This is a genomic window from Streptomyces sp. NPDC101225, from assembly GCF_044767585.1.
Taxonomy (GTDB): domain Bacteria; phylum Actinomycetota; class Actinomycetes; order Streptomycetales; family Streptomycetaceae; genus Streptomyces.
Map to the genome: position 1 here is coordinate 1 of NZ_JBIWOE010000022.1, position 57,134 is coordinate 57,134.

Consider the following 57,134-nt stretch of genomic DNA (forward strand, 5'->3'; position numbering starts at 1 on the left):
CGGTCGATGTAGTCCTGCACCGAGGCGACGTGCAGGCGCAGGCCGTGCTGCTGCACCACCCGGTCGCGGTAGGCCAGCACCTCGGGGAAGTTGTGCCCGGTGTCCACGTGCAGCAGCGAGAAGGGGACCGGCGCGGGCGCGAACGCCTTCAGTGCCAGGTGCAGCATCAGGATGGAGTCCTTGCCGCCGGAGAAGAGGATCACCGGCCGCTCGAACTCACCCGCCACCTCGCGGAAGATGTGCACCGCCTCGGACTCCAGCGCGTCCAGGTGCGAGAGGGCGTACGGGGCACCCGTACCCTCCTCGATCTCGGCGACGGTCGTCGTCATGCCAGTCCCCTTTCGGTGAGCAGCGCGTGGACCGAGGCCGCGGACTCCTGGACGGTCTGGTGCTGCGACTCGATACGCAGGTCGGGCGCCTCGGGCGCCTCGTAGGGGTCGTCCACCCCGGTGAGCCCGGTCAGTTCACCCGCGGCCTGCTTGGCGTACAGACCCTTCACATCACGCACGGAGCACACGTCGACCGGCGTCGCCACGTGCACCTCGAGGTACGGCGCCCCGCTCTCCTCGTGGCGCTTGCGCACCGCCTCGCGGCTGTCGGCGTAGGGCGCGATCACCGGGACGAGCGTCTTGACGCCGTTGCGGGCGAGCAGTTCGGCGAGGAAGCCGATGCGCTGCACGTTGGTGTGCCGGTCCTCGCGGGTGAAGCCGAGGCCCGCCGAGATGTACTCGCGGATCTCGTCGCCGTCGAGCACCTCGACGAGGTGGCCCTCCTCGCGCAACCGGCCCGCCAGCTCGTACGCGATGGTGGTCTTGCCGGCGCTCGGCAGACCCGTGAGCCAGACGGTGGCTCCGGTCGTCACGTGCGTCTCCTGATTCGTCGATGTCACAGTCATGGTCAGCCGTGCAGCCCGCACTCGGTCTTGGACCGCCCGGCCCAGCGGCCGGCCCGTGCGTCCTCGCCCTGCAGCACGCGGCGCGTGCAGGGGGCGCAGCCGACGGACGCGTAGCCGTCCATCAGCAACGGGTTGGTCAAAACGCCGTGTTCGGCCACGTACGCGTCCACGTCGTCCTGGCTCCAGCGGGCGATCGGCGAGATCTTGACCTTCTGCCGCTTCTCGTCCCAGCCGACGACCGGGGTGTCCGCCCGGGTCGCTGACTCGTCGCGGCGCAGACCCGTCGCCCACGCCACGTAGTTCTTCAGGCCCTGCTCCAGCGGCTGGACCTTGCGCAGCCTGCAGCACAGGTCGGGGTCGCGGTCGTGCAGCTTCGGGCCGTACTCCGCGTCCTGCTCGGCGACCGTCCGACGCGGGGTCAGCGTGATGACGTTCACGTCCATCACGGCCTCGACCGCGTCACGGGTGCCGATGGTCTCCGGGAAGTGGTAGCCGGTGTCGAGGAACACGACGTCCACGCCGGGCATGGCCCGGGAGGCGAGGTGGGCGACCACCGCGTCCTCCATGGAGGAGGTCACACAGAAGCGCTTGCCGAAGGTGTCGGCCGCCCACCGGAGGATCTCCGGCGCGGAGGCGTCCTCCAGGTCGCGGCCCGCCTGCTCGGCGAGCGCCCTCAGATGGTCGGTCGTCTGGTCTTCCGTCACCGCGGTCATGTCTCGTCTCCCCCTGCTTCGGAGTGCTGCAGGCCCCGGGCGAGCAGCCCGAGGAACCTCAGCTGAAAAGCCCGGTTGCAGGCCGCGCATTCCCATGCGCCATGGCCCTGCTCGCCGGGACGGAGGTCCTCGTCGCCGCAGTAGGGGCAGTAGAAGGGAGCGGCACGCTCGCTCACGACAGAGCCTCCTCGGACGCACGCGAGGTCCAGGCGGCGAACCGCTCACCGTCCTCGCGCTCGGCCTGGAACCGCTTGAGGACACGCTCGATGTAGTCGGGCAGCTCGTCCGACGTCACCTTCAGGCCGCGGACCTTGCGGCCGAAGCCGGCCTCCAGGCCCAGCGCGCCGCCGAGGTGCACCTGGTAGCCCTCGACCTGCTCGCCCTGGTCGTCGAGGACCAGCTGGCCCTTGAGACCGATGTCCGCGACCTGGATGCGGGCGCAGGCGTTCGGGCAGCCGTTGAGGTTGATGGTGAGCGGCTCGTCGAAGTCCGGCAGGCGGCGCTCCAGTTCGTCGATCAGCTGCGAGCCGCGCTGCTTGGTCTCGACGATGGCGAGCTTGCAGAACTCGATGCCGGTGCAGGCCATGGTGCCGCGCCGGAAGGTGGACGGCCGGGCGGTCAGGTCCAGTGCCTCCAGCTCGTCCACCAGCGAGGCGACCTGGTCCTCCGCGACGTCGAGGACGATCATCTTCTGCTCGACGGTGGTGCGCACCCGGCCCGAGCCGTGGGCCTCCGCGAGGTCGGCGACCTTCGTCAGGGTGGCGCCGTCGACGCGTCCCACGCGCGGGGCGAAGCCGACGTAGAACCGGCCGTCGCGCTGCCGGTGCACGCCGATGTGGTCGCGCCACTGCTGGACCGGCTGCTCGGGGGCCGGGCCGTCGAGGAGCTTGCGCCCTCCCAGGTACTCGTCCTCCAGCACCTGGCGGAACTTCTCCGCGCCCCAGTCGGCGACGAGGAACTTCAGCCGGGCACGGGTGCGCAGCCGGCGGTAGCCGTAGTCGCGGAAGATCGAGATGACGCCCTCGTAGACGTCGGGGACCTCGTCGATCGGCACCCAGGCGCCGAGCCGCACGCCCAGCTTGGGGTTGGTGGACAGGCCGCCGCCCACCCAGAGGTCGAAGCCGGGGCCGTGCTCGGGGTGGTGTACGCCGACGAAGGCGACGTCGTTGATCTCGTGCACCACGTCCAGCACCGGCGAGCCCGAGATGGCCGTCTTGAACTTCCGCGGGAGGTTCGAGTACGCCTTGTTGTTCAGGACCCGGCGCTTGATCTCCTCCAGCGCCGGCGTGCCGTCGATGATCTCGTCCTCGGCGATGCCCGCCACCGGGGAGCCGATCATCACACGCGGGCTGTCGCCGCAGGCGGTGACCGTCGACAGGCCCACGCCCTCCAGGCGCTCCCAGATCGCCGGGACGTCCTCGATGCGGATCCAGTGGTACTGGACGTTCTGCCGGTCGGTGATGTCCGCGGTGCCGCGCGCGAACTCCTGCGAGATCTCACCGATGACGCGCAGCTGCCGCGTGGTCAGCGCGCCGCCGTCGATGCGGACACGCAGCATGAAGTACTTGTCGTCCAGCTCCTCCGGCTCCAGGATCGCGGTCTTGCCGCCGTCGATTCCGGGCTTGCGCTGGGTGTACAGCCCCCACCAGCGCATCCGTCCGCGCAGGTCGCCGGGGTCGATCGAGTCGAAGCCGCGCTTGGAGTAGATCGTCTCAATGCGTGTCCGCACATTGAGACCGTCGTCGTCCTTCTTGGTCTGCTCGTTGCCGTTGAGCGGGGTGAAGTGTCCCGCGGCCCACTGGCCCTCGCCGCGGTGACGGCTCACCTTGCGGCGGGGAGTCGCGGCGGCAGGCTTTGGCGGGGTGGCGGCCATGGTTGATACGTCCTTCGGGACAGGCGGGAATGCGGCTCTGACCTGCGCGGGCAGGGGCATGGGCAACCATGCGCGCCCTTGCGCAGGGAAAAGAGGGGAAGTCAGGAGATGCCGGGCGTGCTGTGCTGTCAGCTCGCCGGACAGATGGCGCTGGACATGCGGCCGAGGTCGACGTGCCGCCGACTCACCAAGGCAATTCCAGTTCCAGACATGACGGAAGCGTGGCACGGCAATCTGGACACAGTCCAGCTTCGTCCACGATGCGGACATCCTTGTCCCACAATATGGGACGAGGGTGTCGTCGATCACATTGGCCGCGACCGGTCTTGTCCGCGCAGGTCAGACCGGGTAGGCGCCGGCCCACGGGCCGGGCGCGGGCACCTCGCGCTGCTCCTCGACCTTGGTGTCGAAGAGTGTGAAGCCCCGGCGCTGATAGTTGTCCATGGCGTGCTCGCCGTCCAGGCTGCAGGTGTGCACCCAGACCCGCTTCGTCGGTGTCCGTCCGGGCCAGCGCTCGGCGAGGTCCCAGGCGCGGGCGGTGCCGTAGGACAGCAGATGCCCGCCGATCCGGCGGCCCCGGAAGGCGGGAATCAGCCCGAAGTAGGCGATCTCCACGACCCCGTCGTCCTGCGCCTCGAGCTCGATGTAGCCCGCGGGCGTGCCCCGGTCGTGGGCGACCCAGGTCTCCGTGCCCGGCCGCGCCAGCTGCTCCTGCCACCGGGCGTACGTCCAGCCCAGCCGGTCGATCCAGCGGATGTCGCCGCCGACGGACGCGTACAGGAAGCGGCTGAACTCGGGGGAGGGGACCTCGGAGCGGACGATCCGCACGTCCCCCTCCGGCGCGGCGGCCGGCAGGAGGTCGGCCGGGGCGGTCTGCTCCAGGGACCAGGTGGTCACGGGGATGTTGGTCATGCCCGTCAGGGAATCATCTACCCGAGAGATCTGTCGATCGAGGCCAGCGGCAGCGCGTAGAGCATCCGGCCCGACTGGGACCAGACCTCGCCGCTCTCCGGCGAATAGGACAGCGATCCGGCCCGGCCGGTCCAGCAGTGGTTCGAGTCGTCCGCGCCGCACACGGTGGCCCGCGCCTTGTGCGTGTTCTGCCGCCAGAGGGTGCCGTGGCCGTCCGGGGAGTCCGCCGAGCCCGCCAGGTACCACTGCGAGCGGTACGACAGCACACCGCCGACACCGGTCGTCCTCGTCTCGTACGCCTGGGTCGGCACAGCGCGTCCCGCGGCGTCGGTGGCCAGCAGGCCGGCCCGGATCGGGTCGCCGCTGAAGGCGTAGCGCCACAGCCGGGTCCGTCCGCCGTCGGCCGGCACCCGCTCGCTCGCGACCAGGCTGTCGGGCGCGGTGCTGCGGTCGAGCGAGATCGCCGCCGGTCCCGCGGTCCGCCCGGCGAGCCGGTACGAACCCACCGCCGGCAGGACGTATTTGGCGCCGTACGCCGACCAGCCGCCGCGCACCCGGCCGACCGCGCCGCTGTCGACGGTGGCCCGCTGGATGCGGTGCATGTCGTACACGTACAGGCCGTCGGCGGCGGTGACCAGCAGCTTGCCCTGGTACCAGACCATGCCCGAGACGGGGGAGGCGAGAGCGCGGTAGTCGCGGCCGCCCTCGACCGGGACGGCGAGCGTCGCCCAGGTGTACGTCAGCCGGGCGGGGTCGGTGGCGTCGACGAAGGCGACCCGGGCGTGGCCGGCCCGGCCGCTGCCGTGGCTCCAGCCGGAGAGGATCACCCGGTGCTCGCCCCAGTGCCCGTCGTCGTCCGCGTCGCCGGAGGTGGTGACCGCGCCCGCCCGCCAGCCGCGGGTGTCGGCGGCGTTCCAGCAGTACGCCCGCCTCGCCGCCGGTGCGACGGGCAGCGCCGCGCGCGCGCCGGGCGGGCAGCCGGCCGTGTCGAGCAGGGAGTGGTCGGCGTCGTCGAGGACGGTGGTGACGCCGACGGGCCGGCCCATGGCGGAGGCGAGCCGGTCGAGCGTGCTGCGCGGCACCGCGTGCTCCTGGAGCCGCAGCCCGGCGGACGCGCGGCCGGAGGAGGGGAGTGCCTTCAGCGCCGCGGTTCTGTCACTCACCGTGGCCTGCGAGGCGCTGATCATCGTGGCGGCGGCGGTGAGAGCGAGGGCGGTCCCGGCCAGCAGGGCGCGCAGCGCTCTTCCCCGCTTCTGCCTGCGATGTCGGCCACGTTGCGTCATACGTCCTCCCGAGGCGAGCCAACTGCGGCCATTGGTCTGCGTGTTGACCATAGGAGCAGGTGGGGCGGCTCGTAGAGGGATGCTACGGCAGTCCGGCGCGGCGGGGGACGAAGACCCTGCAAATATGCGGAAGATGACCCCGTAGGGGTCACCCAGGGGTGCACGACGGTGACGCAGCGTGCGCGGTCGGCGCCGCGGCCGGCGTCCGCGCTCAGGGAGTCCCGGCGGACTCCCGCGGGCGCCGCACCGCCGGAGCCGTCGACTGCGGCAGCAGGTCCCGCGGGTCGGCCGGCAGGACCAGCTCCACCTCCGCGCTCTCGGCGAAGCGGTAGGGACGGTGCTCCAGCAATCTCCCCAGATAGCGCCGTACCCGGGACATCTCCGCACGCACCGTCACCCGTCGGGCCGGGTCGCCGAACACCTCTTCGGCCAGGAAGGCGGCACTGCACCCGTCGCGGTTGAGTGCGAGCAGATACAGCAACTCGGCGTGCCGGGGACTCAGTTCGTGGCTCCAGGAACCCGCGCTTCCGGACACCGTCACCGGCCGGCGACGCGGCTGCGACAGGTCCAGCACGATCCGGGTGGCGCCGTCCGGCAACGGCTCGTCCGAGGCCCGGACCAACCACCCCTCGGCCAGCGGCTCCACGGTGCACAGACCGAGCGGGGGCAGCCACCGGCGGCCCGCCGACAGGGACTTGGGCAGGGTGATCCGGCCGGTGTACGGCATCCCGGTCACCGCCGCGGTCCAGCCGTCCCGGTCCACCGCCAGGGCCCGGCCGCCCACCCGCGCCAGCATCGGTGCGGCCAGCGCGCGCAGCCGCTCCAGCGAGGCCAGGTGCAGCTCGCGCAGCCGGGCCTCGGCCAGCTTGGCCACCGAGCCGACCCAGGCCAGGGTCGCCGGATGCATCGTCTCCAGCGGCCCGCTGACGTCCACCACGCCCAGCAGCCGGCCGTCGCGCGGGTCCGTGATCGGCGCGCCCGTACAGGTCCAGGTGGTCATGGAGCGGACGAAGTGCTCGGAGGCGAAGACCTGCACCGGCCGGCGCACCACCGCGGGGGTGCCGATGCCGTTCGTGCCGACGACGTCCTCCCGCCAGTCCGCGCCGAGTTCGAAGCCCAGCCCGTCCGCCTTGCGCAGCACGGCCGAACTGCCCTCCCGCCACAGCACCCGGCCGTCCTCGTCGGTGACCACCATGATGTGGTGGGCGACGTCCGCGACCGACAGCAGCCCCTCGCGCAGCACGGGCAGGACGTGCCGCAGCACCGTGGTCTCCCGGCGCCGCCGCACCTCGTCGGCGGACAGCAGCCCGGCGCGGTGGTCCCGCTCGGGGTCGATGCCGCCGCGCAGCATCCGTCCCCAGGACTGCTCGATCACCGGGCGCGGGGCGACCGGCGTGCGCTGCCCCGAGAGCCTGGCGGAGCGGAGCTCGCTCAGTACCCGCGCCGCCCGCGCCGTGTCGACCATGGCGAGCTGCGTCACGTCCGTCGGCGGATGCGCCACTGGTCCTCCCGCAAGAAGTGCCCGGGACGGCCGATCTCCCGCGCCGCCTGGGCGACGGAGTCCCGAGCCGTCCGCACTGTCGGTCTCATAGTGCCGTCCGGTGCTGACGGACGGAGACAGTCCAGCCACACACAGCAGCAAGTTGCAACCCCTTGCAACCCTGGTGAAGCGCTCCCAGGTTGTTTGAATATTGAGCGACGCCGTCCCGAGCGGCGTTCATGGCCTTGATGGGGCCAGCTCGAGCGGGGGTGGTGCCGTGTCGGCGCAGCACCACCCCCGCGTCCCGCGGCGGCCCCTCAGGACGGTGGGCGGGCCCGCTCCACGACCGACGCCAGGTCCAGGGTGGAGGGCAGGGTGCCGAAGGCCGAGCCGGCGTCCCCGCCCAGCCGCGCGGCGCAGAAGGCGTCGGCCACCTCGGACGGCGCGAACCTGACGAGCAGCGAGCCCTGGAGCACCAGCGCGATCCGCTCCGTCAGCCGCCGGGCGCGGCCCTCGACGCCCTCCAGGTCCGCCAGGTCCGTCAGCAGGTTCTTGATCGCGGCGTCCAGCCGGTGGTCTGCGCCGCGCGCCCCGCCGACCTCCTGGAGATAGGCGTTGAGGGCCTGCGGCTCGCGCCGCAGCGCGCGCAGCACGTCCAGCGCCTGGACGTTGCCCGCGCCCTCCCAGACCGAGTTCAGCGGCGACTCGCGCACCAGCCGGGGCAGCCCCGACTCCTCGACGTAGCCGTTCCCGCCCAGGCACTCGGCGGCCTCGACCGCCACCGGGGCGCACCGCTTGGTCACCCAGTACTTGGCGGCCGGCACCGCGATCCGCAGCAGGGCCCGCTCCTGCTCGCCGCCGTCGTCGTAGGCGGCGGCCAGTCGCAGCGCGAGGGTGGTGGCCGCCTCGGACTCCAGCGCCAGATCGGCCAGGACGTTGCGCATCAGCGGCTTGTCGACCAGCTTCGCGCCGAACGCCTCCCGGTGGGCGCAGTGGTGCACGGCCTGCGCGACCGCCTGCCGCATCAGCCCGGCGGAGCCCAGCACGCAGTCCAGCCGGGTGGCCGCCACCATGCCGATGATGGTGGGCACCCCGCGCCCCTCCTCGCCGACCCGGCGCGCCCAGGTGCCGTCGAACTCGACCTCGGCGGAGGCGTTGGAGCGGTTGCCGAGCTTGTCCTTGAGCCGCTGGAGCAGGAAGACGTTGCGCGAGCCGTCGTCCAGGACGCGCGGTACGAGGAAGCAGGTGAGTCCGCCGGGAGCCTGCGCGAGCACCAGGAATCCGTCGGACATGGGGGCCGAGCAGAACCATTTGTGGCCGGTCAGCTCGTACGTCCCCTCCTCGTCGAGCGGTCGTGCGGTCGTCGTATTGGCGCGTACGTCGCTGCCGCCCTGCTTCTCGGTCATGCCCATCCCGAACAGGGCCCCGGCCTTGAGGCGGGCGGGGCGCAGTTCGCGGTCGTAGACCACGGAGGTCAGCCGCGGCTCCCACTCGGCGGCGAGCGCCGGGTCCGTGCGCAGGGCGGGCACGGCGGCGTGGGTCATCGACAGGGGGCAGAGGTTGCCGGCCTCGACCTGGGTCCAGACCACGAACGCGGCGGCCCGGCGCACATGGCCGCCGGGGCGGTTCCAGGCCGAGGTCAGGCCCGCGGAGACACCCTTGCCGAGCAGCCGGTGCCAGGCGGGATGGAAGTCGACCTCGTCGACGCGGTGGCCCCCGCGGTCGTGCGTGCGCAGCCGGGGCGGGTTCTCGTTGGCCTGGGCGCCCCATTCCTGCAGCTGCCGGGAGCCCGAGGCCCGCCCCAGGGCGGCCAGTTCCTCGCGTCCCTCGGCGAGCGGCCCGGGGGCCAGGTGCCGCTCGACGGCTTCGGTCAGGGCACGGTCGGCGCTGTAGACGTCGTAGCCGACCAGGGGCGGGGGCTGGTTGGTCACGGAGTGGGTGCGGCGTGCCATGCGGCGAACGTACCCCGCGCCCCGCCCTCGGCACACCGGGACACGAGGTGCCGCCCCCCGGCGGGGGCCGTCCGGGGGCCCGCGCCCCCGGACCCCCGCCGCACGGATCAGGCCGGCTGGGCCATGGCCGGTTCCGGTTCGATGGCGTCCGCCGGCCAGCCCTCCCGGTACACCGTGTCCAGATAGCGCTCGCCGAGGTCCGGGGCGATCGCCACCGAGGTCAGGCCCTGCCGGCCGTGCTCGGCCAGCCACTGGCCGGCGCCGCTGATCACCGTGCCGGTCGAGCCGCCGAACATGAAGCCCCGGGCGGCCAGCCGGCGGCAGGCGAGGACGGCGTCGCTCTCCTCGACGCGGACCAGGTCGTCCACGTAGGACTCGTCGAGCAGCCGCGGCGGCACGCTGGTGCCGAGGCCGGGGATCATCCGGCGTCCCGGTGTCCCGCCGAAGCTCACCGAGCCGACGCTGTCGACCGCGACGATGCGCACCCGGCGCCGCCACTGCCAGAACCAGCGGGCGCAGCCCATCAGCGTCCCGGTCGTGCCGGCCCCGACGAACAGCACGTCCAGGGCGGGGAAGCGCCCGGCGATGGCCGGGGCGGTGGTGCGGTAGTGGGCCCTCCAGTTGCCCTGGTTGGTGTACTGGTTGAGCCAGACGTACCGCTCGTCGGAGGCGCAGAGGGCGTCGACGTGGGCCATCCGCGCCCCGAGGAAGCCGCCGCGTGCGTCCGGCTCCTCGATGACGTGCACCTGGGTGCCGAGCGACTCCATCAGACGGATCGTCGGCCTGTTGCAGCGCGCGTCGGTCACGCACAGAAACCGGTAGCCCCGGCTCGCCGCGATCACGCTGAGCGCCACGCCCAGGTTGCCGGACGAGGACTCCACCAGGACCGAGCCCGGCCGCAGCCGTCCCTCGCGCTCGGCGGCGTTCACCATCTCCGTCGCCGCCTTGAGCTTGATGGACCCGGCGAAGTTGAAGCCCTCGCACTTCAGGTACAGCGGCAGCCCCAGTGCGGCCCGGAGGTCGACGTAGAGCTCCTCCTCGTTGAACTGGACAGGATCAGAAATGACGGGCATGACGCCCCCCTCCTCATGCGCCACGGGCCGGTCAGCCGTGCCGGCGCAGCTCGTGGAAGAACCCGTCGACGACGTGCAGCCCGCCCCCGCGGGCCACTTCGTCGTGGACGAACTTGCCGACCGCGAGGTCGAGCACCCCCAGACCGAACGGGGAGAACACCACCGTCCGGTCACCCGGGACGGTCGCCCGCCCGGTCAGTACGTCGTTCAGCGTGCCGTCGAGGAACTCCCGCCCGCCCGTGAGCCGTTCGGCCAGGTGCGGCGAGGTCTCCGCCTTCAGGCAGTGCTCGACGTCGTCGACGTAGTTGGCCGACGCGAGCAGGATCGCCGGGTCCAGGTCGCGCAGGGACACGTGCAGGACCAGCGGGTGGTGCGCGAACCACGACGGATCGTGGACGTACGGTGCGGGCGCGACCGTGGCGAACACCAGCAGGTCGCTGGAGCGGACCAGGCTCTCGGCGCCGTCGTGCACCGTGAGCCGCCCCAGGGCGCCACTGCGTTCCAGGTAGCCGCAGAATCCCGCCGCACTCTCGGGCGACAGGTCGTACACCCCCGTCTCCTCGAACTCCCAGCCGCTGGCGGTGAGATGGGTGTGGATGTAGCGGGCGATCAGACCGGTCCCGACGAAGCCGACACGGGTCGGGCGGGCGCGGGTGCGGCTGAGCCGGTCGGCGGCCAGCGCCGCCGAGGACGCCGTGCGCGTGGCGCTGATGACCGAGCTCTCCAGGCAGGCGAACGGGTAGCCCGTGCCGGGGTCGTTGAGGATCAGCACGGCCGACGCCCGCGGCAGCCCCGACCTGGTGTTCTCCGGGAAACTGGAGATCCACTTGAGCCCGTCCACCCGCAGCGGGCCGCCGAGCGAGGCGGGCAGCGCGATGATCCGCGACGACGGACGGTCCGGGAAGCGCAGGAAGTACGACGGCGGATTCACCGAGTCGCCCGCCCCGTGCAGCCGGTAGACGGCCTCCACGAGTGCGCCGATCTCCGGTTCCCGGCCCTGCAGCACCTGCTGCACCTGCTCCCCGGAGATCACCGCGAACGGCGGTGCGGCCAGGGCGCCGCGAGCGGCACCGTCGGTGGTGGTCATGCGGCCGTCCTCACGTCGGTGGCCGGAGCGCAGTCGGTCAGCCGCACCGGATCGCCGAGCGCGGCCAGGACCTCGCGCGGCCCGTCGAAGGGCTCCCTGCCGTGCGCGGTGCGGATGTTGTCGACGAGCAGCAGGTCCCCGGAGTGCCACGGCGTACGCCGGGTGTGGGCCTCGTAGACCTCGTTGATCGCGCGGACGATGTCCTCGTCGAGCGGATCGCCGCCTCCGAAGCGGGTGTTGAAGGGCAGCCCGTCCGGTCCGTAGACGTCCACCAGGTACTCGTGCACCTCGGGGTCCATCGTCCACTCGTTGAGGAAGGCGATCTGGTTGAACCAGCAGCGACGGCCGGTGACCGGGTGGTGCACGACGGCGCTGCGGTGCTGCCGGGTGCGCAGCGAGCCGTCGTCCTGCCAGGCGAACTCGATGGCGTTGGCCCGGCAGTAGCGCTCGACCTCGGCCCGGTCCTCGGTGCCGAACGCCTCGGCGACCGACGCCCCGATCTCGTCGTTGTAGGTGCGGGTCAGCAGCCAGCCCTCCCGCTCGAACCGCTCGACCAGCCCGGCCGGCAGCGCCTGGAGCACGGCCGGGCCGTCGGCGAGTGCGGTGGCTCCGCCCGCCTCCGGCGCCACCAGGCAGGCGAAGAGCAGCAGGCCCGGGAAGTCGAGGGCGTAGCTCAGCTCGTGGTGCATGCACATCTGCTGGTTGGGCGGCCATTTGGAGGAGGAGTACACGCCGTCGGAGTAGGAGCGGCGCGGCGCGAAGGGCTCCCGGTCGGCCATCAGCCGGCCGCCGGACAGGCGCCGGAACACCTCCTCCGTGACGCCGGGCCCGTCGAGGCCCAGTCCGCGGACGAGGAGACTGCCGTGCTCGGCGACCGCGGCGCGCAGCGCGCCCCGGTGCCCGGCGGCCCAGGCGGCCACGTCGCCGTCGGGCTCGATCTGCAGCAGCGGCGGCCGGCCGGGGGCCGGCTCGATGTCGGGGAGGTAGGTCGGGGACGCGTGCGACATTGCACAGGTTCCTTTCAGTGGCGCTGATCCAGCAGCCCCGCCAGATCGGCGAGTACCGGGTGGCGGGTGACGTCCTTGAGGGTGATCGCGCGGTCCAGCGCGATCGCCAGCTTCACCGCGGACAGCGAGGTGCCGCCGCGGTCGAAGAAGTGGTCGAGGCGGCCGATCCGGCCGGCGTCGATGCCCAGCACCTCGGCCCAGGCGGCGGCCAGCCGCCGCTCGGCGGGAGTGTCCGGCGCGCCGCGGCCGCCGCCGTCGAGCTCCTCGGCGAGCGCGGTCAGCGTCCTGCGGTCGATCTTGCCGTTGGCGGTCAGCGGCAGCCGCTCGCGCCGGTGCACGATGCCCGGGACCATGTACGGGGGCAGCGACGCGGCCAGCTTGTTCCGCACCTCGTCGGCGCCCACCGGCTCGGCGCCGGTGCAGAACGCCGCCAGCTGCGCGCCCCGTACGACGACCACGGCACCGTCCCGGACCCCCGGCACCCGCAGCAGCGCGTTCTCGATCTCGCCGATCTCGACCCGGAAGCCGCGGATCTTCACCTGGCTGTCCCGGCGGCCGAGGAACTCCAGCTTCCCGTCGGGCAGCCAGCGCCCGTGGTCGCCGCTGCGGTACAGCCGCTCGCCGGGCCGGTGGGGGTCCTCGCAGAAGGCCGCGCGGGTGCGCTCGGGGTCGTTGACGTACCCGCGGCCGACGCAGACGCCGGAGAAGACGATCTCGCCGGGGGCGCCCAGCGGCACGGGCGTCAGATCCTCGTCGACGACGTACACGCGCACGTTGGCGATCGGCGGCCCGAGCGGTACCCGCTCCTGGTCCGGCACGCGGTCCATGACCTCGTGGTTGGTGTCGTCGGACGTCTCCGTCAGGCCGTAGGCGTTGACCAGCCGGATGCCGGGCATGGCGTCGAACCAGCGCTGCACCAGCTCCTTCTTCACCGCCTCGCCGGTGACCGACACGCAGCGCAGGTCGGGCAGTTCGCGCGGCCGCTGCTCCAACTCGGCCAGCACGGCCTCCAGGTACGACGGCACGACCTGGAGCACCTCGACCCGGCCGCGCGCGACCGTGTCGACGAACCGCGGCACGTCGAGGATCGTCTCCTGCCCGATCAGCAGGGTCCGGCCGCCGACCAGGAGGGCCGAGACCAGCTGCCACAGGGAGATGTCGAAGCACTGCGGCGCGGTCTGCGCCACCGTCCGCCCGGCGCCGATCCCCAGGTCGTCGATCTTGGCGAGGACGTGGTTGACGAAGCCCGCGTGCTCGCACATCGCGCCCTTGGGCTCGCCGGTCGAGCCGGACGTGAAGTAGATGTAGGCCAGTTGACCGGCCGCCACGGGCACGTTCGGGTCGTCGTCGCGGTGGCCCTCGGCGTAGGCGGTGTCCACGAACAGCCGGCCGACCGGCGGGCCGACGTGGGCGGAGCTGCCCTGCTCGGTGAGGGCCAGCCCGCAGCCCGCCCGCGCGAGCGTGGCGGCGACGCGGTCCGCCGGGAAGTGCGGCTCGACCGGCAGATACACACCGCCCGCCTTGAGGACGCCGAGCACGGCGGCCGCCCAGTCCAGGTTGCGTTCCATCACCACCGCCACCACGTCCTCGGGCCGCAGCCCGCGGGCGAGCAGCGCCCGGGCGATCCGGTTGGCCCGGGAGTTGAGCTCCCGGTACGTCCAGCGCCGTCCGTCCCGCTCGACGGCCACCGCGTCCGGATGGAGCAGCACCCGCCGCTCGAACAGCTCGTGCACCCGACGGTCCGGCAGTTCCCGCACGGGGCCCGCCAGCTCCTCCAGCTGGAAGCGGAGTTCCTCCGCGGAGAGCAGGCTGCGCCGGCCGGGGTCGGCGAGCGCGGCGAGGTGGTAGCCGGCGATGCGGGCCGCGGCCCCGGCGTCGAGCACGTCGGTGCGGTGGCGCAGGCGCAGCGTGCGGCCGGTGACGGTGACGTGCAGGGCGCCGTCGTCGGGCCCGGACGCCGCCTCGTCCTCGCCGCGGAGCGCGGCGAGCACCCTGGTGTGTGCGGCCGCCAGCGCGGCCGGTGTGCCGGACACGCCGTCCGGCAGCGGGACCGCGTGCTCCGCGACGCCCACGACCGGGTCGAGCGTCCAGCGCGGAATGCTTTCCATCGGTGGTTCCCCCCTGTGTTTCCCTGCTGTTCGATGTCACCCGTGCCGCGGCGCGACCGCCGGGTTCCCGCCCCACTGCGCCCTCGGCGGTATCTCCTCGCCCTTCATCAGGAAGGAGTCGGGCGCGAGCACGGCGCCGTCGCCCATCGAGACGCCGTAGTGCACGAGTGATCCGGTGCCGAGCGTGCAGCCGGCGCCGATGGTGATGTGGTCGGACTTGAAGGTGCCGTCCTCCTGGGAGTGGGCCTGCACCTTGGTGTGTGCGGCGAGCGTGCAGTCGTCGCCGATCGCCGACAGCGTGCGGTCGGTGATGTAGCAGCCGTCGTCGAAGACCCGGCGCCCGATCCGGACGCCCAGCAGCCGCCAGACGAGGGCCTTGAACGGCGTCCCGTTGAGCACCACGAGGTGGCGGTCGGGCACCTTCCACAGCCGTTCCACCCGCCAGAAGTGCGGGTCGTAGATGGACCGCAGCTGCGGCTTCAGCGGCCGGAAGCGGGTGATCAGCCGCTCCACCAGCACGTAGTAGCCGGTGCTGAACACGAGGCCCACGACGAGGGACGCGCCGATCAGCAGGCCGCCCACGGCACCGCTCGCGCCGTACAGGTCGAAGGCGGCGAAGCCGAGCAGGCTCAGGGCGAACCAGTGCAGCCAGCGCACGAACAGGAACAGGCCCATCGAGCGCAGGTTGTAGCGGTTCTTGGCGGCGAGCCGGCGGCGCAGTTCGTCACCCTGGCGCAGATGGTCGAAGCGGCTGTCGCGCTCCACCGAGCGCGGTATCTCGAAGGGGGGCGAGCCCAGCAGGCCCACGCCCTCGCGGACCTCGCCGTCCAGCGGGACCATCACCTTCGTCGCCAGCAGGACGTTCTCGCCGGTGCGGCCGCCGCTGGGATAGGCGATGTTGTTGCCGAGGAAGCTGTGCGCGCCGATCGTCGCGCGCGAGACGCGGAAGGACGTGCCGGAGAACTCGGCGTTCACGATCGACAGCCCGTCGGCGACCATCGTGCCGCTGCCCACGGACACCAGGTACGGCGTCTCGTGCTGGACCTCGGTGCCGAAGTTGGACCCGGTCTGCTCCACGTGCGAGAGGTCGTAGCCGATGGAGCGCAGGTAGTGGACGATGTACGAACTGTCGCCGCACAGCCACGTGAAGAACTTGATGTTGCTGAGGCGGGCGACCGCGCGCTGCAGCGAGTAGTGGACGCCGTACAGCGGGTAGACCCGGTCCGGGCGCAGCATCGAGCTCAGCAGGCGCGCCAGCAGGGTCACGGCGGCGAGGCCGAGGACCACGAAGGCCGCGTAGGCGGCCAGCGAGAAGCCCAGCGCCTCGCCGTAGAAGGCGGCCGAGTCCAGGTGGTGGGAGGTCGGGTCGAGCAGCATGTGGAGGGCGGGAACCACGGTCAGCAGCAGGTAGGTTCCGCCGACCGCGACGGGGACGTAGACGATCAGCATCTGCAGGAGTCCGCCGAGGCCGTACACGGCGCGGCGCAGGGTGGAGACGCGGGCCGGGGGGATGCGGACGTGGTCGACGTCGGTGGGCTGGGCCGGGGAGCCGTGCCGGTGCTCGCCCGCCGGGACCGTGACACCGCCGTACAGGGCGGAGGAGTGGCCGAGCTGGGCGCCGTCACCCATCGTCGTGCCGATGCCCACGACCGACTTCTCGCCGATGTACACGTCCCGGCCGAGCGTCACCCGGCCGGTGCGGATGCGGCCCGCGTGCGCCTCGTAGCACAGGACGAAGGAGTCCTTGCGGATCACCGAACCGGCGCCGACCGTGAGCAGGTCGGTGCAGACCGGCACCGTGTGGGTCAGGATCGTGACGCCCTTGCCGATCTTCGCGCCCAGCGCCCGCAGGTAGAGCACGTACAGGGGACTGCCGGTGAACAGGATCAGCGGGTTGGCGTGCAGCAGCGCCTTGACCGTCCAGAAGCGGAAGTAGGCGAGGCTCCAGACGGGGAACTCCGTCTCCTGCCACCGGCCCACCAGCAGCCACTTGGCGGCGACCGGGACAAGACAGGCCCCCGCGAAGACCGAGGCGCCGAAGACGAGCGAGCGCAGGTAGACGTCGACGACCCCGTCCACGGCGGAGATCCATTCGTAGCCCTGGCCCATGACGGTCCCGGCGAGCAGGCAGTAGGCGGCGAAGGCCAGGAACTGCAGGGCGCCGCACATGAGATGGCGTGAGGTGCTGCCGGGGCGGTGGGCGGGCGCCGGCCCGACCGGGGCCGGGGCGGCGGCGGCCGGAGCCGTGTCGAGGGCGGCGGCCAGGCGGCGGATCGTGGGATGGCCGTAGACGTCCTTCATCGACACGGACGGCAGATCGGGGCGCTTGCGCACCCGGGCGCAGAAGTGGGCCATCGTCAGCGAGTTGGCGCCGAGATCGTCGAAGAAGTGGCTGTCGACCGGGATGTGCTCCTGGCGTACGACGCCGGCCAGAACCTCGGCGAGTACAGATTCGGTGGCGGTGTCTATTTTCTCCAGCACGTCCGCTCCTTACGGGTTTTGCAGTCTTTACGCGCTTTGCCGGTTAACCGGTTCCGTCGGTGACAGGCTTGTTGCACGCCGCCGGCGGGCGGTCGGGAGCAGGGTGCGGACGCCGCGGGCGACGGCGGGTGGTCGGCCACCCTCGAACGTCCGTGCGGGTATCGGTGAGTCGTCCGTCCGGGCGGCGCGCGGTCCTGCCCGGCCCGCGCCGTGGCGGTGGGCTCGTGACGGTGTGCGCGTCCATGGGTGCGGAGCGGGCATGAGAATTCCCCCGAGACGAATACGGTGGAACTCCGCCCGCTGTTCACGGGAAGCCGGAATTCCAAACCATTGGGATTCGAGTTCGAAATGGTGCGGAAGAGTACGGAGTGGCCGCGTGAAAATGGCGCAGGGCAGCACGGCGCGACCCACATGAATCTCATGCGGATCACGGGTAACGCGGCTGGATCGGGCCTTGGTCCCGGGCCCTCGATGTCCCCCGTGTCGTGTACGCCTGAGTCGTTCTCGACAGCGCAACGAATGCAATGGAAATTCTTTCGGAGAGTTCATGAACGCTTCAAGGGCGTTTCAGCCATTGGCGCATTCCGGTCGCTCCGGAGGGCCCTGATCGGGGCGCGGAATTTCGGTGTTCCGGCGCCTGACCGGGGATGTCGGCGCGGCGGCGCCGCGGGTGCCGGGCACGGTTGCGCCGGGAAGGTGGAACAAATCGGCCAACGAGGACATGACAGAAGAATGGGAGGGAACCGCCCGCCCGGTTTCCCGTCGGTTGCCGCCCCGTTTCCGCCCGCGCGCCCCGACAGGCGGTCGGCCGGGGGTGAGTGCACCGGGCAACGGCGGATACCTTTGGTTCGTGCAGTCGGCAAGTGAATCCCCTCAGGTCCCCTCGGGGCGTCTCCACCGGGCGCGAGCCCTCTACCGGAACGTCTCGAAGCGAAGGACCGCCTGGCTGCTGCTCAAGGACACCGTCAACTCCTGCATGGAGTACCGCATCCTCGGCCTCGCGGCCGAGGCGGCGTTCTTCACCCTGCTGTCCGTGCCGCCGCTGCTGCTCAGCATGATCGGCCTGCTCGGCTACGTCGACGACTGGACCGGCGCCGACACCATCGTCAGCCTGGAGAACAACCTCCTGGAGGCGTCCCGGACCGTCCTGTCCGACCGGGGGGTCTCGGAGATCGCCCAGCCGATCCTGCACGACGTGATGAAGGGCGGCAGGCCCGACGTCATCTCCATCGGCTTCCTCTTCGCCCTGTGGTCGGGCTCCCGCGCCGTGAACGTCTTCATCGACACCATCACGGTGATGTACGGCCTCGACGGCGTGCGCGGCATCGTCAAGACCCGCCTGCTGTCCTTCGCGCTGTTCGTCGTCGCCCTGCTGATCGGCTCGGTCGCGCTGCCGCTGATGGTGGCCGGCCCGGACGCGGTGGTGAACGTCGTGCCGTGGTCGACGACCGTCGTCCAGGTGCTGTACTGGCCCGTCGTCATCGTCCTGTCGGTCGCCTTCCTGACCACGCTGTACCACGTCTCCGTGCCCGTGCGCTCCCCGTGGATCGAGGACGTGCCGGGCGCGCTGGTCGCCCTGGCCATGTGGGTGCTCGGCAGCTTCCTGCTGCGCATCTACCTCACCAGCACGGTCGAGGGTCCCACCATCTACGGCTCGCTGGCCGCGCCCGTCGCCGTGCTGCTGTGGATCGGTGTGTCCGCCTTCGCCGTCCTCGTCGGAGCCGCGGTCAACGCCGCGATCGACCGGGTCTGGCCGGCCGCCGCGACCGCCGCGGCCCGCGCCGCGAACGAGCGGGTGCGCGAGGCGCAGCTGGCCGAACAGGTGGCCCGCGCCGCCGCGGGCGTGGAACCCGATCCGGACGACCCGGACATGCCCTCCGAGTTCCCCGAGCGCTGGTCGCGCTTCCTGCCGCCGGAGGACGTGACCTCCCGCCTGCGCACCCATGTGAAGAGCACGCACCCGCCCCACCACCACAAGCCGGACACGACGTAGGGCCGCGGCTCACACCCTCCAGGTGCCCGCCGCGGCGGCCGCCCGTACGAAGTCCGCGAAGTCGCGCGGCGCGCGGCCCAGCACCTCGCGGACCCCGCCGGTGAGGTGCGCGTTGCGGCCGTCGAGCAGCCCCTCGAAGACCTCGACCAGGAACTCCGCCTCCCCGGGCGGCACCCCGAACCCGGTCAGCGCCGCGCCGTGGGCGCCCGCCGGGACCGGTGTGCAGCCGAGCTTCGTGCCGGTCGCCCGCGAGATCTCCGCGACCGCCTCCCGGAAGGACGGCAGCCGCGGCCCGGTGATCTCCACCGTGCGTCCCACGTACCGGTCCCCGGACCCTGGGCGCGGGAGGGGGCCGCACCGTGAGGCCGGCCGCCCGCGCCGCTCGCGCCATCCGGCTCCCGGTACGCCCCGAGGCACCGGTCACCACGACCGTCATGTCCTGTGTGTGCGCCACGCCGTCCGCCATGCCCCAAGTCAGCGGGCGCGCACGCCGGGCGCCCATGGCCGAACGGCTCGTTCCCATCTCCGGCCGTCTACGCTGACCGCATGGACGCTCTCGCAGGCCTCCTGGAAGGCCCCCGCGCGCGGGGCGCCTTCATGATCCGTGCCTGTTTCGATCCGCCGTGGTGCGTGCGCATCGAGGACCGGGCACCCCTCACCGTGATGCTGATGGTCCGCGGCGAGGCATGGGTGGTGCCGGACGCCGCGCCGCGGGTGCGGCTGCGGCCCGGCGACCTCGCCGTGGCGCGCGGCCCGGACGCCTACCGCTGCGCCGACGCCCCGGACACGCCGCCGCAGGCACTGATCCTGCCGGGCGCCGAGTGCAGCTACCCCGACGGGCGGTCGCTGAACGGCTCCATGGACCTGGGCGTGCGCACCTGGGGCGGCCGGCTCGACGGTTCCGCGGTGCTGCTGATCGGCACCTACCTGTGGCCGGGCGAGGTCGGCGGGCGCCTGCTGGACGCCCTGCCGCCGCTGCTGACCCTCACCTCGGAGGTGTGGGACTGCCCGCTCACGCCGTTCCTCATGGCGGAGATCGTGCGCGACGAGCCGGGCCAGGAGGTGGTCCTCGACCGGCTGCTCGACCTGCTGGTCATCGCCGCGCTCCGGACCTGGTTCTCCCGCCCCGAGGCGGCGGCCCCGGCCTGGTACCAGGCGCTCGCCGACCCCGTCGTGGGCCGGGTGCTGCGCCTGCTGCAGGACGACCCCGCGCACCCGTGGACGGTGGCCGCCCTGGCCGGCAAGGCCGGGGTGTCCCGCGCCGCCCTCGCCCGCCGCTTCACCGAGCTCGTCGGCGAGCCCCCGATGACGTATCTCACCGGCTGGCGGCTCGCGCTGGCCGCGGACGCGCTCCGCGACACCGACGACACCCTGGAGGCGATCGCCCGGCGGGTCGGTTACGGCAGCGCCTTCGCCCTGTCCAGCGCGTTCAAGCGGGTCCACGGCGTGAGCCCGCAGGAGCATCGGGGGCGGGTGGGACGGAGCGCGCGCGTAGGCTGACGGACGTGTACGTGGAGAGACCGTCCCGGCTGCCCGGAGCGGTCGTCTGGCGCAACACCCCGGCCGGGGCCGGTGCGGGGCGGGTGCTGCCCGACGGCTGCATGGACCTGCTCTGGCACGGGGACCGCCTGCTGGTCGCGGGACCCGACACCCGCGCCTACGCCACCGACGGCGCCCCCGGCGGGTGGACGGGCGTGCGGTTCGGCCCCGGAACCGCCCCCGCCCTGCTGGGCGTGCCCGCGCACGAGCTGCGCGACCGGCGCGTGGCTCTCGCCGACCTGTGGCCGGCCGCGGAGGTCCGCCGCCTCACCGCCCTGGTGCGGGCGGCCGCCGCACCCGCGGGCGCGCTCGACGAGCTGGCCCTGCGGCTGGCGGCCGACGCCCCGCCGCCCGACCCGCTGCTGGGGCACCTGGTGACCGCCCTCGACGCGGGCCGCCCGGTCGCGGCCACCGCCGGGGAACTCGGCCTCGGAGCCCGCCAGTTGCACCGCCGCTCGCTGGCCGCCTTCGGCTACGGCCCCAAGACGTTGGCCCGTGTGCTGCGCCTGCAAAGGGCGCTGCGGCTGGCCCGGCAGGGCGTCCCGTTCGCGGAGACGGCGGCCCGGACCGGCTTCGCCGACCAGGCCCATCTCTCCCGTGACGTCAAGGAGTTGGCGGGCGTCCCGCTGCGCCGGCTACTGGGGTAGCGGCGCGAACAGGTCGACGCCGTTGCCGTCCGGGTCGTGCACGACCGCGTACCGCTGGCCCCAGAAGGCGTCCCAGGGCTTCAGCTCCCCGTGGTGCCCCGCGGCGACCAGTTCCTCGTACGCGGAGTCCACCTCCGCCGGGCTGTCGCAGCGGAAGGCCAGCCCGGTCCGGTATCCGCCCGTGGGCGGCCGCCACCCGGCGTGGAAGGAGCGGACCGTGTCCTCGGTGTCGAGCAGCAGGCGCATCCCGCCCGGCAGTTCGGCCTCCGAGTGCGGCCCGCTCCCGGCGCCCTCGGGGAACGCCAGGCCGAGCCTGCGGTAGAAGGTGACGGAGGCCGCCATGTCGGAGACGACCAGCCCGACGGCGTCGATTCGTGGAGTCATGCGGCCACCGTAGGCAGCGCCGCGGCGGCGGGTCTTGAAGGAAACGGACACGGTCCGCCCGGTTCACCCGAAGGTCACCGGCCCCCGAGGCGTCCGCACCGTGAACGACAGCCCGACCGGCCCCTCGGCCACGGACAGTTCGGCTCCCACGGCGGCCAGCAGCGGCCGCAGCTCGTCCGGGTCCGGCGCGGTGGCGGACAGCCGCAGCAGAGGGGTGACGGGCAGGCCGGTGGCGGTCGGATGGACCGACACCCCCCAGTCGATCAGGAACGGCACCAGGCCGGAGGGGTGCTGGGTGTCGCCGTCGGTCAGCCGCCACCGCAGCAGGGTCCCGTCGGGGCGGCGGCGGCTCATCGGGCGGACGTCGCCCGGATCGTAGCCCCGGGAGCGCGCCGTGGCCACGGCCGTGTCGAGGTCGGGCGGGCTGATGGCCCAGGTCACCGTCCGGGCCCGGTCCACCTCGTCGACGTCGAACGGGCGCGGCCCCTGCGGCTCCGACTGCTCCGGGTCCGGCCCGATGATCTCCAGATAGCTCGAACCGCCCAGTGACACCAGGAAGTTGCGGGTGCCGCGCCCGACGTGGGCGCCGCCGGGCGCGGGTGCCACACCGGTGCGGCGCGTGAACTCGGCGACCGTCGAGGCCAGATCGGGGGTCGCGAGGACGAGGTGGTCGAGATGTGAGGGGATGGCGTTCATCGGAGTCGAGGCTACGCAGCCCCACCCCCGCGATGGAACACCTGTGCGGCGGCGGCGCGTCGTGTACGGCAGGATGGGGGCGTGATCCGTACCCTGCGCGCCCTGCCGTCCCTTCTGCTGCTCCCGGTGCTGCTGGTTACCGGCTGCGGCACCGAGAAGGCCGGCGGGGACGCCGGAGCCGGCGGCTCGGCAGCACCCGCCGACCCGGCCCGGCTCGCGGCGCGCGCACAGGCGCTGGGCATCGCCCCGGAACTCGTCTACGTCACCGAGTCGCCCGGATACACGCTCGCCCAGCAGTCCGTGGGCGTGTCCGGGGACGACGGCTTCTCCGCCGTGTACTGGTCGCGCACGACCAACACGCAGATCGAGATCAGGGTGGACCGCGGCACACTGACCGCCGCCACCTGCCCGCGGCAACCCGTCGGCGACGCCCCCGAGGGGCGGACCAGGTGCACGCGCGAGGGCGACGCCTGGTACCGCAGCGCCGGCAGGCAGCACGGATACGCGCAGCCCAGGAAGGGCTACGTCATCTGGCTCACCGGCGCCGGCGTCCCCCGCGCCACCCTGCACCAGGCCCTCCTCGCCGTGCACCACCCCACCGCCACCGAGCTCGCCGACCTCCTCCCGCCGGCACCCACGTCCACCCCCACCGCCCCGGTGCGCCGGGGTGACCTCCCCCCGAACGGCGACGGCGCGCCGGACAACTCCGTGCCGCGCGAGGGCGGTTGACGGAGCGGAGAGCGTCCCCCAGGGGCGCCGGGAACCGCGCGCCCGGCCATGAGGCACCGCCGGACGACCGACCGCCGCACGCACCCCCGACCCGTCGCCCCGGCCGGCGCCCAGCGCGGGCGTCCCGTGCTCGCGCGTTCCACCAGCCATGTCGACAGTTCCGTACGGGTGCTCTCCGGCCGGCCCCCTCCATCATCCGCACCAGCCGGTGCAGCGCCGTCGCCGCCATCTCCGGCAGGGGCCGGCGGACGGTGGTCAGCGCGGGGGAGAGCCAGCGGCACTCCGGCAGATCGTCGAAGCCGACCACGCTGACGTCGTGCGGGACCCTGAGGCCGCGTTCGGCCAGGGCCGTGTCCCCCGGTCGGCGGCCGAATCGCGCTCTGCGCCGGAATACCGCGCCGTCCTGTGGTGCTCTGTTGTTCACGGTGTGGCAGCGCGTGAGGAAGCTGGTGGTCGTATGACGGCGGCAGTCCCTGCGGACCCCGTGGTGAACACGCCGTACGGAGCCGTCCGGGGCCGGTACGAGCACGGGATCGCCGTGTTCCGCGGTGTCCCGTACGCCGCGCCGCCCTTCGGGCCCCGGCGGTTCCGGCCGCCCGTGCCGCCCGAGCCCTGGGACGGGGTGCGCGACGCGGGTTCCTTCGGGCCGACGGCGCCCAAGCCGCCGTACTCCGAGTCCTTCGCCACCTACCTGTCGGACCCGGTCGTGCCCGGTGACGACTGCCTGAACCTCAACGTGTGGACGCCGCAGCCGGGCCCGGGTGCCCGGCTCCCGGTCCTGGTGTGGCTGCACGGCGGCGCCCTGACCAGGGGTTCCTCGGCGGTCCCGGTGTACGACGGGCAGGCCTTCGCCCGGGACGGCGTGGTCCTGGTCTCGGTGAACTACCGGCTGGGCGTGGAGGGCTACGGACTCTTCCCCGACGCCCCCGCCAACCCCGGCCTGCGCGACCAGCTGGCCGCCCTGGAATGGGTGCACGCGTCGATCGCGGCCTTCGGCGGCGACCCGGACCTGATCACCCTCGGCGGCCAGTCGGCGGGGGCGATCAGCGCCGGGGCCCTGCTGGCCGCCCCGCAGGCACAGGGGCTGATACGCCGGGCGGTCCTGCAGAGCGGGCCACCCGAGGCGTCCGACCGCGACAAGGTGCGCCGGATGGTGCGCCGGATGGCGGCCCGGCTGAAGATCCCCGCCACCGCCGCGGCCTTCGCCGAGGTCGACCGCGACCTGCTGCTGCGCACCCAGGGGGAGGTGGGCCGGCTCAGCAGCCCGGTGCTGGGCGGCCCCTCCTTCGGCATCGTCGTCGACGGCGACCTCGTGCCCCGCGACCCCCTGGAGGCCCTCGTCGAGGGCGACGCGGCCCGGGGCGTCGGCCTGATGACGGGCTGGACCAGCGAGGAGTACCGCCTCTGGCTCGTCCCCGGCGGTCTGCTGGAACGCGTCGACCGGCTGGGCGCCGTCGCCCTCGCCGGTGCGATGGCCCGCTGCCACTGCGGCACGGAGGTGCCGCGCGGCTACCGCACCCTGCACCCGGAGGCCGGCACCGCCGAGATCGTCGGGCAGATGGTCACCGACCATCTGCTGCGCGTCCCGCTGCACCGGCTGGCCGACGCCCGCGGCGGCTCCTCGTACGTCTACGAGTTCGCGTGGCCCTCCACCCTCCCCGGCCTGGGCGCCTGCCACGCCCTGGAGCTCGGCTTCGTCTTCGACACCGGCGACCTGCCGGAGTCGCGCAAGCTGGCCGGCGAGGGCGGTCCCGGCGAACTGGCCCGGGCGATGCACGCCGCGTGGGTGCGGTTCGCGGCCGAGGGGGACCCCGGCTGGCAGCCCTGGGACGCGACGCATCCCGTACGGATCTTCGACGCGGGCCCGCCGCGTGTCGCGTACGGACCGCGGGACGCGGATCTCGCCCTGTGGAGCGCCGACGCCCCGCCCGCGCCGGAGGCCGCGGGCGTGCCGGTGCCCCCGCTCGCCGCGCCCGCGCGCACGGCGGAACTGCGGTCGGTCGTACGACGGCTGCGGCTGCCCGGTTCGGTCCGCCGGCACTGACCACGACGGCGCCGCCCGGCCGGGCCGTCCCCGGGAGCGAACAGCCGGACGCGAGCGGTGAGGGGCGAGGGCGGCCTCGGGCCCCGGCCTCACCAGCGGTCCTGGCGACCCCGGCGCCTCCGGTGGGCCCGGCGGCCCTGGCGGCTCCGGTGGGCGCCTGGTGGCTCCGGTGGTCCCGGTGGCTCCGGTGGCCTGGTGGCCCTGGCGGACTTGGCGGCCCTGGTGGCACTGGCGAGCTTGGTGGCTCCGGTGGCCTGGTGGCCTTGGCGGACTTGGTGGGCCCGGTGGCCTGGTGGCCCTGGTGGCCCCGGTGTGCCTGGCTGGCTCGGCAGCCCCGGCGAAGTTGGTGACCCGGGCGGCCCCGGCGGCGTCTGGTGGCTCCGGTGGGCCCGGCGGACCCGGCGAGCCTGGTGGGCCCGGTGGCCCTGGCGGACTTGGCGGACCTGGTGGCCCCGGCGGACCTGGTGGCCCCGGTGTGCCTGGCTGGCTCGGCAGCCCCGGCGAAGTTGGTGAGCCCGGCGGCGCCTGGTGGCTCCGGCGGCGTCTGGTGGCTCCGGTGGGCCCCGCGGCTCCGGCAGCCCGGTGGCTCCGGCGGACCCGTTGGAGTCCGTGGATTTTGCCGGCGTCGGCGCCCCCTTCAGCCCCGTAGCGCCCTCGCGATGTCCGCGATCGCCTCGGGCCCCACCCGGCAGCACCCGCCGATCAGCCGGGCACCGGACTTCCGCCAGTCCGTGACCTGGTCCGGGGTGAAGGAGGCCCGGCCGTCCCAGGCGCGGGCCGCGGCGTCCCATGTCTCGCCGCTGTTGGGATAGACCACGACCGGCCTGCCCGTCACCCGTACGGCGGTCTCGACCGCCCCGCCGACGTCCTCGGGGGCGCAGCAGTTGACGCCGACCGCGATGATCTCGTCGGACCCGGCGGCGAGGGCGAAGGCCTCCTCCAGGGGCTGCCCGGCACGGGTGCGGCCGCCCGCGACCGAGTACGACAGCCAGGCCGGCACGCCGAGCCCGCGCACCGCCCGCAGCAACGCCGCCGCCTCGTCGGCGTCGGGCACCGTCTCCAGCGCCAGCACGTCGGGGCCGGCCGCGGCGAGCACCTCCAGGCGCGGCCGGTGGAAACGCTCCAGCTCGTCGACGCTCAGTCCGTAGCGCCCCCGGTACTCGGACCCGTCCGCGAGCATCGCCCCGTAGGGCCCCGCGGACGCGGCCACCCACAGCGGCCGCGCGATGCCGTTCGCCCGGGCCCGCCGTGCCGCCTCACGCCCCAACCGCACGCTGAGGGTGAGGAGTTCGGCGGCCCGGTCCCGGCCGATGCCTCGCTTGGCGAAGCCCTCGAAGGTGGCCTGGTAGCTCGACGTGATCGCCACGTCGGCACCCGCCGCGTAGTACGCGAGGTGCGCCTCGGCGATCGCCTGAGGCCGATCCGCGAGCAGCCGCGCCGACCACAGCCCGTCGCTCAGGTCGTACCCGGCGGACTCCAGCCGGTGGGCCAGGCCGCCGTCCAGGACGACGGTCCCGGCTGCGAGGGCTGCGGCGAGGCTGTCGGTGCGGGACATGCCGTCGACGGTAGTCGAAACGGCGCGCAGGTGCGGCACCGCGGAGAAAGCGCTGTCTCCTCGTCTCGCCGGACCCGTTGACCTCGCCGCGGCGCACCTTTACCTTTTCCGCGTTCGTCATGACAGATGGTGTCCGTGATGTCGAACGATCCGCCGGGGTGACGGAACGTGAAGGAGCGTGTGTGAGATGAGACGTGCGTACGCGGTACTGCTCGCCCTCTGCCTGCTGTCGGCCGGCGCCCTCGCGACCGCGGGCCCGGCACAGGCCGAGGCCCGGACGGTCACCAACGGCGTCCAGTTCACCGACACGTCGGGCGACCCCGTCCACGCCCACGGCGGCGGGGTCGTCAAGGTCGGCTCGTACTACTACTGGTTCGGCGAGGACCGCAACGCCGACAACACCTTCAGGTACGTCGACGCCTACCGCTCCACCGACCTGAAGAACTGGGAGTTCAGGAACCACGTCCTGACCCAATCGTCCGCCGCGGAGCTGGGCACCGCCTACATCGAGCGGCCCAAGGTGGTCTACAACGCCTCCACCGGCATGTTCGTGATGTGGATGCACAAGGAGAACGGCGTCGACTACAGCGAGGCCCGCGCCGCCGTCGCCGTCTCGGCCACGGTCGACGGCAGCTACACCTACCGGGGCAGCTTCCGCCCGCTCGGCGACTCCATGTCCCGGGACATCACGACCTACGTCGACACCGACGGCACCGGTTACATGGTCTCCGCGGCCAACGAGAACTACGACCTGCACATCTACCGGCTCACCGCCGACTACACCGGCATCGACAGCCTGGTCGCCAACCCCTGGCCGGGCGGCCACCGCGAGGCCCCGGCGCTCTTCAAGCGGGGCGGCGTGTACTTCATGCTGACCTCGGGCGCGACCGGCTGGAGCGCCAACCAGCAGCAGTACGCCACCGCCACCTCGCTCGCGGGGCCGTGGACCGCGTGGGCGAACGTCGGCGACTCCACGGCGTACGACTCCCAGACCGCGTACGTCCTTCCGGTCACCGGCACGTCCGGGACCGCGTACCTCTACCTGGGCGACCGCTGGGGCAACTCCTTCGGCGGGACCGTGAACGACTCGCGGTACGTGTGGCTGCCGCTGACCTTCCCGAGCGCGACCTCGATGACGATGTCCTGGTCCCCGGAGGTCACCGTCGACACGGCCGCCGGAACCGTCACCGGCACCGACGCCACGTACACCACGCTGATCGCCCGGCACAGCGGCAGGTGCGCCGACGTCACCAGCCAGTCGCTGTGGCAGGGCGCCCGGATCAAGCAGTACGACTGCAACGGCGGCGGCAACCAGAAGTACTGGTTCCGGTCCGTCGGCGGCGGCTACTACCAGCTGATGGTCAGGAACAGCTCCCTGTGCGTGCAGGAGAACGCGAGCACGGTCACCCAGGAGAACTGCGACTCCTCGGCCACCGCCCAGCAGTGGGCACAGACCACGTCCGGCTCCTATGTCACGCTCACGTCCCGCGCGAGCGGCGAGTGCCTGGACGTGTCCGGCGCGTCCACCGCCAACTCCGCCGCGATCATCACGTACACCTGCAACGGCGGCACCAACCAGCAGTGGAGGCACGGCACCTGACGGCGTCTCAGAGTCGCGGAATCCGCAGCGGCAGGCCACCGTCCGGCCCGCTCCTGCTACAACTCGCCCACAATGACAAGACCACCGACGAGGCGACGTGGCGCGCGAATCCGGAGACACTGGTGGCCGGTGTACGGGAGAAGGGCGGACGTGCGGTGCTGATGATCCCCGTCGCGCGGCGCCGGTCCCAAACCGGCCGAACAGGGAACGACGGCACCGCCGCGCCGGTGGAGTCCCCGGGCGCCGAGCGCGGCAAGGCGTACGCAGGGCTTGTCCGGGACGCGCTCGTCGCTCAGCATCTGATGTCGAAGGGCCTTGTGCGGGTGGGATGAACCCCTGGGGCGTCTCGACCGGAACCGGGGCGCCCCAGGTCTCACCCTCCGTCCCCCGCCACCCGTCCTGACGTCGTACGCCGTGAAAGAGAGCCGATGCGCCTTCCGCCCGACGACCGCACGCTCAGCCCGCGCACCGGATACACCCGCGCGCACTGGGAGGCCGCCGCCGACGCCCTGCTCGCCGCGGTCGAGCCGTACGCGGTGAAGGGCGGCGCGCTCTACGACCTCCCCGGGGACCGCACGAGCTGGTCGGGCCGGCTCTCGGACGGCCTGGAGGGCTACGCCCGTACGCTGCTCGCCGCGGCCTTCCGCCAGGACGAGACCGTGCTCCAGCGGTACGCCGACGGGCTCGCGGCCGGTGTCGCGGGCGTCTGGCCCCGGATCGAGGACCGCGGCCAGCCGCTGGTCGAGGCGGCGTCCATCGCCCTCGCCCTGCGCCTGACGCGCCCGCTGCTCTGGGACCGCCTCGACGACGGCGTACGGCAGCGGGCGGCCACCTGGCTCGGGGACGCGCTGACCGCCGAAGCCTGGCCCTGCAACTGGGAGTTGTTCCCGGTGACGGTGGGCGGCTTCCTCCAGGAGATCGGCCATGAACCGGAGGCGTCCCGCAAGGCGATCGAGCGCGGTCTGGGGCGGATCGAGGAGTGGTACGTCGGCGAGGGCTGGTACACCGACGGCGACGGCCGCAAGTTCGACCACTACAACGGCTGGGCGATGCACCTGTATCCGGTGCTGCACGCGTGGCTGGCGGACGACGCCGGCCTCCTCGACCGCTACGGCGGCCGGCTCTCCCGCCACCTGGCCGACTACGCCCGGCTGTTCGGCGCCGACGGCGCCCCCATGCACCAGGGCCGCAGCCTCACCTACCGCTTCGCGGCGACGGCCCCGCTGTGGCTGGGCGCGCTGACCGGGCACACCCCGCTGCCGCCGGGGGAGACGCGCAGGCTGGCCTCCGGGGCGCTGAAGTACTTTCTCGACCGGGGCGCGGTGGACTCCCGCGGTCTGCTCACCCTCGGCTGGCACGGTCCCGACACGGCGCTGCTGCAGGGCTATTCGGGCCCGGCGTCCCCCTACTGGGCGAGCAAGGGGTTCCTCGGGCTGCTCCTGCCGGACGGCCACCCGGCGTGGACGGCGCCGGAGGAGCCGGGCCCGGCGGAGCGCACCGACGCGCTCACCGCGATCTCCGCCCCCAACTGGCTTCTGCAGTCGACGCGTTCGGACGGCGTGGTCCGTCTCCACAACCACGGCAGTGAGGACGTCCGCTACGACCCGTACTACACGCGCCTCGCCTATTCGACCGCGACGCGCCCGGTCTCGTCGTACGACAACAGCGTGATCGTCGGCGACGACCCGAGCCGCACGGAGATCGTGCCGCTGGGCGTCGGGGAGGGCTGGGTGGCCTCCCGGCACACGGCGGCCGGGGGCGCGCGGGTGACCAGCGTGGTGCTCGCGCGGGGGGCCGTGGAGGTACGGGCCCATCTGGTCACTGGTGCGCGGCCCGGGACGCCGGTGCGGGTGACGGGGTGGGCGGCGCCGGAGGGGCTGAGCGCCGAGGTGCTGCCTGCCGTGGGCCTGCCGGAGCCGCCCGCGGGGGCGGACGCGCCCATGGGGCTCACCGGGCGCACCGGGGAGGGGGACACGCTGTTCGTCGCGCTGGCCCGGCTGACCGGGGAGGCGGACCCGGAGCCGCTGGGAGAGACGGTGGGCGTACGGGCCGACGGGGAGCGGGAGTTGACCGTGCGGTGGGCCGACGGCGCCGAGGTGCGCGTCCGGTGGCAGGACGACGGCGTGCAGGTCGCGGCGCCGGACGGCCGGTGAACCGAATGCCGGCTGCCGTCGCCCACCGGCGCATTCGAGAATCCCACCCATGGCCTCGGCCTCGACGACCGCCGCAGCGCCGACGGCAAGGGCTGGGTCGTCCTCGCCGACCCGGAGGGCGACGAGTTCTGCGTGGAGCGGAGTGCGGCCGAACGCGGGGAGTGAGGTGCACGGGGACGGTTCGGCCGGTGCCGAAGTGATCCGGCCCTAGCGTGGCCGTATGACCCAGACCCCGCGGGAGAACCCCGCCCAGGCCGTCACCGGCATGGTCGACCACGTCCTGGAACTGGCCGCCACCTGGACGCACTGGGACGGCAGGCCCGCCCATGCCGACGACCGCGTCCACACCCCGCACAAGGCGATCCGCCGGGTCGCCGACCATCTCGTCGATCACCTCGCCGAGCTGGAGGCCCGGCTGGCGGGCGAGGCGCCGCAGCCCGACCACTGGCACGCCTCCACGGTGACGACCCGGGCGGATCTCGCGCCCTTCACCCAGGAGGACCTGGACGAGGCCCGCAGCCGGCTGCTCCGTCTCGCCCGCATCTGGGCGAACCGCCTCGGCGCCCTCACCGACGAGCAGCTCGACCGCTCGCCCGGCGAGGGCTGGAGCTTTCGCGAACTGGCCCTGCACCTGCGGGGATCGACGTACTACGCCGACGCGGTGGGCGATCTGTCATGAGCGCCTTCGCCGCACTGCACCACGCCGCACAGCCGCTGCTCCTGCCCAACGCCTGGGACCACGCCTCGGCCATGGCGCTCGCCGCCGCGGGCTTCGGCGCCGTCGCGACGACCAGCCTGGGCGTCGCCGCGGCCGCCGGCCTGCCGGACGGGGCGTCGGCGACCCGTGAGGAGACCCTGCGGCTCGCCCTCACCCTGGGCACGGCACCCTTCCTCCTGTCGGTCGACGCGGAGGGCGGCTTCAGCGAAGTCCCCGACGAGGTGGGCGAGTTCGCGCGCGAGCTGGCAGCAGTGGGAGCCGTCGGCATCAACCTGGAGGACGCCCTCGGCCCCGTCGAGCGGCACGCGGCGAAGATCGCCGCGGTGAAGAGGGCCGCACCCGGCCTCTTCGTCAACGCCCGTACCGACACCTACTGGTCGGGCGACGGCGACGGCACGCTGCCCCGGCTCGACGCCTACCGGGAGGCGGGCGCCGACGGGGTGTTCGTCCCCGGGCTGACGGATCCGCGCGGCATCGCCCGCCTCGTGGCGCACCTGGGCGACCTCCCCCTCAACATCCTCTTCTCGCCCGCCGGCCCCACCCTTCCCCAGCTCGCCGACCTCGGGGTACGGCGCGTGAGCCTCGGCTCGCTGCTGTACCGGCAGGCCCTGGGCGCGGCACTGGAGACGGCCGCGGACATCCGGGCCGGCCGGACCCCGCGGGGCACGCCGCCGTCGTACGCGGACGTCGACGCGTGGGCCCGCGGGAGCGACCCGGCTCACAGCGCCGGGCGGTGACTCCTTGGTACGGTGGATGCTTTCGTGGGTATCAGACCCTTTGGACTCATCTCCGGCGAGGGACCGAGGAACCATGGACATGGACATCCCCGGCGACAAGCGGCTGGCGGCCGCCGTCGTGATGGACGACGACGGCAGGGTGCTGCTGGTCCGCCGCAGCGAGACGGAGAAGTTCCTGCCCCGCGTCTGGGGCGTCCCCTGCGGGAAGCTCGAACCGGGCGAGAGCGCCCGGGACGGCGCGCTGCGCGAGCTGAAGGAGGAGACCGGGCTTCTCGGCGAGGTCGTCCGCAAGGTCGGCGAGTCGTCCTTCCTCAGCGAGTACCGCGGTCACGAGGTCAAGAACTGGCAGGAGAACTTCCTGGTCAGGCCGGTGAGCCGAGAGATCACCCTGCCGCGCGCCGACCAGGCCCACGTCTGGCTGGCGCGCTCGGAGCTGGCCACGGTCGAGATCGACGCGTACAACCTCTCCATCGTGGACCAGGCGTTCACCACGTCCTGAGCGCCGTTCCGTTCCGCGCCGCGCGCGCCACCCTCTCACCACGCGCCGCCCTCTCACGACGTCCTGAGCAGCTCCGCGAGCCCGGCGAGCGCCGCGAGATAGTCGTCCACCCCGAGCGGCACCTTCGCCACCGCCCCCGGATGCGGGCCCGCCGCCGTGAACACGTCGGTGTGCGGCCGCCGTTCGCGTCCCGTCTCCAGGAACAGGGTCACCGTCGGCTCGTCCGTGTCGCACCAGGCCCGGTGCAGGGTGTGCGCCGGCAGGGCGTACGCGCTGCCGGCCGCGTACTGCCCCACATGGGTCAGCCGCAGCCGTGCCGGACCGGCCGGCTCCAGCAGCCAGTCCGCCGTACGCCCGGACAGCGACTCCTCGTACCGCGTGGTGGGCATGCCGCCGTCACCACCGCCCGCGACCTCGTACAGTTCCATCGACAGCCGTCCGCGGACGATGTACGAGGCCAGCGCCGAGCGGTGGTTGTGCACGTCCTCCTCGCCGATCGCGCCGGCCCCCCGGTGCCACCGATGGACGCGGAGCATATGGCGCGGTCCGTCGTCGACCAGCAGCAGCTTGTCGAAGCCGAGGACGTGGCGGTACGACAGCCGGGCGCATCCCTCCGGATCGCCCTCCCCGGAGGCGAGGTCGGCGACCAGCTCCGGCAGCCGCTCGGGGGAACCGAGTTCGGCGACGACCGAGCGGGCCGCCGCGACCAGCTCCTGCTCGGGCAGATCACCGTCCAGCGTCCTGGTCAGCAGCCGCCGCGCCCGCAGAACCTGCCGACCGCCCATGCACCATCCTCCGCCTCCGGCGCCGGGTCCGGCGCCCGGTGTCACTGTTCCGGCCGATACATCCATACGGCATGGGCGCGCAGCGCCGAAAGTCCTTGGTAGGTCATCCACAGGGGCTGGCGCAGCTCACCGCTGTCCGGCCCCCAGGACCAGATGCCGTCGGTCTGCCCGGCCCACACCGCCGCGGCGGCCCCGTCCAGCCGCTCCCGCCACGCCTCCAGCAGCCCGTCCTGGGCCGCGACCTCGCGGGCGCCGGGTGTCATCAGGGCGCGCACCACCCAGGAGGCGGTGAAGTGCCGTACGTTCAGCACCTCGTGGCGTGAGGGGTCGTCGGTGCGCGGACGGCGCACCTCCTCGCGCAGGTCGCGCAGATCCTGACACCGGTGATGGGGAGCGTCCGCACAGGTCAGCAGCCAGCGGACGCCGTCCTCGCGGGTGGCGCGCACCGCCTCGTCCTCGCCGAGGACACCGGCCGCCCGGTCCAGGGCCACCACGGCCTGCGCGGTGTGCAGCGCGGACGGCAGCCCGTACGGCGGGTCGAGCCGGTAGCCCCAGCAGCGCAGGTGCTCGCGGCGGGCGTCGCCGATCGCGCCGTCGGCGAGGGCGTCGCGCAGCGGGGGCAGGACGGCGGCGTCGGGCGCGGCGCGCAGCAGCCCGCGCAGCACGGTCGTCAGGACATGGGTCGACTCCCGCCCGGCGCGGTCGCGAGCCGACGTGAACCCGTCCGTGCAGCGCTCCACCTCCTCGGCCAGCCGCTCGCCGGACACACCGGCCCGGGCCAGCGCCCCCAGCACCAGCGCCGTCACCTCGGGCCGGGCCTCGGCCCCCTGCGACCGCGCCGACCAGCCGCCGTCGGGCAGTCTGAGCCGCCACAGCGTGTCCACCAGGTCACCGGTGCGCAGCCGGCCGTCCGGCATGCCGAGGCCGAGCACGATGTGCAGGCCGTAGGCGGTGCCGACGGAGGTGGGCCGCAACGGTCCCGACTCGCTGAGCGAGTGCGACCAGCCGGTGAGACGGCCGCGGACCGGGTCGTCGACCACGGTGGCCTTCGCGGCGAGCGTGCTGTACGCGGCGGCGAAGACCTCGGGGAGGGGACCCGGCGCGGGGCTTTCCGCGGCGGGCGGGACGCGGACGAGGGTGCGGGCCGGGTCGGCCGCGCCCCGGGCCCGGACCAGCGCCGCCGCCAGCCAGGCGGCCACGCCCGTCCCGATCCCGCTGACCCCGGCGATCAGATACCGGGCGGGCTCGCCGCCGAGGGAGCCGGGCAGCACCCCGAACAGGAACTGGAACACGCCGTACCCGGCCGCCGCGCACCCGAGACTCCCCAGCCAGCCGACGAAGCGGGCGGTCTCGCCCGTCCCGCCCGGTTGCGGTGGTGTCGTACGGTCGGCTCTCAAGGGACGGCGTCCCAGCTGCTGTTGAGACAAGGCGTGCTCCCTCCCCCGGGGTTGCACGTGACTTCCGCGAAGATTCCAGTCTAAGTGGTCTGCGGGGACGGGGAGCCGCCGACCGGAACGAGTGTCTCCGCGAGCAGTCCGGCGAAATCCACGGGATGCTCGGCCACGCCGACATGCCCGCCGGGGAACTCGACGAAACGGCTGCCGGTGTGCTCGGCGAGGAACCGCGCCGTGCGGTGCAGGAGTTGACCGCGGGAGTCGGAGCCGGCCGCGAGGGTGAGGCGGGCGGAGGAGCCGGCGAGCGCGGTGAGGTCGGGGGTGTAGGCGGTGAAGTTCCGCAGGACGCGGGAGAGGAAGAGCGCCATGGGATTGACCAACTCCTCCTGTGGCGTGAGTGGTTGGGGGTCGATGTGCGGCAGCGGACCGGGCTCCGTCAGAACGGTGCCCAGCCGGGCGCCCGCCGCCCGGAGCCCGGCCGTGCGGTAGGTGTCGTACACCTCGCGGAACAGGGCCTGCTGCCGCGCCCCGTCCGGCAGCACTCCCACACACGGCGGCTCGTGCGCGACGACGTGGCTCAGCCGCTCCGGATGCCGGGTGAGCAGGTCGAGGACGGCGATCGCGCCGGAACTGGTCCCGAGCACGTAGGCCGATCCGTCCTCGGGCAGCACCGCGTCGAGCACCCGCCGCGCCCCGTCGCTCCACCCCGCCACCCGCTGGTCGGGCACGGGTTTCCCGAGCCGCCCGTGGGCGAGCCCGAGGGGGTCGTAGGTCACGACGGTGAACCGGTCGGCGAGCGCGTCGGTCACCGGGCCGAGGCCCATGGGGTGGCCGGCGCCCCCGGGGACGACGAGGAGGACGGGCCCCGTGCCGCGGAGGTCGTAGTGGAGGTCAGTCATGGTGGTCGTCCTTGTCCTCGCGGGGCCAGTGTTCGAGCGTGATGTGCAGGGCGTCGACGGCCTTGTCCCAGGACGCGCGCACGTCACGCGGGGCGCCGAAGCCGCCGGCCGCCTCCAGGGCGCAGTAGCCGTGGAAGGTGCTGCGCAACAGGCGTACGGCGTCGGTGAGATCGGGCTCCTCGAGGCCGTAGGCGCGGAGCATGCCGTAGGTGATCTCGGCGGTGCGCCGCAGGACGGGGGAGCCGGTGACGAGCGACTGGTCGATGCGGATCTGCGTCGCGGCGTACCGCCCCGGCCGCTCCAGCGCGAACTCCCGGTACGCCCCCGCGAAGGCGGCCAGCGCGTCCTTGCCGGCCCGCCCGGCGACGGCCGCCGCGATCCGGTCGATCATCTCCGCCCCGGCGAGCAGCGCCATCCGCGTGCGCAGGTCCTGCAGATTTCTGACGTGCGCGTACAGACTCGCGTCCCTGACCCCGAAGTGCCGCGCCAGCGCGGAGAGCGAGACGTTCTCGAACCCCGCCTCGTCGGCGAGGTCGGCGGCGGCGACGACGATGCGGTCGGGGGTGAGCCCGGCTCTGGCCATGGGGGCGCCTTCCTGGACGGGGCCGAACCTAGAGGGTCTAGGTCCGGCCCTAGTGTAGGAAGGAAGACCGCAGCGGGCGACTGCTTTACGACGTCCCGCTGCGGCTGCGGTTGTGGCGGGTGGCGTCAGCCGATCGGTGCGTACAGGACGCCCAGCTTGTCGATCTCGTCGCCCGCCCGGCCGGTGAAGCCGACGATCTGCCAGCCGGCCGGGGCCGTGAACGTGGTGGTGTCGGTGGTGGGGGTGCCGGAGGTGAGGGTGCGGGACCTGTCCGTGGTGAAGGCGGCCGAGAAGATCCGGGTGTGGGAGTCCTTCTGACCTTCCGTCACCTTCACCGAGGTGAGGTGCTCGCCGGAGGCGAGGGTCAAGGACGTCGCGGTGCCGCCCGTGCCGCCGTGGGCCACGGTCGTGCCGTCGTCGTGGGTGAGGGACACCGCGTCCAGGCGGGCGCCGCCGCGCAGGGTGAGGGTGCGGGGCGCGAGGGCGGCCGGCAGGTCACCGGCGTCGTTGAAGGCCGTGCCGTGCGGGCCGCCGAAGAAGTCGCTGGCCCGCAGGGACGGGTCGAGGGTGTACGAGAAGCCGACCGTGTGCGGGAAGTGGTCGGAGAGGTTGCCGCCGTCGGCGTCGAGGAACGCCGCCCACTCGTCGTTGTACCGGGTCGCGTCGAGGGAGAGCAGCCTGCTGCCGCGGTAGAGGACCTTGTCCACGACCTCGCAGTCGTTCGGCGGCGCCGACGTCGGGCACAGCAGCGGGTCCGCGCCCTGCGCCGGCGCCGTGCCGCCCTTGACGAGCTGCACCCATGCGTCCGTCAGGCCGTTGCCGTCGACGAGCGTGCGGATGTTGTCGCCGGTGCGCGTGTACCGCGTGTTGGTGTCCCCCATGACGATCACCGCGTTGCCCGCCGAGTTCGCCCGGATGAAGGCGGAGAGCTGCTCGATGTTGGCGCGGCGGGCGGCCAGTGCGTCATCGGTGTCGTCCGCGTTCGGGTGCAGGTTGTAGAGGTCGACGAACACGCCCTCGGCCAGCCGCACCCGCGCCAGCGAGAACCCTTTCGGTGTCAGGCAGTTGGTGCCCGTGCAGTCGTTCCACCTCACCCGCTCGAAATCCTCGAAGGGGTAGTCCGAGAGGGTGTTGAGACCGTCGCCGATGCCCGCGCCGCCGCTCGTCGCCGTGCGGTAGGCGTGGTGGTCGTCCGCGTACAGCGCGGCGTGGTAGTTGAAGTCCTCCTGCACGTTCACGATGCCGTAGGGCGCCAGGCGCGGGGAGATCAGCGGGGTGTCGGCCGCCGGGTGGCCGGAGCTGAGGCCCTCGGGGAGGCCGGCGACGTTGTACGTGAGCACGCTGAACGAGCCGGTGGCCGCCGCATCCGCGTCCGCGTCCGCATGCGCGGAGGCGGGCGCCGTGCCGGTCGCCGTCAGTCCCGCGAGCGCGAGCGCGCCTGCCGCGAGGGTGCCGATGAGTCGTCTCATGGTGGGGGTGTCTCCGCTCGGAGGAGTGGGGGAGTGGGGAACGTGCGGGACGAACGAGTTCCCGGAACCTGAATGTTGCTCATGTTCGGTGTCAACCAGTGTGACGGGAAAGGCCAGTTGGGAAAACAGGCCGCACCAATTTCACAGCTCCGCCCTCACCACGCGCGGACGTAGGGTTGCCGAAGGCGCCGAGGGGGAGCGGGGGACCACGTGACGAACGAGGCGCGCACGAACGACAGCGAACCCGGAGACCGGCCGCTCGGCACCGCACCCGCCACCGGCCGGTCCCTCGGGGGGACCAAGGACTTCGGCGTCTTCTGGGCCGCCCAGACGCTCTCCGTCCTCGGTGACTCCTTCGCCCTGATCGCCCTGCCCCTGCTGGTGCTGGAAGCCACCGGATCGGTAGCCCGGATGGGGCTGCTGACGGCCGTCGGCTCGGTGGCGGCCGTCGGCGCGGCGGTGTTCGCCGGGGCACTGGTGGACCGGACCGACCGCCGTCGGCTGCTCATCGCCTGCGATCTCGTACGGATGGTGCTCTACGGCGTCGTCCCGGTGGTCTGGCTGTTCGGGGCGCGGATCTGGCTGCTGTACGTCGTACTGCCGCTGTGCGAGGCCGTCGGGATGCTCTTCGCGGTCGGCTATGTGACCGTCGTCCGCAGTCTGGTCGGTGGTGAGCGGCTGACCAGGGCCAACGGCCGGCTGAACGCGACGGCCGCCGCGGCCGGGGTGCTGGGGCCGCTGGGTGCGGGAGTCGTCGCCGGGTGGACCGGACCGGCCGCCGCGGTCGGCGTCGACGCGGCCAGCTTCGGGGTGTCGGCGGCGTGCATGCTGCTCGTGCGCGTCCGCGCCCGGCCTGCCGACGACCGTGCGCCGCAGGGCGCCGGGCTGTGGCGGGACCTGAGCGCAGGCGCTTCCTTCCTGCGCGGCCACCCGGTCCTGCGCTCCCTCACCGTCCTTCTCTGCGCCTTCAGCTTCCTCACGCTCGGCCTGACGGACCTGGTCATTTACCACCTGGAGCACGACCTCGGCCACGACGAGGGCACGGTCGGCACCGTCATGGCGTGCGGCGCGCTCGGCACCATCGCCGGCTCCCTGCTGGTCGACCGCATCCGCCGCAGGCTCGGCTTCGGACGCACCTGGACGGGTGCCGTCGCCGTGTGCGGACTCGCTTTCGCGGGCCTCGGCCAGGCACGCGGCGTGCCGCTCGTGGCCGCGCTGAGCGCGGCCTTCCTGGCCTGCGTCGGGATCGCCGGCACCTGTTCCATGTCCCTGCGCCAGGAGATCACCCCGGAGCCCCTGCTCGGCCGCGTCACCTCCGCCTTCTGGACCCTGCAGTACTCCGCCGCCCCCCTCGGCGCCGCCGTCCTGACCTGGGCGGCGGAGCGTCGGGGGACGGCGCCCGTGAGTCTGGTCGCCGGTGGGTGTTGCGTGGTGGTGGCGGGTGCGGCGCTGTTCACGCCGGTACGGCGTTCAGGGCGCCCCTCGTGAGCGGCTTTCCGTGGTGCTCAGCCGATCTCCCTGAAGACGAAGGAGAACTCGGCCGGTTCGGCCCTCAGGTGGTACTGCGGCAGCACGCCCGGGCCGCAGGAGCCCGAGCCGATGCCGTGCAGGGCGTGGTCGAGGTTGACCCAGACCGTGTCGCCCGGAGTGAGGTCGGTGAGGTGGGTGGCCGCGTCCAGCTGCTCCGTCGTCCAGCGCCGGGCGCTGAGGGAGAACTCCGGGTCGCCCTCCACCCGCAGCCCGCCGATCTCCGCCCAGCGCACGTCGGCGCGTGCCCCGTTCTCCTGCGGGCGCACGTACGGCGTCTGCAGACCGTCCACGGTGGACTCCCAACGTCCCAGCCTGGACGCCGACTTCGTATCCGGATAGCCCTCCCCGGGACCGCCGCCGAACCACCGCACGGCGTCGGCCCGCGCCAGCCCGAGGCGGATGCCCAGCCGGGGCAGGGGCATCGTCCACGCGCCGTCCGGGCGCACGGACACGGTCAGCTTCAGACCGGTGCCGTCCGACGTCCACCGGTACACCGTGCCGAGCCCGAACTCCCGGGCGGCCGGCGCCACCCGGGTCCGCACGGTCAGCGCGTCGTCGCCGAGTTCCACGGCGTCGAGGCGGTGCCGCATGCGGTGCAGGCCGTACGTGCGCCAGACCGTCGCCCAGCGGGTGTCGGGCTGCCACTCGGCGCCCGCGTCGTTGTCGGTGGTGGCCCGCCACACGTCCAGCCGCAGCCCGCTCACCCCGACCCCGCCGATGGTGCGCAGCGCACCGGTGCGGGCGTCGAAGGAGGCCGGCCCGAGGGTGATCACCCGGTCCCCGGGCACCGGTCCGTCGGTCGCGGCCACCGCAGGTGTCGTCCGTACGGCGACGGGGACCTGGCCCCAGGCGACCTCGTGGCCCGCGGGCGCCCAGGCGGTGTCCGCCGCGAGCAGCGCCCGTACCGTCCATCCCGTCTCGGCGCCCCGCGCCTCCACCGGCGGCTGCGGCAGCTTGACGTCGGCCGACGCGCCGGGTGCGAGCGCCGGGACCGGCAGCACGCCCGTCCCGGCCGTCTCGCCGTCGACCTGGTACGACCACTCGAAGGCGAGGTCGGACAGGTCGGCGAAGTCGCGCTTGTTGGTGATCCGCACGGTGCCGTCCGGATGGTCGCAGGCGATGCCGACCGGCTCGACGACCTTCTTGAACTCCAGCAGGCCGGGGGAGGGCCTGCGGTCCGGGAAGACCAGGCCGTCGCAGACGAAGTTGCCGTCGTGCAGCTCCTCGCCGAAGTCGCCGCCGTAGGCGAAGCCCAGCTCGGGGTGGGTGATGCCGTGGTCGATCCACTCCCACACGAAGCCGCCCTGGAGCCGGTCGTGGGCCTCGAACAGCCGCTGGTAGTCGGCGAGACCGCCCGGCCCGTTGCCCATGGCGTGCGCGTACTCGCAGAGGATGAAGGGGAGTTCGCGCCGCCGGTGCGTCCCGCCGTCCAGCCGCCCGCCGATCGCCGCGACCTCGGCGTGCGTGGCGTACATGCGTGAATAGACGTCCGTGTCACGGCAGTCGAGGTCGCCCTCGTAGTGCACGAGGCGCGCGGGGTCGCGGTCGCGGATCCACTCGGCCATGGCGGTCAGGCCGCGTCCGGTGCCCGCCTCGTTGCCGAGCGACCAGATGACCACCGACGGATGGTTCTTGTCGCGCTCGACCATGCGCGCGGCGCGGTCGAGGAGGGCCGGGGTCCAGCGGTCGTCGTCGACGGGGTTGTCCCGCCAGGCCTGTTCGGTGAACCCGTGGGTCTCCAGATCGCACTCGTCGATCACCCACAGGCCGTACTCGTCGCACAGGTCGAGGAAGGCCGGGTGCGGCGGGTAGTGCGAGGTGCGGACGGCGTTGATGTTGTGCCGCTTCATCAGCAGCACGTCCTCGCGCATGGTCGCCAGGTCGAGGGCGCGGCCCTGGTCGGGGTGCCATTCGTGCCGGTTGACGCCCCTGAAGAGCAGCGGCCTGCCGTTGACCTTGACGAGGCCGTCCTCGAGGGCGACCGTCCGGAAGCCGATGCGCAGCGGCACGCGTTCGCCCGCCGTGACGAGGGCGCCGTCGTAGAGCATCGGCGTCTCGGCGGTCCACGGCTCGACGGGGACGGTCACCGGGGCACCGGTCTCGACATCGATGTCCAGGGCGGGCACGGACACCCGCCCCTCGACGTCGGAGTCGACGCGCAGGGTGCCCTCGCCCGTGCGGTGGTCGTAGGAGGCGTGCACGAAGAAGTCGAGCGCGCCGCCGGCCGGGCGGTGCAGCAGCGTGACGTCGCGGAAGATGCCGGGCAGCCACCACTGGTCCTGGTCCTCCAGGTACGAACCGGCCGACCACTGGTGCACGCGGACGGCCAGCACGTTGCCGCCGGGCCTGAGCAGATGCCCGACCGCGAACTCGTGCGGCAGCCGGGAGCCCTTGAACGTGCCGAGGTCCGTGCCGTTGAGCCAGACGCGGGCGCAGGACTCCACGCCGTCGAAGCGGATCACCGCACCGCCGTCGGACAGGCTGGGCCAGTCCTCGGGCAGGTCGAAGACGCGCAGGTGGTCGCCGGTCGGGTTCTCCGTGGGGACGCGCGGCGGGTCGACCGGGAAGGGGTAGAGGTGGTTGGTGTAGATCGGCAGGCCGAAGGCGCCGTCGCCCTGGAGCACCCAGTGCCCCGGGACCGTGACCTCCGCCCAGTCCCCGGCGTCGAATCCCGGCTCGGCGAACGAGTCGTCCTCGGCGTCGGCGGTCGGCGACCGGCGCAGCCGCCAGCTGCCGTTCAGCGAGAGGGACTTCGCGTCCGAGGAGGCGTACCAGGCGCGGGGCGGCAGAGCCCCGCCGCCGGGGGAGACGTCCTCGACGTGGTCGACGGACGTGGTGGTGCGGAAAGACATCGGTCTCCAGGTCGTGAGAGAAGGGTCAGCCCTTGATGCCGGTCTGCGCGATCCCCTGGACCAGCCAGCGCTGGAGGAAGAGGAAGACGAAGAGCAGGGGCAGGATGGAGATGGTGGTGGCCATGAAGATGAGGTGGTAGTTGACCGTCTGGTTGGTCATGTACGAGGACAGCGCGACCTGAACGGTCCAGGCACTGGGGTCCTGGCCGATGACCAGGGGCCACAGGAAGGAGTTCCATCCGCTGATGAACGTGATGGTGGCGATGGCCGCGAAGAAGTTCAGCGAGTTCGGCACGACGACGCGCCAGTAGGCGCCCCAGTGGCCGAGCCCGTCCACGCGTGCCGCCTCCTCCAGCTCCTTGGGGAACCCCAGGAAGTACTGCCGGAACAGGAAGCAGGTGAAACCGGTGAACAGGCCCGGGACGATCAGACCCCGGTAGCTGTCCACCCAGCCGAGGGACGACACCAGCACGAAGCTGGGAACGAAGGTGACCGCGGTCGGGACCATCAGGGTGAACAGCACGCCGTAGAAGACCTTGTTGGCGTGTCGGTACGGGATGCGGGCCAGGCCGTAGCCGGCCAGTGAGCACACCAGCAGGGTCCCGGCCGTGTGCAGGACCGCCACGATCAGCGAGTTCACCATCGACTGCCCGAAGTCGACCGTCGCGTCGTGGAACGGCTGGGTGATGTTGTCCCACTGGATGTCGGTGGGGAAGAACTTCCAGTTCTCGCCGGTGATCTCGGGGTCGGTGGAGAGGGCGTTGCGGACCAGGATGTAGAAGGGGATCAGGAACAGGACGGCGGCCATGCCGGTGGCGACGTAGAGGCCGGTCGAACCCATCGCTCCGCCACCGCCCTGCGTGCGGCGCGGCTTCCCGGCCTTCGGCGCGGTCGTGGTCACGTGGTCTCCTCACCCCTTCCGAAGCCCATGATCTTGCCCTGGAACAGGGTGACGACGCAGATCAGGAGCGTCAGGATGACGGCGCCGGCGCTGCCCTTGCCGTAGTTCTGGTCCTGTCCGAGGGCGGTGTAGTAGAGCTCGACGAGGGGCGGGCGCCCCCACGTCGTCCTGGACAGCAGGTTGAAGAACTCGTCGAACGCCTGGTAGGCGGCCACGATCAGCAGCAGGATCACGGCCGTGGAGGTGGCCCGCAGCTGTGGCAGTGTGATGTACCAGAAGGTCTGCCAGCCCCGCTTGGCGCCGTCGATGGCGGCGGCCTCGTACAGCTCCCGCGGAATGTTCTGCAGCGCGGCCAGGAAAAGGATCATGTAGAAGCCGGACTGCAGCCACAGCCGGGCCGTGATGATGACCAGCCAGTACCAGGGCGGGTCCGGGTTGGCGAGCCAGGCGATGTTGTCCACGCCGAACAGATTGAGGACGGTGTTCGCCAGACCGAAGCGCACACCGTTGAAGATCGACATCTTCCAGATCAGCGAGGCCGCGACGTAGCTGCACGCCGTCGGCAGGAAGAACACCGACCGGAAGAAGGCGCGCAGGAAGCGCAGCCGGTTCACCAGCATCGCAAGGCCCAGCGAGACCGCCCAGGTCGTGGGCACGATGAACGCGGCGAAGACGGTGAAGGTGATGAGGGAGCCGGTGAAGCGGCCGTCCGACAGCAGCTCCCGGTAGTTGCCCAGGCCGACGAAGTCGCTGGGCGTGACGGTGAAGCGCGCCTCGAAGAAGCTGAGGTAGACGCTCCAGCCGATGGGAACGTAGACGAAGACGATCAGCCCGATCAGGAACGGGCTGGTGAAGAGCCAGAAGTTGAAGGTGCTGCTGTCCCGCAGCCCCCGCCGCGGCCGGGCCGGGGAGGCCTTGGCCGGGGCGGGGCTCGCGAGGCCACGCGTGGTGGTCGTCGACATGTCGTGGTCCGTCCGGCGGTCTAGCCGAACAGCTTCTTGAGCTCGGCGCCGACCGTCTTGTCGGCCTTGTCGAGGGCGGCCTCCGGGTCTCCGTTCTTGCGGACGCAGTCCGCGAAGACGTTCTCGGTCGCGGTGATCATGGCTTGGGTCCAGCCGATCCTGTCGAAGTGGCCGTACTCGTTGAACAGCTTCACGCCCTCGGCCGGCAGGCCCGACTTGAGCTTGGTGGCGGACTGGGCGATGGAGGTGCGCGGCGGGATGTGGAATCCGTAGGACAGGGCCCAGTCCTCCTGGTACTTCTTCTGGTCGATCCACAGCCACTTGACGTATTCCTTGGCCGCGTCGACGTTCTTGCCCTTGGCGTTGACGAACATCGACCAGCCGCCGTTGTAGACGGCCGGCTTGCCGGCGTCGCCGACCTTCGGGAACGGCATGATGCCGAGGTCGTCGCCGAGCGTCTCCTGGAACTGCGGCATGGCCCACATGCCGCACCACTGGATGGCGCACAGTCCCTGGTTGAGCGCGGAGGGGTCCCAGAAGTCGGCCGGAGCGTCGAGCAGAAGGTCGCCGCTGGTGAACAGCTTGCGCAGCCCCTTCAGGCCCTGGACGACGCCGTCGGTGTGGTAGGCGATCCGGTTCTTGTCGTCGAGGGTGTCGGCGCCGGCCCCGTAGAACAGCGGCTGGATGACCGCGTGCAGGTCGTTGCCGAGGAACAGGCCCTTGACCTTGCTGGTGGTGAGCTTCGCGGCGGCCTCGATGAGCTCGTCCAGGGTGGTGGGCGGCTCGATGCCCGCCTTCTCGAGCATCGACTTCCGGTAGAAGAAGAACTGCGGGTCGTCGATCATGCGGACGCCGTACGTCTTGCCGTCCATCGTGTGCGAGGCGATGTCCGCCTGGTTGAAGTCGTCCTTGACCGGCTCGATGATGTCGGTCAGGTCGGCCACCTGACCGCTCTTGATGAGCTGGTACTGCGGGTGGAACTCGAACAGATCCGGCGCGTTGTCCGTGAGCAGGGTCGCGAAGAGCTTGCTCTCGAAGTTCGACCCGGTGATCCACTGCGTCCTGACGTGCGCGCCCTGGTACGCGGCCGCGTACCGCTTGATGGCCTGCTCGGTGCCCGCCTCGCCGTAGGCGTGGAAGTACTGGACGAGCTGCTTGCCCGAACCGGAGCCGCCGCCGCGGCCGTTGTTGCTGCCGCACGCGGCGAGCGTGCCGGCGGCCGCCATACCCGCGGCAGCGCGGAAGAGGGATCGGCGGGACCAGTTGCTGTTGCTCATTGCCGACATGCTGACGTCCTTGTCTCGTGTGCGGCTGCGGCTCCACGGCTTCAGCGCGACGTGGCTCGAAATGCGGTGCGGTGCGGGGACGTTATTCTTCTGCCAATCCTTCGGCAAGGGGTTGGACGAAGTCTGCGCGAAGCGTTGTACGCCGTTCGGGATGCCGAACGCGGGCAGGGCGCACGGGGGGTGAGGGCCGCCGGTCCAGGGGTGCCCGGCCGCCGGCCCTCGGTACGGGGTCCTACGGCGTCACTGCCTGCTCCAGGCCTCGTTGGACCCGCCGTTGCAGCTGTAGAGGATCACCTTGCTGCCGTCCGCGGTCGCCTGCCCGCTGACGTCGAGGCACCGGCCGGACGCCTCGCTGAGGATCTGGCCGTCGGCGTTGAGCAGCCAGCGCTGGCCGGGACCACCGGTGAATCCGGAGGTCGTCGTCAGGCCGGAACTCCCGGCCGTGAGGTAGCCGTTCACGCCCTTCAGGCCGCCCTTCGCGTCGTACGACCACGACTGCTCCTCCCCGCCCGTGCAGGTGTCGATGGCGGCCCCGGAGGCGTTCGCCGTCAGGCACTTGCCGGACTGCCTGCCCGCCAGCGCGCCCGTGACCGCCGAACTGCCGTGGCCTTTCCGGCCGAGGACGTACGTGGTGACGGACCGGGCGGCGAGCGTCGCCGACACCGTCCCCGAACTCACCGTCGGCTTCCGGACGTTCGCCCAGTCCTCGGTGGCCGAGGTGCGGACGGCCTTCTCGGCCCGTACCGGCGCCTTGCTGTTGAAGTGCAGACTCAGCGGTGTGTCCGCGGAGTTGTGGTTGTTGACCACGACCACCCACGTGCCGTCCCGGTCGTACGACGACACCTCGACCCCGTCCGGCGCCCCGGTCACGTTGTGCGCGACCGAGCCCGGCCGGACGAACTTGCTGTACTGGCCGAGCGCGTAGTACCGCTTGGTGAAGTACAGCTTCTGGTCGCCGTTCGTCGCGTAGTCGGGGTCGTAGTAGATCAGGCCGTCGTTCCAGCCCGCGTCGTTCTTCTCGGTGGGGGAGGTGCCGTACCCGCCGGCGAGCGCCACCCACCACTGGAAGGCCGAGTCGTGGGCGCTCGCGAAGTCCTGGTAGATGATCCTCGACATCAGCAGGGCGTTGTCGATGGTCGGGTCGTACTCCTGGTTCCAGCCGGTCGAGCCCTTGCCGAAGCAGCAGATCTCGGTGGCCCACGACTTCCGGCCGACCGTCCTGGACGTCTCGTAGACGCGGGCGAGTCGGCCGTCGTCCGGGTTGTCGTACGTGTGGTGGGCGAGCGCCGACACGTACTGCCGCGTGCCCGGCTGCGAGATCCACTGCGGGAGCTCGGAGGCGAACTGGGTCGTCCGGCTGGACTCGTCCGCGATGATCGACGTCTTCTGCTTCCGCGCCCGCTGCTCGGCCCCCAGCGCCCGCACGATGTCGTCACGCTGGTCGGGCGGGACCTGCATGCCCTCCTGGCCGCAGGAACCGAAGTCGTTGTCGGGTTCGTTGAACGGGCTGATGTGGTCGAGCCGGACGCCCTGCCCGGCGAAGTGGTCGGTCACGTCGGCCACGTACCTGGCGTAGTCCGACTCGTTCTCCGCCTTCAACCGGCCGCCGCACGACTGCCCGTTGGTCGTCCACCGGGCGGGCGCGCTGTTCACGAAGCCGATCAGGTCCTTCACGCCGTACCTCGCGGCGTACTTCAGGAAGGTCCGGCCGCCCTTGTCCCTGCTCCAGTCGTAGGAGCCGTCGGCCGCAGGAAGTCCTCGGCGGCGCGGGCGGGGGTGGTGACCGCGACGCCGCCACCGCCGATGTTGTACCGGTACGAGGACAGGTCCAGGCCCTGCTTCGAGAACAGCAACCGTGCGACCCGGGACTGCACTTCGGGCTTGAAGTACTGCAGGTCGTCGACCCACCAGGCGCCCGACGCGCCGATGTCGTCGACGGTCTGGGCGGCGTGCGGGGAGACCTCGGCCGCGGTGGGGGCGGCGGCCGAGGAGGGCGGGGCGGACATCAGGGGGGCCGCGACGGCGAGCGCGGCCGCGGCCGTCAGGAGAACCGGTCTGCTGCGGTGGGGGTGAGACACGTGCATCCCTTCCGTCGTCATGAAGGCGGTGCGGTACGGCTCCTTGCGGGGGTGGTGCGCTGTGCGGTCCGGTGCCCCACGGACTGCAGGGCACCTTCCAGCGCGAACGTGGCCGCGCCCAGGCACACCGGGTCGGTGGGGATGGGGGAGAGGACGATCTCGGTGGCGGCCATCGGCCGCGGCAGCGCGTGCCGGGCGACGGCCTCGCGCACCTCGGCGATCAGGGGGTCGCCGAGGGCGCTCGCGACCCAGCTGCTGAGCACGACCACCTCGGGGTTGAACAGGTTGACCAGGTCGGCGATCCCGGCGCCGAGGTACTTGACGGTGTCGCGGACCACCTTGACCGCCACCGGGTCGCCGGTGCGCAGCCCCCGCGCCAGCGCGTCGACGGTGGCCGTCTGGTCCTCGGTGTGCAGCAGCGCACTGCCGGGATCCAGCTCCCGCAGCGTCAGCATGATCCCGGACGCGCCGACATAGGCCTCCACACAGCCGTTCCTGCCGCACCGGCACAGCCGGCCGTCCAGGACGATCGTGGTGTGGCCCCACTCGCCGGCGCTGTTGCTGACGCCCCGGTGCAGGGCGCCGCCGAGGACGAGTCCCGCGCCCACACCGGTGCCGAGGTTGACCACCACGGCGTCCCCGCGCCCGCGTACCGCCCCGAACCACAGCTCGGCGACCGCGGACGCGCGCAGCGGGTTGTCCAGATACAGCGGGTAGGCGATGTGCTCGGTGAGCAGGTCCAGCAGCGGCACGTCGTGCCAGTTCCAGTTGGGCGCGTACTCCGAGAAGCCGGTCGCACGGTCGACCTGGCCCGGGACGCTCACGCCGACGCCGAGCACCCGGGCGCCCTCGATCCCGGCCTGCGCCACCACCGAGCCGACGGCGGCGGCGACATGGCCGACCACCTGCTCGGGAAGGCTCTCGCCGGGGCGGACGTCCTCCTCGGCGCGGGCCAGCACGTTCAGTGCCAGGTCGAACAGCTCGACATGGACGTACGTCTCCGCGATGTCGACGCCGATCAGCGCGCCGCCCGAGGCGTGGACGGCGACGAGGCCGCGGGGGCGGCCGCCCGCCGAGTCCTCGAAGCCGACCTCGGTGATCATCCGCAGTTCGAGCAGCTCGCCGACGAGCGTGGCGACCGTCGCGAGGCTCAGTCCGGTGGCGGCCGCCAGCTCCTGCCGTGAGGTGGGAGACTGGGCGATGATCTGGCGCAGCACCTCGTAGCGGTTCGCGGTGCGGATGTCCCGTGATGTGCCGCGCCTCATCGAAGTCCCCTCACTGCCGGGCCGCTCCGGCGCGGCGCAAGGCTATGGCCTGCGGAGGACTTTCGACAAGGGGTTAGGAAAGGGGTCCGGAAAAGTCCTGGCCCAGGGGGAGGGAGCGGTCGGCGTGCACGCGGTGCGGGGCGGGGATCAGCCGTCGAGCACGTCCCGCACGAACGCGTTGGTGAACATCCCCGCCGGGTCCAGTGCCCGCGCCAGTGCCCGGAAGTCGTCCAGCCGCGGATACCGCTCCCGCACCACCGCCGCCGGCAGGGCGAACACCTTGCCCCAGTGCGGGCGGGCGTCGAACGCGTCCAGCGCCTCCTCCAGCCGCCGCACCACCGGCAGTACGGCCTCGGTGTCGTCGACCCAGGTGAAGTGCAGCGCCACGGTGTCCCGCCCGTAGGCCGGGCTCAGCCACTGCGTGTCGGCGGCCACCGTGCGCACCTCGCAGGTCTGCGTGACAGGTGCGAGCGTCGCCCGGAGCGCGTCGAGCGCGTGCAGGGCGTCCAGGGCGTGGGGCCTCGGCAGCAGGTACTCCGACTGGAGCTCGGCGCCGCTGCTCGGGACGAACTCGGCCCGGAAATGGGGCAGTCGCTCGTGCCAGGGCCCGGGCACGCCGAACTGCTCGGTGCAGTGGACCGCCGGCATGCCCGGCACCGGGTGCAGCTTCCCGGTGGCGGGAGGGGCCCACGGGAAGTCCGGCAGCGGCTGGTCGGTGCGCCGCTTGCGCCACACCTGGCGGAAGCCCGGCGCCCGCCAGTCGGTGAACAGGCTCACGCTGTACGCCGAGGCCATGATCGTCTCGAACGTCCCGACGTCCATCCCGGCCAAAGGGAGTTCGGTGTACAGGTGCTGCTCGACCTCGTAGGCCGGCTCCAGGTCGAGGGTCAGGGCGGTCACGACACCCAGCGCGCCCAGCGAGGTCACGGCACCGCCGAAGCGGTCGTCGCCGCGTGCGATCCGCAGCGTCGTCCCGTCCGCCACGACCAGCTCCACCTCCCGTACGGCCGAGGCGAGCGAGCCGTTGAGCACGCCCGAGCCGTGGGTGCCGGTGGCCACCGAACCGGCGACGGAGATGTGCGGCAGGGACGCCATGTTGGGGAGGGCGAGCCCGCGCGCGTGCACCGCGCTGGCCAGTTCCGCGTACCGGACGCCGCCCGAGACCCGTACCGTACGGGCGGCCGCGTCGACGTCGAGCACCGGCGGCAGCCCGGCGATCGACAGCAGGACGCCCTCCGGGCCCGGCTCGGCGATCGCGTTGAAGGAGTGCCCGCTGCCCAGCACGCGCACCCTCGCGCTGGCGGCCACCAGCCTCCGGAGCGCGTCGAGCGAGTGCGGGCGCTGCAGCTCCTTGGCCGTGTACGTGATGTTGCCCGCCCAGTTGGTGACCGTGTCCGTCATGCGTGCCGTCCCTCCGCGGACTGTGTGTGCGTTGACCCTCTCATCCGCACCCGCCTACTTTAGAGAGCGTTTTCCACATGGTTTCCGTGCCCCCGGCCTTCGCGCCGCCGGGGCTTTCGTGCCGCTCAGCGGAAGGTCACGCCGTTGCCCGAGCGTCCCCAGGCCCTGTTCGCCATGACAGCCGCCCACGTTCCGCACGTGTTCCCGCCGGAGGTGCTGGCGCGGCTGCGTGAGTCCGTGGACATCGATCCCGCCCGGGTGGTCCGGGACTTCGGCGATCCCGGCGTCCGCGAGGCGCTGGCCCGCACCGAGATCCTGGTCACCGGCTGGGGCTGCCCCCTCCTGGACACGGCCGCCCTGGACGCGGCGCCGCGCCTGCGCGCCGTCCTGCACGCGGCCGGCTCGGTCAAGGGCTTCACCACGCCCGAGGTGTGGCGGCGCGGGATCGTGGTCTCCTCGGCGGCCGCCGCCAACGCGGTCCCGGTCGCCGAGTACACCCTCGCCATGATCCTGCTGGCCGGCAAGGACGCCCTCGGCGCCCGCGAACGGCTGCGCACCGGCCGCGCGTTCCCCGGCTGGGAGATCGTCCCCGGCATCGGCAACCTCGGCCGCCGGGTCGGCGTCGTCGGCGCCTCCCGCATCGGCCGCCGCCTGCTGGAGCTGCTGCGCCCCTTCGACCTGCGCCCGAGCCTGGCCGACCCGTACGTCGACGCGGCGGAGTCGGCCGCGCTCGGCGTCCCGCTGCTGTCCCTGGACGACCTCCTGCGCACCTCGGACATCGTGACGCTGCACGCTCCCGCGACGCCGGAGACGCACCATCTGATCGGCCGCCGCGAGCTGGCCCTGATGCCGGACGGGGCGGTCCTGGTCAACACCGCGCGAGGGGCCCTGGTCGACCACGAGGCGCTGACCGCCGAACTGCGCACGGGGCGCCTCGCCGCGGTCCTCGACGTCACCGACCCCGAGCCGCTGCCGCCCGGCTCACCCCTGTACGACCTCCCCAACGCCTTCGTCACCCCGCATCTCGCCGGCTCCCAGGGCAACGAGGTCGCGCGCCTGGGCCGGGTGGTGGCGGAGGAGGCGGCACGGTTCGTCCGGGGGGAGGCGCCGGCGTACGCGGTGGATCCGGAGGCACTGAAGAAGGAGGCCTGAGATACGGATTTCGTGGCCCAAGTGTGGTGGTCGCGGGGCGGCCGCTGGTCGTCCCCACCGGCTACGGACGCGACGAGCGGTGGCTCTGCGTCCACGCGTCCGTGGCCGGGCCGCAGCCTCGCCGGCGGCACCGAGGTCTGCGTCACCGTCACCCACGTCGACGGCCTGGTCCTCGCCCGCTCGGTCTTCGAGCACGGCGTGGACCACCGCGGCGCGATGATCCACGGCGAGGCCCGCGCGGTGACCGGCGCGGAGGAGAAGCCGGCGGGGCTCGCCGCCCCACCGAGCACGCGGCGCCCGGGCAGTGGTCCTACGCCCGCCGCCCGGACCGCAGGGAACCCGCGGCCACCACTCTGCTCGCCCTCTCCCCGGAAGAGGCCTCCGTCAAGATCCGCACCGGGCCGCCCGGCGACGGCGCCGGCCCGGACGCCGAACGCGGCCCGTGGGCCGGCACCCTGCCCCTGACCTCGCTCTGGGGCGCTCCCGTCGCCGACCCGGCGCTGCCGCCGGACACCCCCGTACCAGGACACATCGCGCGCCGTGGGGGGACCCGGCACGGCCGGCGCGCGGGCGAAGGCATACCGTGAGGAGCTGAACGTCCGAACCGGGAGGAGCGTGGGGATGGGCAGCCGTACCGCACTGGTCGAGGATCTGATGGAGCGGTTCCCGCACGTGCCGCGGGAAGCCGTCTTCAAGGAGGACCTGCTGCGCGGAGGCGTGGCCTTCGACCCGTCCGCGCTGAGCGACAACGAGTCCGGCGAGGTCAAGCCGAAGTCGTACTTCATCTTCTCCTTCGACCACGGAACCCTGCCGGAGCTGGGCGAGGCCGCGCTGCGGCGCCCGCCGGAGGAGATCATCCTCACCGGCGGCCCCTACGACCTGCGCCGTACCGTCGTCTCCGTGCGGGTGAACCCGTCCTCGCCCTACCGGGTCGCCGCCGACGAGCACGGCGTGCTCGGCCTCTACCTCGACGGCAGGCGCATCTCGGACGTCGGCGTGCCGCCCATGCCCGAGTACTACCGGCACACCCTCTCCAACGGGAAGTCGGTCATGGAGGTGGCCCCGACCATCCAGTGGGGCTACCTGATCTACCTCACCGTCTTCCGCGTCTGCCAGTACTTCGGCGCCAAGGAGGAGTGCCAGTACTGCGACATCAACCACAACTGGCGCCAGCACAAGGCGGCCGGGCGGCCGTACACGGGCGTCAAGGACGTGGAGGAGGTCCTGGAGGCGCTGGAGATCATCGACCGGTACGACACCGCCAGGGCGTCCACCGCCTACACGCTCACCGGCGGCGCGATCACCAAGACGGTCTCGGGTCGTGACGAGGCCGACTTCTACGGCCACTACGCCAAGGCCATCGAGGACCGCTTCCCGGGCCGCTGGATCGGCAAGGTCGTCGCGCAGGCCCTGCCCAAGGACGACGTGCGGCGGTTCAAGGACCACGGCGTGCAGATCTACCACCCCAACTACGAGGTGTGGGACGAGTATCTGTTCAAGATGTACTGCCCGGGCAAGGAGCGGTACGTCGGCCGGGACGAGTGGCACCGGCGCATCCTGGACTCGGCGGACGTCTTCGGCGCGCGCAACGTGATCCCCAACTTCGTGGCGGGCGTGGAGATGGCCGAGCCCTTCGGCTTCAAGACGGTCGACGAGGCGATCGCCTCGACCACGGAGGGACTGCGCTTCTTCATGTCGCACGGCATCACGCCCCGCTTCACCACCTGGTGCCCGGAGCCCACCACCCCGCTCGGCAAGGCCAACCCGGCGGGCGCACCGCTGGAGTACCACATCCGGCTGCTGCAGGCCTATCGCCGGACCATGGAGGACTTCGGCCTGTCCTCGCCCCCCGGCTACGGCCCGCCCGGACCCGGCCGCGCCGTCTTCTCCGTCAGCTCCTTCATGGACAGCCTCCCGGCGCAGGACGCGGCACCGACGGCGCAGGTGTGAGCCGGAGCCCCGCGTGACCTCTGGGCACGGTGAGTGAAGCGTGGTCTCCTTGCGTACATGAGGCTGGAGTTGTGCCGCGCGGTCGGCCGGGCAGGGGTCCGCCAGGACAACTGAATACAGCGCTTGTCAGTTGTGAGAGAAACGTGAAAGGCTCCTGCCCTGCCGCGAGGGTCCCCCCAACTCCATTGCCGTCATGGTGAGTTGACCTCGCTTGTGGATGCAGGAGACCCATGCCCGACCTGCCGACCCCGAAGGACGCCGCCGAGGCCGCGCTGTTCTCCGAGTGCTGGGACGCGGTGCTTTCCTACGCGGACCTGTGCACCGCCGGCGCGGCCGCGGCCACGCAGCTGGCCACCGAGGCCTTCGCGCTTGGAATCCGCGAGGTCCGGGCGTCCGGGACCGCGACCGCGACCGTCCGCGACACCGGCCGCCGCCGGCCCCGGCTGCCGGTGATCCCGCTGCTGCTCACCGCCGTACGCACCACGGCCCTGGCCTGGGAGTCCGGCGGGCAGGGGACCGACCTCGACCCGGACCTGCGGCTCTGGCTCAACTCCGACAAGGCCGCGCGCTACACCGGACCCCCGCTGCGCCGCCCGCTCGCCCTGCGGGCCCTGCGCGATCTCCAGGAGCCGGACGCGGCGCTGCTGTGGCTGGCCGAGGTGGAGGCGCTGCCGCTGCCCGTGGTGGCCCGCCGGCTCGGCCTCGACCCGGACCTGGTCGGCGACGAACTCACCCAGGTCCGCGGCCTGTTCAGGGACCGCTGCCACCGCGCCCACATCGACACCCCGATGGACGCGCAGTGCCGCAGCTACGCCCGCCTGCTCGACGCCGTCACCCGCTCGCCGGCCGCCGACGTCCCGCCGGACCTCTCCCGCCACCTTGCCACCTGCGTGGACTGCGCGGAGGCCGCCGCCTGCCTGCGCCCGCAGGGCGGCGGGCTGCCCGCCGCCCTCGCCGGCGGGGTCATCGGCTGGGGCGGCCTCGCCTACCTGGAGCGCCGCCGCCGCGCGGCCGAGGTGCGCCTGGGCGCCGGACGCCCCCAGCGGGCCGACGCCGAGGGCGGCGAGCCGAAGAACGGCGCGAACCGCGCGCGGATGCTGCGCGGCGGCCTGCTCGCCGCCGCCGTCGTCGTGTCGCTGCTCGCGCTGGCGGTGTCACTGATGCCGTTCGGCTCCGGGGACGAAGGCGGCGCCGGTGGCGACGCCCCGGCCGACAGCTCACCGGTGGCGGCCCCGGCGCCGTCCCTGCCCGCCCTCACCACCTCGCCCGCGGCCTCCCCCACACCCACACCCACACCCACCCCCACCGCGACGAAGACCCGCGGCACGGCGAAGAACCCGGACCCGGAGCCGCAGGGCACCACCTCGTCCACGGCCGCCGGCAAGCCGGTGCCCGACCGGAGCGAGCCGGCCGCCTGCGAGGTCACGTACCACCTCGACAGCCAGTGGCCCGACGGCTTCCAGGCCACCGTCTCCGTCACCACCGCCGCCGCGCTCGACGGCTGGCAGGTCGCCTGGTCCTTCCGGGACGGCCAGCAGGTCCGCCAGATGTGGGACGCGAACGTCGCCCAGAGCGGCTCCCGCGTCACGGCGTCCGCCGCCGACTACAACAGGTCGGTCGCCGCGCACTCCACCCTCACCTTCGGCTTCCTGGCGTCCTGGCAGGGGACGAACTCGCCGCCCTACGCCTTCACGCTGAACGGGCGTGCCTGCACGAAAACCGGTTGACGGGAGCCCGCCGCGGCGGGCTACTGTTGCGGCGGTTCACACGGCGGCCCCCGGCCGCCGTGCCGAGACGAGTGTGTGACCGAGGAGGTGTCGACCGATGGCTGTCATTGCGATGAGCGCCGCCCGCATCCAGATCATCACGTCCACCTCCGTGGCCGCCGGCTGACGACCTCTCACCTCGCCGGGGCCGCCCTTCGAAGGGTCACCCCTTGACTTCCAGCTCTGCTGCTTCCGTCTTCTCCGCACTCGCTCCCTACGGCTGGGACGAGGCATGGGCGGACGAGTTCGCCCCCTACGACACCGAAGGACTCCTGCCCGGGCGGGTGATCCGGGTCGACCGCGGTCAGTGCGACGTGGTCACCGCCGGCGGGGTCGTCCGGGCCGACACCGCGTTCGTCACCCCGCACGACCCGATGCGGGTGGTGTGCACCGGCGACTGGGTCGCCGTTGAACCCGGCGGGAACCCCCGCTACGTCCGCGCGTATCTGCCGCGCCGTACCGCCTTCGTGCGCTCCACCTCCTCCAAGCGGTCCGAGGGGCAGATCCTCGCCGCCAACGTCGACCACGCCGTCGTCGCCGTGTCCCTCGCGGCCGAGCTCGACCTCGGACGGGTCGAGCGCTTCCTGGCCCTGGCCTGGGAGTCCGGCGCGCAGCCGCTCGTCGTGCTCACCAAGGCGGACCTGGTCCCGGACCCGGTGACGCTGGCCCACCTCGTGCAGGACGTCGAACTGTCGGCACCGGGCGTGCAGGTGCTGGCCACCAGCGCCGTGGACGGGGACGGGCTCGACGTCCTCGTCGGTGCCGTCTCGGGCGGTACGTCGGTACTGCTCGGCCAGTCGGGCGCGGGCAAGTCGACCCTCGCGAACGCCCTCCTCGGCGCCGAGGTCATGGAGGTGCGGGCCGCCCGGGACGTCGACGGCAAGGGTCGCCACACGACGACCACGCGCAACCTGCTCGCCCTGCCGGGCGGGGGCGTCCTCATCGACACACCCGGCCTGCGCGGGGTCGGCCTGTGGGACGCCGAGACCGGCGTCGGTCAGGTCTTCGCCGAGATCGAGGAACTGGCGCAGCGGTGTCGCTTCCACGACTGCGCCCACGACGCGGAGCCGGGGTGCGCCGTGCTGGCCGCCCTCGACTCCGGTGACCTGCCGGTCCGCCGGCTGGAGAGCTACCGCAAGCTCATGCGGGAGAACCGGTGGATCGTTGCCAAGACCGACGCGCGGCTGCGGGCGGAGCTGCGGCGCGACTGGAAGCGGAAGGGGGCCGAGGGGCGGGCCGCGATGGAGCTGAAGCGGGGTCGTACGCGCTAGGGGTGCCGTCCGGGCAGGTCCCGGCGTCACGTCCGATTTCCGCCAGCCCGGCCGGCGGGCAGGGCGGAGACTGGACACCGTGATGGACGAGGACACCCGCTACGAAGCCGTACGCAGCCGCGACGCCCGTTTCGACGGTGAGTTCTTCTTCGCCGTGCGGACGACCGGGATCTACTGCCGGCCCAGCTGCCCGGCGGTGACGCCCAAGCGGCACAACGTGCGGTTCTTCGCGACGGCCGCCGCCGCGCAGGGCTCGGGGTTCCGGGCCTGCCGGCGGTGCCGGCCGGACGCCGTGCCCGGATCGGCCGGGTGGAACGTCCGCGCGGACGTCGTGGGACGGGCCATGCGGCTGATCGGGGACGGCGTCGTCGACCGCGAGGGCGTCCGTGGGCTCGCGGCGCGGCTCGGCTACAGCACGCGGCAGGTGCAGCGGCAGCTGACCGCCGAGCTGGGTGCCGGGCCCGTCGCGCTCGCCCGGGCCCAGCGGGCACACACCGCGCGCGTGCTGGTGCAGACGACGCGGCTGCCGATCACGGAGATCGCGTTCGCGGCCGGATTCGCCAGCGTGCGGCAGTTCAACGACACCATCCGGGCGGTGTACGCGGCCACCCCGACCGAGCTGCGCACCACCGCACCGGACGGGGGCCGGGGCGGCCGGCGGACGGCCGCGAGCGCCGAGATCCCGTTGCGGCTCGCCCACCGGGGGCCCTACCTCTCCGGTGCCGTCTTCGACCTGCTGTCCGACGAGGCCGTGCCCGGGGTCGAGGAAGTGAGCGGGGAACGCGGGCGGCGGACCTACCGCCGCACGCTCCGGCTGCCGCACGGCACCGGCATCGCCGCCGTCGACGAGCGCACGGGCAGCGCCCGGTCCGCGTCCGGGGCCCACCCCGGCGGCTGGCTGGACGCCCGGCTGCACCTCACCGACCCCCGCGATCTGACCACCGCCGTCGGGCGGCTGCGACGGCTCCTCGACCTCGACGCCGACCCGTACGCCGTCGACGAGCGGCTCGGCGCCGACGACCGGCTCGCGCCCCTGGTCGCCGCCCGGCCCGGGCTGCGGTCCCCGGGCGCCGCCGACGCCGAGGAGCTGGCCGTGCGCGCGGTGGCCGGGACGGCGGAGGCCGAGCGGCTGGTGCGGCGCTACGGGAAGGCCCTCGACGCGCCCTCCGGCGGCCTCACCCATCTCTTTCCCGAACCGGCCGTCCTCGCCGGGGCCGAACCGCACGGGGTGCTCGGCGCGCTCACCACCGCGCTTGCCGACGGCGCCGTCCGCCTCGATCCGGGCGCCGACCGCGACGACACGGAGGCGGCCCTGCTGGCGCTGCCGGGCCTGGACGCCGCTACGGTCGCCGTGATCCGCACCCGCGCCCTGGGCGACCCGGACGTCGCCCCGCCCGGCCCGGACCTGCCCGACAGCTGGCGCCCCTGGCGC

General features: G+C 72.8%; 45 protein-coding genes and 6 pseudogenes (1 of these 51 running past the window's edge). 19 read left to right on the top strand and 32 right to left on the bottom strand.

Annotation, left to right across the window (positions count from 1 at the left end; genetic code table 11):
• The 15 genes from ACIRPX_RS27305 to ACIRPX_RS27375 form a co-directional block, all read right to left on the bottom strand.
• On the bottom strand, positions 1-329 hold a 329-nt coding region (locus ACIRPX_RS27305; RefSeq protein WP_404199762.1), incomplete at its 3' end, for a phosphoadenosine phosphosulfate reductase family protein.
• On the bottom strand, positions 326-895 hold the full coding sequence (gene cysC / locus ACIRPX_RS27310) for an adenylyl-sulfate kinase (RefSeq protein WP_404199765.1): 570 nt from the start codon (positions 893-895) through the stop codon (positions 326-328). The genes ACIRPX_RS27305 and cysC, both read right to left, overlap by 4 nt.
• Before the next feature lie 2 nt (positions 896-897).
• Positions 898-1,608: a phosphoadenylyl-sulfate reductase gene (locus ACIRPX_RS27315; protein WP_404199768.1), complete on the bottom strand. Its 711-nt coding sequence runs from the start codon at positions 1,606-1,608 to the stop codon at positions 898-900.
• Positions 1,605-1,784, bottom strand: coding sequence for a hypothetical protein (locus ACIRPX_RS27320; protein WP_404199771.1), 180 nt, complete (start codon positions 1,782-1,784; stop codon positions 1,605-1,607). The genes ACIRPX_RS27315 and ACIRPX_RS27320 overlap by 4 nt, the downstream gene beginning before the upstream one ends.
• The gene (locus tag ACIRPX_RS27325) at positions 1,781-3,481 is read right to left on the bottom strand and encodes a nitrite/sulfite reductase (RefSeq protein ID WP_404199774.1); all 1,701 of its coding nucleotides are present in this window, start codon (positions 3,479-3,481) and stop codon (positions 1,781-1,783) included. The genes ACIRPX_RS27320 and ACIRPX_RS27325 overlap by 4 nt, the downstream gene beginning before the upstream one ends.
• 128 nt (positions 3,482-3,609) lie before the next feature.
• The gene (locus ACIRPX_RS27330; RefSeq protein WP_309486338.1) at positions 3,610-3,693 is read right to left on the bottom strand and encodes a putative leader peptide; all 84 of its coding nucleotides are present in this window, start codon (positions 3,691-3,693) and stop codon (positions 3,610-3,612) included.
• Positions 3,694-3,820: 127 nt separating this feature from the next.
• Positions 3,821-4,393, bottom strand: a complete 573-nt coding sequence (locus tag ACIRPX_RS27335) for a GNAT family N-acetyltransferase (RefSeq protein WP_404199777.1) — start codon at positions 4,391-4,393, stop codon at positions 3,821-3,823.
• 17 nt (positions 4,394-4,410) lie between these two features.
• Positions 4,411-5,676 (bottom strand): hypothetical protein, encoded by a 1,266-nt coding sequence (locus ACIRPX_RS27340; RefSeq protein ID WP_404199780.1) that lies wholly within the window; start codon positions 5,674-5,676, stop codon positions 4,411-4,413.
• Positions 5,677-5,887: 211 nt separating this feature from the next.
• The gene (locus tag ACIRPX_RS27345; protein WP_404199783.1) at positions 5,888-7,177 is read right to left on the bottom strand and encodes a GAF domain-containing protein; all 1,290 of its coding nucleotides are present in this window, start codon (positions 7,175-7,177) and stop codon (positions 5,888-5,890) included.
• A gap of 296 nt (positions 7,178-7,473) precedes the next feature.
• Positions 7,474-9,108, bottom strand: coding sequence for an acyl-CoA dehydrogenase family protein (locus tag ACIRPX_RS27350; RefSeq protein ID WP_404199786.1), 1,635 nt, complete (start codon positions 9,106-9,108; stop codon positions 7,474-7,476).
• Positions 9,109-9,215: 107 nt separating this feature from the next.
• The gene (sbnA, locus tag ACIRPX_RS27355; protein ID WP_404199789.1) at positions 9,216-10,181 is read right to left on the bottom strand and encodes a 2,3-diaminopropionate biosynthesis protein SbnA; all 966 of its coding nucleotides are present in this window, start codon (positions 10,179-10,181) and stop codon (positions 9,216-9,218) included.
• Between the two features lie 31 nt (positions 10,182-10,212).
• Complete coding sequence (sbnB, locus tag ACIRPX_RS27360; RefSeq protein WP_404199792.1) at positions 10,213-11,268, bottom strand: 2,3-diaminopropionate biosynthesis protein SbnB; 1,056 nt, start codon at positions 11,266-11,268, stop codon at positions 10,213-10,215.
• Entirely contained in the window at positions 11,265-12,275 is a 1,011-nt protein-coding gene (locus tag ACIRPX_RS27365) for a TauD/TfdA family dioxygenase (protein WP_404199795.1), read from the bottom strand. Before ACIRPX_RS27365 ends, sbnB begins: the two co-directional genes overlap by 4 nt.
• 14 nt (positions 12,276-12,289) lie before the next feature.
• Positions 12,290-14,383, bottom strand: a complete 2,094-nt coding sequence (locus ACIRPX_RS27370) for an amino acid adenylation domain-containing protein (RefSeq protein WP_404199797.1) — start codon at positions 14,381-14,383, stop codon at positions 12,290-12,292.
• Between the two features lie 36 nt (positions 14,384-14,419).
• The gene (locus ACIRPX_RS27375; protein WP_404199800.1) at positions 14,420-16,864 is read right to left on the bottom strand and encodes a Pls/PosA family non-ribosomal peptide synthetase; all 2,445 of its coding nucleotides are present in this window, start codon (positions 16,862-16,864) and stop codon (positions 14,420-14,422) included.
• Positions 16,865-17,714: 850 nt separating this feature from the next.
• Between ACIRPX_RS27375 and ACIRPX_RS27380 the strand changes: the two genes are divergently transcribed.
• The gene (locus tag ACIRPX_RS27380; protein ID WP_404199803.1) at positions 17,715-18,857 is read left to right on the top strand and encodes a YihY/virulence factor BrkB family protein; all 1,143 of its coding nucleotides are present in this window, start codon (positions 17,715-17,717) and stop codon (positions 18,855-18,857) included.
• Between the two features lie 9 nt (positions 18,858-18,866).
• Here ACIRPX_RS27380 and ACIRPX_RS27385 read toward each other — a convergent pair.
• Positions 18,867-19,190 (bottom strand): annotated as a pseudogene (locus ACIRPX_RS27385) (NmrA family transcriptional regulator); the annotation flags it as partial.
• Between the two features lie 213 nt (positions 19,191-19,403).
• On the opposite strand from ACIRPX_RS27385, the gene ACIRPX_RS27390 reads away from it, so the two are divergent.
• Together ACIRPX_RS27390 and ACIRPX_RS27395 are read left to right on the top strand one after the other, a co-directional pair.
• Positions 19,404-20,357: a cupin domain-containing protein gene (locus tag ACIRPX_RS27390; RefSeq protein ID WP_404199806.1), complete on the top strand. Its 954-nt coding sequence runs from the start codon at positions 19,404-19,406 to the stop codon at positions 20,355-20,357.
• 5 nt (positions 20,358-20,362) lie between these two features.
• A complete protein-coding gene (locus tag ACIRPX_RS27395) occupies positions 20,363-21,043 on the top strand; it encodes a helix-turn-helix domain-containing protein (RefSeq protein WP_404199808.1) in 681 nt (226 codons plus the stop codon).
• Here the strand turns inward: ACIRPX_RS27395 and ACIRPX_RS27400 are convergent.
• Complete coding sequence (locus tag ACIRPX_RS27400; protein WP_404199811.1) at positions 21,032-21,427, bottom strand: VOC family protein; 396 nt, start codon at positions 21,425-21,427, stop codon at positions 21,032-21,034. The genes ACIRPX_RS27395 and ACIRPX_RS27400 overlap by 12 nt on opposite strands.
• A gap of 63 nt (positions 21,428-21,490) precedes the next feature.
• Entirely contained in the window at positions 21,491-22,123 is a 633-nt protein-coding gene (locus ACIRPX_RS27405) for a VOC family protein (protein WP_404199814.1), read from the bottom strand.
• 81 nt (positions 22,124-22,204) lie between these two features.
• On the opposite strand from ACIRPX_RS27405, the gene ACIRPX_RS27410 reads away from it, so the two are divergent.
• Positions 22,205-22,852, top strand: a complete 648-nt coding sequence (locus ACIRPX_RS27410; RefSeq protein WP_404199816.1) for a hypothetical protein — start codon at positions 22,205-22,207, stop codon at positions 22,850-22,852.
• A 113-nt stretch (positions 22,853-22,965) separates the two neighbouring features.
• Here ACIRPX_RS27410 and ACIRPX_RS27415 read toward each other — a convergent pair.
• Positions 22,966-23,201 (bottom strand): annotated as a pseudogene (locus tag ACIRPX_RS27415) (substrate-binding domain-containing protein); the annotation flags it as partial.
• Positions 23,202-23,309: 108 nt separating this feature from the next.
• Here ACIRPX_RS27415 and ACIRPX_RS27420 point away from each other — a divergent pair.
• On the top strand, positions 23,310-24,896 hold the full coding sequence (locus tag ACIRPX_RS27420; protein WP_404199819.1) for a carboxylesterase/lipase family protein: 1,587 nt from the start codon (positions 23,310-23,312) through the stop codon (positions 24,894-24,896).
• A 637-nt stretch (positions 24,897-25,533) separates the two neighbouring features.
• Here ACIRPX_RS27420 and mmuM read toward each other — a convergent pair.
• Positions 25,534-26,451, bottom strand: coding sequence for a homocysteine S-methyltransferase (mmuM, locus tag ACIRPX_RS27425; RefSeq protein WP_404199822.1), 918 nt, complete (start codon positions 26,449-26,451; stop codon positions 25,534-25,536).
• A gap of 187 nt (positions 26,452-26,638) precedes the next feature.
• Here mmuM and ACIRPX_RS27430 point away from each other — a divergent pair, with 187 nt between their 5' ends.
• The 7 genes and pseudogenes from ACIRPX_RS27430 (at position 26,639) to ACIRPX_RS27460 (ending at position 32,158) form a co-directional block, all read left to right on the top strand.
• Positions 26,639-28,051 carry an RICIN domain-containing protein gene (locus ACIRPX_RS27430; protein WP_404199824.1) on the top strand — a complete coding sequence of 471 codons (1,413 nt, stop codon included), beginning with the start codon at positions 26,639-26,641 and terminating at the stop codon, positions 28,049-28,051.
• 38 nt (positions 28,052-28,089) lie between these two features.
• A pseudogene (locus ACIRPX_RS27435) lies at positions 28,090-28,383 on the top strand (carbohydrate esterase); the annotation flags it as partial.
• 96 nt (positions 28,384-28,479) lie between these two features.
• Positions 28,480-30,204: a DUF2264 domain-containing protein gene (locus ACIRPX_RS27440; RefSeq protein ID WP_404199827.1), complete on the top strand. Its 1,725-nt coding sequence runs from the start codon at positions 28,480-28,482 to the stop codon at positions 30,202-30,204.
• 60 nt (positions 30,205-30,264) lie between these two features.
• Positions 30,265-30,369: pseudogene (locus tag ACIRPX_RS27445) on the top strand (VOC family protein); the annotation flags it as partial.
• 55 nt (positions 30,370-30,424) lie between these two features.
• Positions 30,425-30,883, top strand: a complete 459-nt coding sequence (locus tag ACIRPX_RS27450; protein WP_404199830.1) for a hypothetical protein — start codon at positions 30,425-30,427, stop codon at positions 30,881-30,883.
• On the top strand, positions 30,880-31,659 hold the full coding sequence (locus ACIRPX_RS27455; RefSeq protein ID WP_404199833.1) for an isocitrate lyase/phosphoenolpyruvate mutase family protein: 780 nt from the start codon (positions 30,880-30,882) through the stop codon (positions 31,657-31,659). Before ACIRPX_RS27450 ends, ACIRPX_RS27455 begins: the two co-directional genes overlap by 4 nt.
• Before the next feature lie 79 nt (positions 31,660-31,738).
• Positions 31,739-32,158, top strand: coding sequence for an NUDIX hydrolase (locus ACIRPX_RS27460; protein ID WP_404200097.1), 420 nt, complete (start codon positions 31,739-31,741; stop codon positions 32,156-32,158).
• A 53-nt stretch (positions 32,159-32,211) separates the two neighbouring features.
• On the opposite strand, the gene ACIRPX_RS27465 is transcribed toward ACIRPX_RS27460, so the two are convergent.
• The 5 genes from ACIRPX_RS27465 to ACIRPX_RS27485 form a co-directional block, all read right to left on the bottom strand.
• Positions 32,212-32,943, bottom strand: a complete 732-nt coding sequence (locus ACIRPX_RS27465; protein WP_404199836.1) for a hypothetical protein — start codon at positions 32,941-32,943, stop codon at positions 32,212-32,214.
• A 41-nt stretch (positions 32,944-32,984) separates the two neighbouring features.
• Positions 32,985-34,370: a hypothetical protein gene (locus ACIRPX_RS27470; RefSeq protein ID WP_404199839.1), complete on the bottom strand. Its 1,386-nt coding sequence runs from the start codon at positions 34,368-34,370 to the stop codon at positions 32,985-32,987.
• A gap of 50 nt (positions 34,371-34,420) precedes the next feature.
• Positions 34,421-35,236, bottom strand: coding sequence for an alpha/beta fold hydrolase (locus tag ACIRPX_RS27475; protein WP_404199842.1), 816 nt, complete (start codon positions 35,234-35,236; stop codon positions 34,421-34,423).
• On the bottom strand, positions 35,229-35,819 hold the full coding sequence (locus tag ACIRPX_RS27480) for a TetR/AcrR family transcriptional regulator (protein WP_404199845.1): 591 nt from the start codon (positions 35,817-35,819) through the stop codon (positions 35,229-35,231). The genes ACIRPX_RS27475 and ACIRPX_RS27480 overlap by 8 nt, the downstream gene beginning before the upstream one ends.
• A 125-nt stretch (positions 35,820-35,944) precedes the next feature.
• Positions 35,945-37,288, bottom strand: a complete 1,344-nt coding sequence (locus tag ACIRPX_RS27485; RefSeq protein WP_404199848.1) for a jacalin-like lectin — start codon at positions 37,286-37,288, stop codon at positions 35,945-35,947.
• A gap of 210 nt (positions 37,289-37,498) precedes the next feature.
• On the opposite strand from ACIRPX_RS27485, the gene ACIRPX_RS27490 reads away from it, so the two are divergent.
• Positions 37,499-38,776 (top strand): MFS transporter, encoded by a 1,278-nt coding sequence (locus ACIRPX_RS27490; protein WP_404199851.1) that lies wholly within the window; start codon positions 37,499-37,501, stop codon positions 38,774-38,776.
• Between the two features lie 17 nt (positions 38,777-38,793).
• Here ACIRPX_RS27490 and ACIRPX_RS27495 read toward each other — a convergent pair whose 3' ends face one another.
• From ACIRPX_RS27495 to ACIRPX_RS27525, 7 genes and pseudogenes are all read right to left on the bottom strand, one after another.
• Positions 38,794-41,670, bottom strand: coding sequence for a glycoside hydrolase family 2 TIM barrel-domain containing protein (locus ACIRPX_RS27495; RefSeq protein WP_404199854.1), 2,877 nt, complete (start codon positions 41,668-41,670; stop codon positions 38,794-38,796).
• 25 nt (positions 41,671-41,695) lie between these two features.
• Positions 41,696-42,571, bottom strand: a complete 876-nt coding sequence (locus tag ACIRPX_RS27500; protein WP_404199857.1) for a carbohydrate ABC transporter permease — start codon at positions 42,569-42,571, stop codon at positions 41,696-41,698.
• Positions 42,568-43,533, bottom strand: a complete 966-nt coding sequence (locus ACIRPX_RS27505; protein ID WP_404199860.1) for a carbohydrate ABC transporter permease — start codon at positions 43,531-43,533, stop codon at positions 42,568-42,570. Before ACIRPX_RS27505 ends, ACIRPX_RS27500 begins: the two co-directional genes overlap by 4 nt.
• A gap of 20 nt (positions 43,534-43,553) precedes the next feature.
• Positions 43,554-44,819 (bottom strand): ABC transporter substrate-binding protein, encoded by a 1,266-nt coding sequence (locus ACIRPX_RS27510; protein ID WP_404199863.1) that lies wholly within the window; start codon positions 44,817-44,819, stop codon positions 43,554-43,556.
• A 240-nt stretch (positions 44,820-45,059) separates the two neighbouring features.
• Positions 45,060-46,903: pseudogene (locus ACIRPX_RS27515) on the bottom strand (glycoside hydrolase).
• 11 nt (positions 46,904-46,914) lie between these two features.
• Complete coding sequence (locus ACIRPX_RS27520; protein ID WP_404199866.1) at positions 46,915-48,162, bottom strand: ROK family transcriptional regulator; 1,248 nt, start codon at positions 48,160-48,162, stop codon at positions 46,915-46,917.
• 147 nt (positions 48,163-48,309) lie between these two features.
• Complete coding sequence (locus ACIRPX_RS27525; protein ID WP_404199869.1) at positions 48,310-49,563, bottom strand: D-arabinono-1,4-lactone oxidase; 1,254 nt, start codon at positions 49,561-49,563, stop codon at positions 48,310-48,312.
• 144 nt (positions 49,564-49,707) lie between these two features.
• Here ACIRPX_RS27525 and ACIRPX_RS27530 point away from each other — a divergent pair, with 144 nt between their 5' ends.
• The 6 genes and pseudogenes from ACIRPX_RS27530 to ACIRPX_RS27555 all read left to right on the top strand — a co-directional run.
• Positions 49,708-50,715: a hydroxyacid dehydrogenase gene (locus tag ACIRPX_RS27530; RefSeq protein ID WP_404199872.1), complete on the top strand. Its 1,008-nt coding sequence runs from the start codon at positions 49,708-49,710 to the stop codon at positions 50,713-50,715.
• 23 nt (positions 50,716-50,738) lie between these two features.
• Positions 50,739-51,302: pseudogene (locus ACIRPX_RS27535) on the top strand (pyridoxamine 5'-phosphate oxidase family protein); the annotation flags it as partial.
• A 34-nt stretch (positions 51,303-51,336) separates the two neighbouring features.
• Positions 51,337-52,665: a radical SAM protein gene (locus tag ACIRPX_RS27540; RefSeq protein WP_404199875.1), complete on the top strand. Its 1,329-nt coding sequence runs from the start codon at positions 51,337-51,339 to the stop codon at positions 52,663-52,665.
• Positions 52,666-52,895: 230 nt separating this feature from the next.
• Positions 52,896-54,392, top strand: a complete 1,497-nt coding sequence (locus ACIRPX_RS27545) for a cellulose binding domain-containing protein (RefSeq protein WP_404199878.1) — start codon at positions 52,896-52,898, stop codon at positions 54,390-54,392.
• A 209-nt stretch (positions 54,393-54,601) separates the two neighbouring features.
• Positions 54,602-55,702, top strand: coding sequence for a ribosome small subunit-dependent GTPase A (gene rsgA / locus ACIRPX_RS27550; RefSeq protein WP_404199880.1), 1,101 nt, complete (start codon positions 54,602-54,604; stop codon positions 55,700-55,702).
• 82 nt (positions 55,703-55,784) lie between these two features.
• On the top strand, positions 55,785-57,134 hold the 5' portion of the coding sequence (locus ACIRPX_RS27555; protein ID WP_404200100.1) for a bifunctional transcriptional activator/DNA repair enzyme AdaA. Its footprint extends 51 nt past the window's final position; the window shows 1,350 of its 1,401 coding nt (coding positions 1-1,350); the start codon lies at positions 55,785-55,787; its stop codon lies off the right edge, out of view.

Coding starts and splice junctions, on each gene's coding strand:
- ACIRPX_RS27495 (WP_404199854.1), bottom strand. CDS start 41,670: ATGTCTTTCCGCACCACCACGTCCGTCGACCACGTCGAGGACGTCTCC.
- ACIRPX_RS27460 (WP_404200097.1), top strand. CDS start 31,739: ATGGACATCCCCGGCGACAAGCGGCTGGCGGCCGCCGTCGTGATGGAC.
- ACIRPX_RS27465 (WP_404199836.1), bottom strand. CDS start 32,943: ATGGGCGGTCGGCAGGTTCTGCGGGCGCGGCGGCTGCTGACCAGGACG.
- ACIRPX_RS27390 (WP_404199806.1), top strand. CDS start 19,404: ATGGACGCTCTCGCAGGCCTCCTGGAAGGCCCCCGCGCGCGGGGCGCC.
- ACIRPX_RS27315 (WP_404199768.1), bottom strand. CDS start 1,608: ATGACCGCGGTGACGGAAGACCAGACGACCGACCATCTGAGGGCGCTC.
- ACIRPX_RS27400 (WP_404199811.1), bottom strand. CDS start 21,427: ATGACTCCACGAATCGACGCCGTCGGGCTGGTCGTCTCCGACATGGCG.
- ACIRPX_RS27480 (WP_404199845.1), bottom strand. CDS start 35,819: ATGGCCAGAGCCGGGCTCACCCCCGACCGCATCGTCGTCGCCGCCGCC.
- ACIRPX_RS27405 (WP_404199814.1), bottom strand. CDS start 22,123: ATGAACGCCATCCCCTCACATCTCGACCACCTCGTCCTCGCGACCCCC.
- ACIRPX_RS27420 (WP_404199819.1), top strand. CDS start 23,310: ATGACGGCGGCAGTCCCTGCGGACCCCGTGGTGAACACGCCGTACGGA.
- ACIRPX_RS27325 (WP_404199774.1), bottom strand. CDS start 3,481: ATGGCCGCCACCCCGCCAAAGCCTGCCGCCGCGACTCCCCGCCGCAAG.
- ACIRPX_RS27365 (WP_404199795.1), bottom strand. CDS start 12,275: ATGTCGCACGCGTCCCCGACCTACCTCCCCGACATCGAGCCGGCCCCC.
- ACIRPX_RS27450 (WP_404199830.1), top strand. CDS start 30,425: ATGACCCAGACCCCGCGGGAGAACCCCGCCCAGGCCGTCACCGGCATG.
- ACIRPX_RS27520 (WP_404199866.1), bottom strand. CDS start 48,162: ATGAGGCGCGGCACATCACGGGACATCCGCACCGCGAACCGCTACGAG.
- ACIRPX_RS27505 (WP_404199860.1), bottom strand. CDS start 43,533: ATGTCGACGACCACCACGCGTGGCCTCGCGAGCCCCGCCCCGGCCAAG.
- ACIRPX_RS27525 (WP_404199869.1), bottom strand. CDS start 49,563: ATGACGGACACGGTCACCAACTGGGCGGGCAACATCACGTACACGGCC.
- ACIRPX_RS27540 (WP_404199875.1), top strand. CDS start 51,337: ATGGGCAGCCGTACCGCACTGGTCGAGGATCTGATGGAGCGGTTCCCG.
- ACIRPX_RS27475 (WP_404199842.1), bottom strand. CDS start 35,236: ATGACTGACCTCCACTACGACCTCCGCGGCACGGGGCCCGTCCTCCTC.
- ACIRPX_RS27340 (WP_404199780.1), bottom strand. CDS start 5,676: ATGACGCAACGTGGCCGACATCGCAGGCAGAAGCGGGGAAGAGCGCTG.
- ACIRPX_RS27485 (WP_404199848.1), bottom strand. CDS start 37,288: ATGAGACGACTCATCGGCACCCTCGCGGCAGGCGCGCTCGCGCTCGCG.
- ACIRPX_RS27330 (WP_309486338.1), bottom strand. CDS start 3,693: ATGTCTGGAACTGGAATTGCCTTGGTGAGTCGGCGGCACGTCGACCTC.
- sbnA (WP_404199789.1), bottom strand. CDS start 10,181: ATGCCCGTCATTTCTGATCCTGTCCAGTTCAACGAGGAGGAGCTCTAC.
- ACIRPX_RS27545 (WP_404199878.1), top strand. CDS start 52,896: ATGCCCGACCTGCCGACCCCGAAGGACGCCGCCGAGGCCGCGCTGTTC.
- sbnB (WP_404199792.1), bottom strand. CDS start 11,268: ATGACCACCACCGACGGTGCCGCTCGCGGCGCCCTGGCCGCACCGCCG.
- ACIRPX_RS27430 (WP_404199824.1), top strand. CDS start 26,639: ATGAGACGTGCGTACGCGGTACTGCTCGCCCTCTGCCTGCTGTCGGCC.
- ACIRPX_RS27510 (WP_404199863.1), bottom strand. CDS start 44,819: ATGTCGGCAATGAGCAACAGCAACTGGTCCCGCCGATCCCTCTTCCGC.
- mmuM (WP_404199822.1), bottom strand. CDS start 26,451: ATGTCCCGCACCGACAGCCTCGCCGCAGCCCTCGCAGCCGGGACCGTC.
- ACIRPX_RS27440 (WP_404199827.1), top strand. CDS start 28,480: ATGCGCCTTCCGCCCGACGACCGCACGCTCAGCCCGCGCACCGGATAC.
- ACIRPX_RS27335 (WP_404199777.1), bottom strand. CDS start 4,393: ATGACCAACATCCCCGTGACCACCTGGTCCCTGGAGCAGACCGCCCCG.
- ACIRPX_RS27455 (WP_404199833.1), top strand. CDS start 30,880: ATGAGCGCCTTCGCCGCACTGCACCACGCCGCACAGCCGCTGCTCCTG.
- ACIRPX_RS27370 (WP_404199797.1), bottom strand. CDS start 14,383: ATGGAAAGCATTCCGCGCTGGACGCTCGACCCGGTCGTGGGCGTCGCG.
- ACIRPX_RS27350 (WP_404199786.1), bottom strand. CDS start 9,108: ATGGCACGCCGCACCCACTCCGTGACCAACCAGCCCCCGCCCCTGGTC.
- cysC (WP_404199765.1), bottom strand. CDS start 895: ATGACTGTGACATCGACGAATCAGGAGACGCACGTGACGACCGGAGCC.